Origin of the sequence: Rhizobium sp. FY34 (genome assembly GCF_005222845.1) — a bacterium.
Taxonomy (GTDB): domain Bacteria; phylum Pseudomonadota; class Alphaproteobacteria; order Rhizobiales; family Rhizobiaceae; genus Neorhizobium.
In genome coordinates, this window is record NZ_STFZ01000018.1 from 115,344 (window position 1) to 172,399 (window position 57,056).

At 60.1% G+C, this 57,056-nt stretch carries 55 protein-coding genes (2 of these 55 cut by a window edge); 37 read left to right on the forward strand and 18 right to left on the reverse strand.

The window, feature by feature from the left end; genetic code table 11:
- Positions 1-226, reverse strand: the 5' portion of a protein-coding gene (asnB, locus tag E8M77_RS14775; RefSeq protein WP_137131766.1) for an asparagine synthase (glutamine-hydrolyzing). It extends 1,721 nt beyond the left edge of the window; the window shows 226 of its 1,947 coding nt (coding positions 1-226); the start codon lies at positions 224-226; its stop codon lies off the left edge, out of view.
- Between the two features lie 510 nt (positions 227-736).
- Between asnB and E8M77_RS14780 the strand changes: the two genes are divergently transcribed.
- The 5 genes from E8M77_RS14780 (at position 737) to E8M77_RS14800 (ending at position 7,212) form a co-directional block, all read left to right on the forward strand.
- Entirely contained in the window at positions 737-2,521 is a 1,785-nt protein-coding gene (locus E8M77_RS14780; protein WP_137131767.1) for a sensor histidine kinase, read from the forward strand.
- 2 nt (positions 2,522-2,523) lie between these two features.
- Positions 2,524-3,885: a sigma-54 dependent transcriptional regulator gene (locus tag E8M77_RS14785; RefSeq protein WP_137131404.1), complete on the forward strand. Its 1,362-nt coding sequence runs from the start codon at positions 2,524-2,526 to the stop codon at positions 3,883-3,885.
- Between the two features lie 209 nt (positions 3,886-4,094).
- Positions 4,095-5,078: a tripartite tricarboxylate transporter substrate-binding protein gene (locus E8M77_RS14790; protein ID WP_137131405.1), complete on the forward strand. Its 984-nt coding sequence runs from the start codon at positions 4,095-4,097 to the stop codon at positions 5,076-5,078.
- 157 nt (positions 5,079-5,235) lie between these two features.
- On the forward strand, positions 5,236-5,697 hold the full coding sequence (locus E8M77_RS14795) for a tripartite tricarboxylate transporter TctB family protein (RefSeq protein WP_137131406.1): 462 nt from the start codon (positions 5,236-5,238) through the stop codon (positions 5,695-5,697).
- Positions 5,698-5,706: 9 nt separating this feature from the next.
- Entirely contained in the window at positions 5,707-7,212 is a 1,506-nt protein-coding gene (locus E8M77_RS14800; protein ID WP_137131407.1) for a tripartite tricarboxylate transporter permease, read from the forward strand.
- 21 nt (positions 7,213-7,233) lie between these two features.
- Here E8M77_RS14800 and E8M77_RS14805 read toward each other — a convergent pair whose 3' ends face one another.
- The 4 genes from E8M77_RS14805 to E8M77_RS14820 form a co-directional block, all read right to left on the reverse strand.
- Positions 7,234-8,292 (reverse strand): LacI family transcriptional regulator, encoded by a 1,059-nt coding sequence (locus tag E8M77_RS14805; protein ID WP_137131408.1) that lies wholly within the window; start codon positions 8,290-8,292, stop codon positions 7,234-7,236.
- Positions 8,293-8,502: 210 nt separating this feature from the next.
- Positions 8,503-9,063: a type 1 glutamine amidotransferase domain-containing protein gene (locus tag E8M77_RS14810; protein WP_137131409.1), complete on the reverse strand. Its 561-nt coding sequence runs from the start codon at positions 9,061-9,063 to the stop codon at positions 8,503-8,505.
- Positions 9,064-9,104: 41 nt separating this feature from the next.
- The gene (locus E8M77_RS14815) at positions 9,105-9,302 is read right to left on the reverse strand and encodes a hypothetical protein (protein WP_137131410.1); all 198 of its coding nucleotides are present in this window, start codon (positions 9,300-9,302) and stop codon (positions 9,105-9,107) included.
- Positions 9,303-9,539: 237 nt separating this feature from the next.
- Positions 9,540-9,812, reverse strand: coding sequence for a hypothetical protein (locus E8M77_RS14820; RefSeq protein WP_137131411.1), 273 nt, complete (start codon positions 9,810-9,812; stop codon positions 9,540-9,542).
- Between the two features lie 271 nt (positions 9,813-10,083).
- On the opposite strand from E8M77_RS14820, the gene glgX reads away from it, so the two are divergent.
- On the forward strand, positions 10,084-12,165 hold the full coding sequence (gene glgX / locus E8M77_RS14825) for a glycogen debranching protein GlgX (protein WP_137131412.1): 2,082 nt from the start codon (positions 10,084-10,086) through the stop codon (positions 12,163-12,165).
- A 156-nt stretch (positions 12,166-12,321) separates the two neighbouring features.
- Here glgX and E8M77_RS24245 read toward each other — a convergent pair whose 3' ends face one another.
- Positions 12,322-12,819, reverse strand: a complete 498-nt coding sequence (locus E8M77_RS24245; protein WP_246659274.1) for a DUF2934 domain-containing protein — start codon at positions 12,817-12,819, stop codon at positions 12,322-12,324.
- Here E8M77_RS24245 and E8M77_RS14835 point away from each other — a divergent pair.
- A complete protein-coding gene (locus E8M77_RS14835) occupies positions 12,806-13,021 on the forward strand; it encodes a hypothetical protein (RefSeq protein ID WP_137131413.1) in 216 nt (71 codons plus the stop codon). The two genes, E8M77_RS24245 and E8M77_RS14835, sit on opposite strands and share 14 nt — an antisense overlap.
- A gap of 125 nt (positions 13,022-13,146) precedes the next feature.
- On the opposite strand, the gene E8M77_RS23910 is transcribed toward E8M77_RS14835, so the two are convergent.
- Together E8M77_RS23910 and E8M77_RS14840 are read right to left on the reverse strand one after the other, a co-directional pair.
- A complete protein-coding gene (locus tag E8M77_RS23910; RefSeq protein ID WP_170975890.1) occupies positions 13,147-13,317 on the reverse strand; it encodes a hypothetical protein in 171 nt (56 codons plus the stop codon).
- Positions 13,318-13,534: 217 nt separating this feature from the next.
- Positions 13,535-13,927 carry a hypothetical protein gene (locus E8M77_RS14840; protein ID WP_137131414.1) on the reverse strand — a complete coding sequence of 131 codons (393 nt, stop codon included), beginning with the start codon at positions 13,925-13,927 and terminating at the stop codon, positions 13,535-13,537.
- A gap of 181 nt (positions 13,928-14,108) precedes the next feature.
- Between E8M77_RS14840 and E8M77_RS14845 the strand changes: the two genes are divergently transcribed.
- Positions 14,109-14,609, forward strand: coding sequence for a sigma-70 family RNA polymerase sigma factor (locus E8M77_RS14845; RefSeq protein ID WP_137131415.1), 501 nt, complete (start codon positions 14,109-14,111; stop codon positions 14,607-14,609).
- 337 nt (positions 14,610-14,946) lie between these two features.
- Here E8M77_RS14845 and E8M77_RS14850 read toward each other — a convergent pair whose 3' ends face one another.
- Together E8M77_RS14850 and E8M77_RS14855 are read right to left on the reverse strand one after the other, a co-directional pair.
- The gene (locus tag E8M77_RS14850; protein ID WP_137131416.1) at positions 14,947-15,222 is read right to left on the reverse strand and encodes a BON domain-containing protein; all 276 of its coding nucleotides are present in this window, start codon (positions 15,220-15,222) and stop codon (positions 14,947-14,949) included.
- A 54-nt stretch (positions 15,223-15,276) separates the two neighbouring features.
- A complete protein-coding gene (locus E8M77_RS14855) occupies positions 15,277-15,660 on the reverse strand; it encodes a response regulator (RefSeq protein WP_137131417.1) in 384 nt (127 codons plus the stop codon).
- A gap of 401 nt (positions 15,661-16,061) precedes the next feature.
- On the opposite strand from E8M77_RS14855, the gene E8M77_RS14860 reads away from it, so the two are divergent.
- The 7 genes from E8M77_RS14860 (at position 16,062) to E8M77_RS14890 (ending at position 25,059) form a co-directional block, all read left to right on the forward strand.
- Entirely contained in the window at positions 16,062-16,667 is a 606-nt protein-coding gene (locus E8M77_RS14860; RefSeq protein WP_137131418.1) for a TetR family transcriptional regulator, read from the forward strand.
- Between the two features lie 62 nt (positions 16,668-16,729).
- Positions 16,730-17,860: an efflux RND transporter periplasmic adaptor subunit gene (locus tag E8M77_RS14865; protein WP_137131419.1), complete on the forward strand. Its 1,131-nt coding sequence runs from the start codon at positions 16,730-16,732 to the stop codon at positions 17,858-17,860.
- 24 nt (positions 17,861-17,884) lie between these two features.
- Complete coding sequence (locus E8M77_RS14870; protein WP_137131420.1) at positions 17,885-21,037, forward strand: efflux RND transporter permease subunit; 3,153 nt, start codon at positions 17,885-17,887, stop codon at positions 21,035-21,037.
- Between the two features lie 210 nt (positions 21,038-21,247).
- Positions 21,248-22,234 (forward strand): thiosulfate ABC transporter substrate-binding protein CysP, encoded by a 987-nt coding sequence (gene cysP, locus E8M77_RS14875; protein WP_137131421.1) that lies wholly within the window; start codon positions 21,248-21,250, stop codon positions 22,232-22,234.
- 78 nt (positions 22,235-22,312) lie between these two features.
- The gene (cysT, locus tag E8M77_RS14880; protein ID WP_137131422.1) at positions 22,313-23,134 is read left to right on the forward strand and encodes a sulfate ABC transporter permease subunit CysT; all 822 of its coding nucleotides are present in this window, start codon (positions 22,313-22,315) and stop codon (positions 23,132-23,134) included.
- A 3-nt stretch (positions 23,135-23,137) separates the two neighbouring features.
- Positions 23,138-24,037, forward strand: coding sequence for a sulfate ABC transporter permease subunit CysW (gene cysW / locus E8M77_RS14885; RefSeq protein ID WP_137131423.1), 900 nt, complete (start codon positions 23,138-23,140; stop codon positions 24,035-24,037).
- The gene (locus tag E8M77_RS14890) at positions 24,034-25,059 is read left to right on the forward strand and encodes a sulfate/molybdate ABC transporter ATP-binding protein (protein WP_137131424.1); all 1,026 of its coding nucleotides are present in this window, start codon (positions 24,034-24,036) and stop codon (positions 25,057-25,059) included. Before cysW ends, E8M77_RS14890 begins: the two co-directional genes overlap by 4 nt.
- A 145-nt stretch (positions 25,060-25,204) precedes the next feature.
- On the opposite strand, the gene E8M77_RS14895 is transcribed toward E8M77_RS14890, so the two are convergent.
- Positions 25,205-26,641 carry an NAD-dependent succinate-semialdehyde dehydrogenase gene (locus E8M77_RS14895; RefSeq protein ID WP_137131425.1) on the reverse strand — a complete coding sequence of 479 codons (1,437 nt, stop codon included), beginning with the start codon at positions 26,639-26,641 and terminating at the stop codon, positions 25,205-25,207.
- Positions 26,642-26,845: 204 nt separating this feature from the next.
- On the reverse strand, positions 26,846-28,033 hold the full coding sequence (locus tag E8M77_RS14900; protein ID WP_137131426.1) for an acyl-CoA dehydrogenase: 1,188 nt from the start codon (positions 28,031-28,033) through the stop codon (positions 26,846-26,848).
- A gap of 99 nt (positions 28,034-28,132) precedes the next feature.
- On the opposite strand from E8M77_RS14900, the gene E8M77_RS14905 reads away from it, so the two are divergent.
- The 15 genes from E8M77_RS14905 to E8M77_RS14980 all read left to right on the forward strand — a co-directional run bounded on the left by E8M77_RS14905 (position 28,133) and on the right by E8M77_RS14980 (position 43,383).
- Positions 28,133-29,050, forward strand: a complete 918-nt coding sequence (locus tag E8M77_RS14905; RefSeq protein ID WP_137131427.1) for a LysR family transcriptional regulator — start codon at positions 28,133-28,135, stop codon at positions 29,048-29,050.
- Positions 29,051-29,064: 14 nt separating this feature from the next.
- The gene (locus tag E8M77_RS14910; protein WP_137131428.1) at positions 29,065-29,748 is read left to right on the forward strand and encodes a phosphoribosyltransferase; all 684 of its coding nucleotides are present in this window, start codon (positions 29,065-29,067) and stop codon (positions 29,746-29,748) included.
- A gap of 102 nt (positions 29,749-29,850) precedes the next feature.
- Positions 29,851-30,906, forward strand: a complete 1,056-nt coding sequence (locus E8M77_RS14915) for a dipeptidase (protein ID WP_137131429.1) — start codon at positions 29,851-29,853, stop codon at positions 30,904-30,906.
- 60 nt (positions 30,907-30,966) lie between these two features.
- On the forward strand, positions 30,967-32,604 hold the full coding sequence (locus tag E8M77_RS14920) for an ABC transporter substrate-binding protein (protein ID WP_137131430.1): 1,638 nt from the start codon (positions 30,967-30,969) through the stop codon (positions 32,602-32,604).
- Positions 32,605-32,691: 87 nt separating this feature from the next.
- Entirely contained in the window at positions 32,692-33,690 is a 999-nt protein-coding gene (locus E8M77_RS14925; protein ID WP_246659295.1) for an ABC transporter permease, read from the forward strand.
- The gene (locus tag E8M77_RS14930) at positions 33,687-34,619 is read left to right on the forward strand and encodes an ABC transporter permease (RefSeq protein WP_137131432.1); all 933 of its coding nucleotides are present in this window, start codon (positions 33,687-33,689) and stop codon (positions 34,617-34,619) included. Before E8M77_RS14925 ends, E8M77_RS14930 begins: the two co-directional genes overlap by 4 nt.
- The gene (locus E8M77_RS14935; protein ID WP_137131433.1) at positions 34,616-35,449 is read left to right on the forward strand and encodes an ABC transporter ATP-binding protein; all 834 of its coding nucleotides are present in this window, start codon (positions 34,616-34,618) and stop codon (positions 35,447-35,449) included. Before E8M77_RS14930 ends, E8M77_RS14935 begins: the two co-directional genes overlap by 4 nt.
- Complete coding sequence (locus E8M77_RS14940; protein WP_137131434.1) at positions 35,446-36,198, forward strand: ABC transporter ATP-binding protein; 753 nt, start codon at positions 35,446-35,448, stop codon at positions 36,196-36,198. The genes E8M77_RS14935 and E8M77_RS14940 overlap by 4 nt, the downstream gene beginning before the upstream one ends.
- Before the next feature lie 36 nt (positions 36,199-36,234).
- Positions 36,235-37,167 (forward strand): LysR family transcriptional regulator, encoded by a 933-nt coding sequence (locus E8M77_RS14945; RefSeq protein WP_137131435.1) that lies wholly within the window; start codon positions 36,235-36,237, stop codon positions 37,165-37,167.
- Positions 37,168-37,302: 135 nt separating this feature from the next.
- Entirely contained in the window at positions 37,303-38,835 is a 1,533-nt protein-coding gene (locus E8M77_RS14950) for an ABC transporter substrate-binding protein (protein ID WP_137131436.1), read from the forward strand.
- 394 nt (positions 38,836-39,229) lie between these two features.
- Positions 39,230-40,180, forward strand: coding sequence for an ABC transporter permease (locus E8M77_RS14960; protein ID WP_137131437.1), 951 nt, complete (start codon positions 39,230-39,232; stop codon positions 40,178-40,180).
- Positions 40,177-40,998, forward strand: a complete 822-nt coding sequence (locus E8M77_RS14965; protein ID WP_170975909.1) for an ABC transporter permease — start codon at positions 40,177-40,179, stop codon at positions 40,996-40,998. The genes E8M77_RS14960 and E8M77_RS14965 overlap by 4 nt, the downstream gene beginning before the upstream one ends.
- Positions 40,999-41,020: 22 nt before the next feature.
- Positions 41,021-42,415, forward strand: coding sequence for an amidase (locus tag E8M77_RS14970; protein ID WP_137131439.1), 1,395 nt, complete (start codon positions 41,021-41,023; stop codon positions 42,413-42,415).
- 193 nt (positions 42,416-42,608) lie between these two features.
- Positions 42,609-42,935, forward strand: coding sequence for a DUF883 family protein (locus tag E8M77_RS14975; RefSeq protein WP_137131440.1), 327 nt, complete (start codon positions 42,609-42,611; stop codon positions 42,933-42,935).
- Between the two features lies 1 nt (position 42,936).
- Positions 42,937-43,383, forward strand: a complete 447-nt coding sequence (locus E8M77_RS14980; protein ID WP_137131441.1) for a hypothetical protein — start codon at positions 42,937-42,939, stop codon at positions 43,381-43,383.
- Between the two features lie 360 nt (positions 43,384-43,743).
- On the opposite strand, the gene E8M77_RS14985 is transcribed toward E8M77_RS14980, so the two are convergent.
- Both E8M77_RS14985 and E8M77_RS14990 read right to left on the reverse strand, forming a co-directional pair.
- Positions 43,744-44,310: an RNA polymerase sigma factor gene (locus E8M77_RS14985; RefSeq protein WP_137131442.1), complete on the reverse strand. Its 567-nt coding sequence runs from the start codon at positions 44,308-44,310 to the stop codon at positions 43,744-43,746.
- Entirely contained in the window at positions 44,307-44,450 is a 144-nt protein-coding gene (locus E8M77_RS14990) for a NepR family anti-sigma factor (RefSeq protein ID WP_246659296.1), read from the reverse strand. The genes E8M77_RS14985 and E8M77_RS14990 overlap by 4 nt, the downstream gene beginning before the upstream one ends.
- 209 nt (positions 44,451-44,659) lie before the next feature.
- Here E8M77_RS14990 and E8M77_RS14995 point away from each other — a divergent pair, with 209 nt between their 5' ends.
- Together E8M77_RS14995 and E8M77_RS15000 are read left to right on the forward strand one after the other, a co-directional pair.
- Positions 44,660-45,454, forward strand: coding sequence for a response regulator (locus E8M77_RS14995; RefSeq protein WP_137131443.1), 795 nt, complete (start codon positions 44,660-44,662; stop codon positions 45,452-45,454).
- Positions 45,455-45,772: 318 nt separating this feature from the next.
- A complete protein-coding gene (locus E8M77_RS15000; protein ID WP_246659275.1) occupies positions 45,773-46,783 on the forward strand; it encodes a sensor histidine kinase in 1,011 nt (336 codons plus the stop codon).
- Positions 46,784-47,100: 317 nt separating this feature from the next.
- Here E8M77_RS15000 and E8M77_RS15005 read toward each other — a convergent pair whose 3' ends face one another.
- The 3 genes from E8M77_RS15005 to E8M77_RS15015 all read right to left on the reverse strand — a co-directional run bounded on the left by E8M77_RS15005 (position 47,101) and on the right by E8M77_RS15015 (position 50,805).
- On the reverse strand, positions 47,101-48,021 hold the full coding sequence (locus E8M77_RS15005) for an ABC transporter permease (protein WP_137131445.1): 921 nt from the start codon (positions 48,019-48,021) through the stop codon (positions 47,101-47,103).
- On the reverse strand, positions 48,014-49,024 hold the full coding sequence (locus E8M77_RS15010; RefSeq protein ID WP_137131446.1) for an ABC transporter permease: 1,011 nt from the start codon (positions 49,022-49,024) through the stop codon (positions 48,014-48,016). The genes E8M77_RS15005 and E8M77_RS15010 overlap by 8 nt, the downstream gene beginning before the upstream one ends.
- 77 nt (positions 49,025-49,101) lie before the next feature.
- Positions 49,102-50,805 carry a peptide ABC transporter substrate-binding protein gene (locus E8M77_RS15015; protein WP_137131447.1) on the reverse strand — a complete coding sequence of 568 codons (1,704 nt, stop codon included), beginning with the start codon at positions 50,803-50,805 and terminating at the stop codon, positions 49,102-49,104.
- Between the two features lie 325 nt (positions 50,806-51,130).
- Between E8M77_RS15015 and E8M77_RS15020 the strand changes: the two genes are divergently transcribed.
- The 4 genes from E8M77_RS15020 (at position 51,131) to E8M77_RS15035 (ending at position 55,865) form a co-directional block, all read left to right on the forward strand.
- The gene (locus E8M77_RS15020; protein WP_170975891.1) at positions 51,131-52,294 is read left to right on the forward strand and encodes a M20 aminoacylase family protein; all 1,164 of its coding nucleotides are present in this window, start codon (positions 51,131-51,133) and stop codon (positions 52,292-52,294) included.
- Positions 52,295-52,323: 29 nt separating this feature from the next.
- On the forward strand, positions 52,324-54,171 hold the full coding sequence (locus E8M77_RS15025) for an ABC transporter ATP-binding protein (protein ID WP_137131448.1): 1,848 nt from the start codon (positions 52,324-52,326) through the stop codon (positions 54,169-54,171).
- A 166-nt stretch (positions 54,172-54,337) separates the two neighbouring features.
- The gene (locus E8M77_RS15030) at positions 54,338-55,036 is read left to right on the forward strand and encodes an HAD family hydrolase (RefSeq protein WP_246659276.1); all 699 of its coding nucleotides are present in this window, start codon (positions 54,338-54,340) and stop codon (positions 55,034-55,036) included.
- Positions 55,037-55,118: 82 nt separating this feature from the next.
- Positions 55,119-55,865 carry a sulfate transporter family protein gene (locus E8M77_RS15035; RefSeq protein ID WP_137131771.1) on the forward strand — a complete coding sequence of 249 codons (747 nt, stop codon included), beginning with the start codon at positions 55,119-55,121 and terminating at the stop codon, positions 55,863-55,865.
- On the opposite strand, the gene nth is transcribed toward E8M77_RS15035, so the two are convergent.
- Entirely contained in the window at positions 55,818-56,606 is a 789-nt protein-coding gene (nth, locus tag E8M77_RS15040) for an endonuclease III (RefSeq protein WP_137131450.1), read from the reverse strand. The genes E8M77_RS15035 and nth overlap by 48 nt on opposite strands.
- 24 nt (positions 56,607-56,630) lie before the next feature.
- Between nth and E8M77_RS15045 the strand changes: the two genes are divergently transcribed.
- Positions 56,631-57,056 carry the 5' portion of a DUF2244 domain-containing protein gene (locus tag E8M77_RS15045; RefSeq protein WP_137131451.1) on the forward strand. Its footprint extends 69 nt past the window's final position, so 426 of the gene's 495 nt are visible here — the first part of the coding sequence; it begins with the start codon at positions 56,631-56,633; its stop codon lies beyond the right edge, outside the window.

Consider the following 57,056-nt stretch of genomic DNA (forward strand, 5'->3'; position numbering starts at 1 on the left):
CATTGAAGACGATGGTGAGCGCGCCATCGGCGGAGGCCATCGGCTGCTGGCCGTCGCCGAGACCGACGATGGATAGGCGCACATGCGCCAGCCCCACCGCATCGCTCTGCCAGATGCCACGCGCATCCGGCCCGCGATGGGCAATTGCATCCGCCATCGTGGCAAGCAGCGAGGGGAATTCGGACGGATCGATCTCCGCATCGCAAAAGCCGGCAAATCCGCACATCGGCATGGTCCGTCATGGAAAGGGTCAGGAGTACCCTGCTTAACTGCACATGGCTTTTCAGCGTCTAAATGCGTTGCAAAACAAGTCACTCAATCGAAAACGCGGTTAATACCAAGTGTCGATGATAGAAACCTATTGCGCCGGAGCGATTTTGGTTTCCGGCTAGGAGAAAACCGCAGTCGGACCTCTCGGTCCGGCGAGGATTTTCGACAACGTCCGGGAGGCAAAAGCGCCCGGTGCTTCGCATGGGCCGGATTTCGTTCACCGGCAGCGTCGCAATCCTCGACCGATGCCAACAGCATCGCTCTCCGGTATGCTCCTTGCCGGATGAACGTCTCCGCTCCCACGCAATGGGTTCCTATCATCGACGCTTGGTATAAGAATAGCTTGCGCTTGTGCCGGCCGTGGAGCTGCGCTCTTGTCATGCAGGGCAAGATGCGGTGAAGTCCGCCAGGGAGGTGCAAGGATTTGACGAAACGGTTTTTATCGGCCCTGATTGTCTGTCTCGTCATGGGCATCGTCTTTGCCGTGCATGGCGGTGAAATCATCCTGCGCCGTTATCTCGATGGAGCGGCAAACCAGGGCGGCACGACGCTGCGGCTTGCGGTGGCAGCGCTTGAGGGGCATTTGCGGCGCTACGAGCCGCTGCCGGCGCTTATTGCCGACCAACCGACCATCGAGGCGCTGATCCAGTCGCCCAATGATCCGATCCTGCGTCACGACACTAATCTTTATCTGAGCGGCATCAATGCTCTGCTCAAATCCTCCGATATCTACATGCTGACGATGGATGGCGAGACGATTGCCGCCAGCAATTATGATCTGCCGACCAGTTTCATCGGCCAGAATTTCAGCTACCGGCCCTATTTTCAGCAGGCGGCTGCCGGCGCGCAGGCGCGTTTCTATGCGCTCGGTACCACGTCTGCCAAGCGCGGCTACTATTTTTCCTCGCCGATCCAGATTGCCGGACGCACGCTTGGCGTCATCGTCTTCAAGGTGGATATCGATACGATCGAGGCCTCCTGGGTGGGGGGCGATGCGCGCATCTTCGTGTCGGATCCGGAAGGCATCATCTTCATGACCGGCACACCGGAATGGCTCTACAGCGCCGTTTTGCCGCTGACGCCGCAGCGGCTTGCCCGCACCGAGGCCTCGCGCCGCTATTCGGATGCGGCGCTGAAGGAATTGCCGCTGACGGAAAGCACGCAGGCCGGCCACCGGCTGATGACTGTCGGCGACAAGGACGGAAGCCGAGAATATCTGGTGTCCTCGCAGCTGATGCCAGAGGCGGGCTGGACGGTCAATGTTCTGACCGAGACGACGCTTGCGCGGGCGCAGGCCCAGACGGTGATGGTGGCGGGTCTGCTGATGCTTTGCCTTGCCGGTCTCGGGCTTGCCATTCTCCTGCAAAGGCGGGCGCGGCTTGCCGAGCGGTTGCACTTGCAGGCGAAGGCGCAGAGCGAGCTGGAGAGCCGTGTCGAGGAACGCACGGCAGATCTTGCCCGCGTCAACAGCCGCATCGAGGAAGAGATTGCCGAGCGGCGCCTGACCGAGCAGCAATTGCGCCAGACGCAGGCCGATCTCATCCAGGCCGGTAAGCTGGCCGGCCTTGGACAGATGTCGGCGGCCCTGTCGCATGAGTTCAACCAGCCGCTCGCCGCCGCCAAGACCTATACCGATAGCGCCGCCGTGCTGATCGAGCGTGGCCGGCTGGAGGAGGCAAACGACAATATCCGCCGCATTTCGGCGCTGATTGACCGCATGGCCTCCATCTCGCGGCATTTGCGCAATTTTGCCCGCAAGCCCAATGAAAAGCTGGGGCCGGTTATTCTCGAGGATGTCATCCGCGAAACTTTGGAAATCGTCGCGGCACGGCTGAAGGCGGCGGATGCCGAGCTTCTCCTCGATCTCGATCCGCAGGTGCCTGCGGTGAAGGCCGGCTTCGTGCGCCTGCAGCAGGTGCTGGTCAACATCATCACCAATGCCGCCGATGCGGTGGAGGGGCTGGAGGATCGCCGGATTGCGCTTTCCGTTCGCCCGGAGGGCGACATGGTGGTGATCGAGGTGCGCGATCGCGGGCCCGGTGTGCAGGCCGCTATCCGGGAAAGGATTTTCGATCCGTTTTTCACCACCAAAGGTGTGGGCAAGGGCTTGGGGCTTGGGCTTTCCATATCCTATAACATCGTCAAGGATTTTGGCGGCAGCCTCAGCGTCGATGACGACCCGGACGGCGGCGCCGTGTTCAGGATCGCATTGCCGGCGGCAGGCGCGATATTGGGCCAGGCAGCGGAGTAGGCATGCAGCGTGTAATGTTGGTCGATGACGAGGAGGAGCTTCGCCGCTCCACCGCGCAGGCGCTGGAATTGGCGGGGCTTTCCGTGCAGACGCTTTCCAGCGCAGATCATGTGCTGGAACTGATCGGCTATTCCTTTGATGGCGTCGTCGTCAGCGATATCCGCATGCCGGGCATTGACGGCATGACGCTGATGCACCGCATTCGTGAATTGGATGCGGAAATTCCGGTCATTCTCGTCACCGGCCATGGCGATGTGCAACTGGCGGTGAAGGCCATGCGCGAAGGCGCCTATGATTTCATCGAAAAGCCGTTCACCACGCCGCATCTGGCAGGCGTTATCCGCCGCGCCATGGACCGGCGCGGGCTGGTGCTGGAAAACCGGCGTCTTCGCGCCGTGGCCGGCAAGCGCGACGATCTGGAAGCAAGGCTTCCCGGTCGCACGCAGGTCATGGTCGATCTGCGCTACCAGATCCGCGCCATCGGTGCGACAGATGCCGATACGCTGGTGATCGGCGAGACGGGCGTTGGCAAGGAGGTCGTGGCGCGGGCGCTGCACGATGTCAGCCCCCGCGCCAACAAGCCCTTCATTGCCATCAATTGTGCCGCACTGCCGGAAAATCTCATCGAAAGCGAGTTGTTCGGCCATGAGGCGGGCGCCTTTCCCGGTGCGCTGCGGCCGCGCTACGGCAAGTTCGAGCATGGTCGCGGCGGCACCATCCTGCTGGACGAGATCGGCTCCATGCCCTTTGACCTGCAGGCAAAATTCCTGCGCGTACTGCAGGAGCGCGTCATCACCCGTCTCGGCTCCAACGAGACGGTGGGGCTCGATGTGCGCTTCATCGCCACCAGCAAGGTCGATCTGGAAGAAGAGGTGGCGGCGGGCCGCTTCCGCGCCGATCTGCTCTATCGGCTGAATGTTGCAACCCTTCGGGTGCCATCGCTTGCGCAGCGCCGCCCGGATATTCCGCTGCTGTTCCTGCAATTGGTGCGCGAGGCCTGCGCCCGCTATGGCCGCGACGATATCGACGTGCCGCAGGAGGTCGTTTCGTCCGTCGGGCAGAAGGACTGGCCGGGCAATGCGCGCGAATTGCGCAATGCCGCCGATCGGCTGGTGCTGGGGCTTGATATGCGGCCCGGCGATGGCGGCGCGCTGGTCAAGCCGGAAAGCGGGCGGCTGGCAGATCGGGTCGCCGCCTTCGAGCGCAATATCCTCGCCAGTGCCATTGCCGCGCATGGCGGGGCTCTCAAACCCGTCTATGAGCAGCTCGGAATCAGCCGCAAGACGCTTTACGAGAAGATGCAGAAATACGGTCTCGACCGGAAACTGCTGTCGCCGGAAAGCCTGTCGGAGCTGGAAGACTAGCGGTTCTGGTCTGTGATGGGTGGATATCCACCCGTGCAAAATCGCTCATGTAGCGGTTTCCACCCATATTGCGGCGCAAAAGCGACAGAAAACCTTGCGGTCATGCTCTGCTGCGATTGCGGAAATTGTCGCTGCAACGGCAGATGGGGCACCAAGCCGCACGGGAGGAGCCGTTGCGGCTGGCTTGATTTCATCTGAGGAGGATGTCGATGAAAATCTTCAAGGCTCTCGCCTGCGCAACCGCTGTTGCTGCCGTTACCCTGTCGTCCACCCTTGCTGGCGCTGCCGGTTATCCCGAGCGCTCGATCACCATGATCGTGCCCTTCTCCGCCGGTGGCCCGACCGATACGGTTGCCCGTCTCGTGGCTGAATCCATGTCCAAGGATCTCGGCCAGCAGATCATCATCGAAAATGTCGGCGGTGCCGGTGGCACGCTGGGCGCCGGCCGTGTCGCCAATGCGGATGGCGACGGTTACACGCTTCTGCTCCACCATATTGGTATGGCCACCAGCGCCACGCTTTACCGCAAGCTGGCCTACAATACGCTGGGTGCCTTTGAATATGTCGGCCTCGTGACTGACGTGCCAATGACCATCGTCACCCGCAAGGACATGGAAGCCAAGGACCTCAAAGGCCTCATCGAGTTTGCCAAGGCCAATAAGGACAAGGTCACCGTGGCCAATGCCGGCATCGGCGCGGCATCGCATCTGTGCGGCATGATGTTCATGAGCGCCATCCAGACGCCGCTCGTCACCGTTCCCTACAAGGGCACCGGGCCGGCAATGACGGATCTGCTCGGCGGCCAGGTCGATATCATGTGCGACCAGACCACCAATACCACGAAGCAGATTCAGGGCGGCACGATCAAAGCCTATGCGGTGACCTCGCCCAAGCGCCTCGACGTGATGAAGGATGTGCCGACGGCTGTCGAAGGCGGCCTTCCCGGCTTTGAAGTCGGCATCTGGCATGGAATCTATGCGCCGAAGGGCACGCCGACCGAAGTGACTGAACGCCTGTCCAAGGCGCTCAAGGTTGCTCTGAAGGATGCCAATGTCTCGGCGCGTTTTGCCGAGCTCGGCACCGTTCCGTCATCGGAGAGCGATGCAACGCCTGCGGCTCTCAAGGCCAAGCTGGAAGGCGAAATCGCCCGCTGGAAGCCTGTCATCGAAGGTGCCGGCCAATACGCAGACTGACTGTAGTGCCGTCTGCATTGCCCAATGCGGACGACCCCTGCGACTGTTCTGATCGCTGAATGCGGAGCAGTCGCAGGGGTATCACACAGGCTTTGCCGGCCGTGCGCAAACGATCGGCTATGGGCGGGCTTCGCTCTGATCTTGCTTCGGGGGACACATGAAATCCATTCGATTTGATAAAACCAATGCCCTGTGCGGCGCGCTCTTCGTGGCGTTCGGGCTGTTTTTCGCTCTGCAGGCGATGGGTCTGGAAACGGGAACCGCCTTTCGCATGGGGCCGGGCTATTTTCCGCTGGTGCTCGCCTGCGTGCTCATTTTGTTCGGTCTGATCATCGTCGTGCAATCGCTGCGGGTCGAACACGAAGGTATCGGTCCGATTGCCTGGCGCGGCCTTCTCTTCATCCTGCCGGCGCCGATTTTCTTCGGCTTTACGGTGCGCGGTCTCGGCTTCGTGCCGGCGCTGTTTTTCACAGCCTTCATCGCATCCTTTGCCTCGTCGCGCATGACGCCTGTGATGGCGGTCGTGCTGTCGGCGGGGCTGACGGTGTTTTCGGTGCTGGTGTTCAGCTATGGTCTGGGTCTGCCATTCCGCAGCTTTGGCCCCTGGCTCGGCTACTAGGAGCGCATGATGGAACTGTTCGACAACCTGTCGCTGGGTTTTTCCACGGCGACCACGCTTCCCAACCTGTTCTTCTGCCTGATCGGTGTTCTTCTCGGCACGCTGATCGGTGTTCTGCCGGGGATTGGTGCGACAGCCACGATTGCCATGCTGCTGCCGATCACCTTTCAGCTGGAGCCTGTGTCTTCGCTCATCATGCTTGCCGGCATTTATTACGGTGCCCAATATGGCGGCTCGACCACGGCCATTCTCATCAACATGCCGGGTGAAAGCTCGTCGGCGGTGACGGCCATCGACGGCTACCAGATGGCCCGCAAGGGAAGGGCAGGGGCAGCGCTTGCCATTGCAGCCCTCGGCTCCTTCTTTGCCGGCACGGTCTCCACCTTCCTGGTGGCAATCTTTGCTCCGCCGCTCACCTCGATTGCGCTGCAGTTTGGTGCTGCCGAATATTTCTCGCTGATGGTGGTTGGTCTTGTTTCGTCCATCGCGCTGGCCTCCGGCTCCATCGTCAAGGCGCTGGCCATGGTCGTGCTCGGCCTGCTGCTCGGGCTTGTCGGCACAGACATCTATTCCGGCACGCCGCGCTTCACGCTTGGCATCCGCGAATATGCCGATGGCCTGAATTTCGTGGCGGTGGCCGTGGGTGTTTTCGGCATTGCTGAAATCCTGCGCAACCTGGAAGGCGAGAAGAACCGCACGCTGCTGATCTCCAAGGTGACAGGTCTTTTGCCGACCAAGGACGATTTCAAACAGATGATTGGCCCGGTCTTGCGCGGCACGGCCATCGGCTCGGCGCTCGGCATCCTGCCGGGTGGTGGCGCGATCCTGGCCGCCTTTGCCTCCTATACGGTGGAAAAGCGCGTTTCCAAGCATCCGGAAGAATTCGGTCACGGCGCAATTGCCGGTGTGGCCGGGCCGGAATCGGCCAATAATGCCGGTGCCCAGACCTCGTTCATCCCGCTGTTGACGCTCGGCATTCCGGCCAATCCGGTAATGGCGCTGATGATCGGCGCGATGATCATCCAGGGTATCGTGCCGGGGCCGAATGTGGCGACCGAACAGCCGGCGCTGTTCTGGGGCATCATCGCTTCCATGTGGATCGGCAACCTGATGCTGGTGGTCCTCAACCTGCCGCTTATCGGGCTGTGGGTTAAGCTGCTGACAGTGCCCTATTATGTGCTGTTTCCGATCATCATGGCCTTCTGCTCGATCGGCGTCTACAGCGTCAACTCCAACGTCTTCGACCTCTATGCCGTCGCCTTTTTCGGCTTCATCGGCTATGTGCTGGTCAAGCTGCGCTGCGAGCCGGCGCCGCTGCTGCTCGGCTTCGTGCTCGGTCCGCTGCTGGAAGAAAATCTGCGGCGCGCGATGATCCTGTCGCGCGGCGATCCATCCACCTTCCTGACGCGCCCGATCAGCGCAACGCTTCTCGGCCTTGCACTGATCGTCCTCATCGTCGTGCTTTTGCCAAGTGTGCGCAAGAAACGCGAAGTGGTGTTCCAGGACGACGAATAAAAAGCCGCTCGCTGGCTTTGATCAGAAGCCCGTCACGGTCTGCAGATGTTGCAGCTCCGTGGCGGGCTTTTCCTGTGCTATGCGCTGAACCAGAAACTGCCCCATCAGCCGCCCGGCTTGCGACAGGTCCTCGTAAATGGTCGGGATGCGCGGACGCACCTGGTCGAACAGGCCGGAGGTCTGCTTGGCCACCAGATGAACATCCTTTCCCAAAGTCAGGCCCCGGTCATAGGCCGCCGCCATCACGGCCATGGCCACTACTTCGCCGCCGCAAACCACGCCGTCCACCCGGTCATCCCTCGCGAAACAATCATGGAAACAATCCCTTATGGCGTCGGATTTGCTGTCCAGCGTCACCATATGCGGGATCTCGAAGGAGAGGCCGGCCTCGTTGATCGCTGCCATGAAGCCCTCCCGCATGTGGAGGGCAAATGTGTAGTGGCTTGGCGGCAGAATGATCGCCAGTCTGCGGCTGCCGGCCTCGATCAACCGTCGCGCTGCGCGGTAAGCAAAGGCGCGGTTGTCGTAATCGACAAATGGATGCGCAATGCCAAGTTCCGTGCGACCGTGGCAGATGAAGGGGAAATCATTGTCCAGAAGTATCTTCACTCGCTCGTCTTGCGGCTCCGTGCGCGTGAAGATCACGCCATCGGCCATGCGGTTGCGCAGGATGTGACGCACCGGCTCCACCTGCGGGCGGTCGGAAAAATGTGGTGTGATGATCAGGTGATAGGGCGTGTCGCGCAGGGCCTCCGTCAACCCGTTGATCATCGAGGTGGCATAGCCAAGGATTTCCTCGTGCGGATCCAGCACCAGGCTGATCACATGGGTGCGCCCGGTGCGCAGCCGCTGGGCGGCACGGTCCGGCAGGTAACCGATCTCCACGGCCACCTGCGCCACCCGCTGGCGGGTTTCCAGCGCGATTTGCGGTGCGCCGGCAAGAGCACGCGAAACGGTAGTTATCGCAAGACCGGTCAGATCGGCAATGGTGCGCAGGGTCGGCTTTGCCAGATCCACCTCATCCAGGCCCTTGGCCTGCCGGGGCACGCGCTTTCGCCGCCCGCGTTCCTCAAGCGCCATTGATCAACTCCTCCACATGGGCTCCCACACCCGATACCGGAATTGACATAAATCATACTTTTGGCTTCAGACAAATCACCGGGCAGCGATTTGTCCCATGGTTTCAAGGAACTTCCATGCGCATGCCGTGTTGGTTTGTTCGATGCATGAAAACGCCGCCCCCGACAGTCGGGAGCGGCGGATAAGGTCTCGGCAGCAATTGCGTTGCCGTCAGGCGGCGCGCCGTTCGTGGCGGCCTTCCTGCACTGCCTCGACGATCTTGGCGACGAAAGCCGGCAGATCATCCGGTGCCCGCGAGGTGATGATGCCCTGGTCTGTCACAACGGCTGAATCCTCCCAGAGGGCACCGGCGTTCTTCATGTCGGTCTGTATCGAGTGATAGGAGGTTGCCTTGCGGCCACGCAGCGCATCAGCTTCCACCAGAAGCCAAGGGCCGTGGCAGATGGCAGCGACGGGCTTGCCGCTTTTCACGAATGCACGCACCAGGTTCACGGCATCTGCATCGGTTCGCAGCACATCCGGATTGATCTGCCCGCCCGGAATGACCAGGGCGTGGAAGTTGTCGGCGTTGACGTCCTTGAACGTCATGTCGACCGGCACGCTGTCGCCCCAATCTTTGTCATCCCAGCTCTTGATGTCGCCGGTCTTCATCGAGGCGATCTTCACATCGGCGCCCAGCTTGCGCAGTTCCTCCAGTGGCACGCGCAGCTCGGAACGCTCATAGCCATCGGTCGCGATGATCAGGATCTTGGCGGATTGAATATCGGTCATGGTCATAGTGTCCTTGTCTCTTGAGGATTATCGTGTCCGCCTCAGAGGCGGCCAGTCGACATGTCCCGGCCGTTGATGGAGGCGGGGACGCTCATTTCCTCGGAAAGTACCCTTGGCAGCGGCAGATCGACGCTGTCGGGCATCACCACATGCAACTCGTGTGACGTTGGAGGGCTTGGCAGCGGCGCGGCACTTTTCATGCCTATCAGGTTCTTCAGTCTGCTCAGGATGGTCTGCATGTCTCTCTCCCATGGCGACTTTGCGAGGTTTTGTTCCTCCACTCGAGGGTTAACCCGCTGCGTCGCACATGGTTCCGTCGGCAGATGTTGCTCCGCTGCGGACATGAAGACTGAGACTGACATTGGCTGACCGGTCGACCGGGATTGTGTTGTGATGATTGGGGAAGAGGTGCTTCGCCAGGCGGCGGGAGCAGCAAAATGCTCCCGCCATGGTCTATGCGACAGAATTTCCGCGTCTCAATATTTCCGCTGTCTGGCCTGGGCCCTTGCACGCGCCGCGTCCATGATCGAGCGGATCTCACTGGCGGCGCTGGTCTGGGTGATGAGACCGGGCCCCGGAACCACGCCTGGATCCTCTTCATGGTCCTTGAAGCTTGCATCTTCCGCAAGTCGGCTGGTGAAACTCTGGAGGCTTTCTTCGCCGCCCAGAAGTGCCGCGATGAAGTCAATCATCAATTCCCGATGGGCGTTCAGCCGACCTTCCATTTCTTCGGCGGACATGACCGTCATATCGTTTTCCTCGCTTCAATCGTGCGCAATGAGTTAGGGCGCACTGCCCACATTCAAACGTTGCAAAAGGGGAAAATGTTACTGAACACATCAAAAATATTTAATGCAAAATTTTTTATAAGCCGCAAAACCGGACACGACCATGGGTGGCAGGTGTTTCCCGCAGCTTTTTTCCATCATTTCGGTGCGGCCCGACGTGAAAAGGCATCGGCGGTGCGGAACGAATGGCGGCATTGCGCTTTGTTGGAACACAGTGACAACAAGGTGCTGCATGGATACACAATCACACAATTTTGCCGTGGAAGTGGGGTCCTGGCTGGAACTCGGCGCCAATTTTGACGGGCAGGGCACCAACTTCGCCATTTTCTCAGCCCATGCGGATCGGGTAGAAGTCTGCCTTTTCGATCCGGCGGGCAAGACGGAAATCGCGCGGATCGAGTTGCCGGAATATACCCACGAGGTCTGGCACGGCTATTTGCCGGGCGTGAAACCCGGCCAGCTTTATGCCTACCGCGTGCATGGCCCGTTCGATCCCGAAAACGGCCACCGCTTCAATGCCAACAAACTGCTGATCGACCCTTATGCGCGCGAACTGGTCGGCGCTTTCGACTGGAACGATGCGCATTTCGCCTATGATCTTCTGCATGAAGACAAGGACCTGACCTTCGACGAGCGCGACAGCGCGCCCTATACGCCAAAATGCCGGGTGATCGATCCCTTCGCCTTCGACTGGACCGGCGACAGCCGCCCGAACATTCCCTGGCCTGCCACTATTGTCTACGAGACCCACGTTAAGGGGTTCACCATGCTCAATCCGAGAATTCCGGAAAACCAGCGCGGCACATTCGAAGGCATGGGCCACAAGGCAACGGTCGATTACATCAAGAGCCTCGGCATCACCTCCGTCGAGTTGATGCCCGTGCACGAGTTTCCCGATGACCAGCACCTCCTGGACAAGGGGCTGCACAATTTCTGGGGCTACAACACGATCGGCTTCTTTGCGCCGGCATCGCGCTATTATGGCCCGGCCGGCCTGCAGGGCTTTCGCGACATGGTGCGCGCCTTCCATGACGCCAATATCGAGGTGATCCTCGATGTGGTCTACAACCATACGGCGGAAGGCAACGAGCTTGGGCCGACGCTGTCGCTGAAGGGCATCGACAACTTTTCTTATTACCGCACGCTTGCCGATAATCATCGCTACTATGTGAACGATACCGGCACCGGAAACACGGTCAACACCTCGCATCCGCGCGTCTTGCAGATGGTGATGGATTCGCTGCGCTATTGGGTTGACCACATGCATGTCGACGGGTTCCGCTTTGATCTGGGTACCATTCTCGGCCGCGAGCCGGCAGGCTTTGACGAGCGCGGCGGTTTTTTCGATGCCATCACCCAGTGCCCGACGCTCTCCAAGGTCAAGCTGATCGGCGAGCCCTGGGATATCGGTCCGGGCGGCTATCAGGTTGGCGGCTTTCCACCGGGCTGGGCCGAATGGAACGACAAGTACCGCGATACGACGCGCGAATATTGGAAGGGCGACCAGAACACGGCACCGGATTTTGCCGCACGCCTGCTCGGCTCCGGTGATATCTACGATCTTCGCGGTCGTCGCCCCTGGTCGAGCGTCAACTTCCTTGCCGCCCATGACGGTTTCACGCTGAACGACATGGTGTCCTACAACGAGAAGCACAACGAGGCGAATGGCGAGGACAATAACGACGGCCATAACGACAACCGCAGCTATAATTACGGTGCCGAAGGCCCGACGGGTGACGAAGGCATCAATGCGGTGCGCGAGCGGCAGAAGCGCAATTTTCTCGCCACCCTGTTTCTCTCGCATGGCACGCCGATGCTGCTGGCCGGTGACGAGTTCGGGCGCAGCCAGATGGGCAATAACAATGGCTATTGCCAGGACAGCGAAATCTCCTGGGTTCAGTGGGAAGGCTTGCCGGAAACCAATGAGGCGCTGCGCACCTTCACCCGTCATGTGATTGCCCTTCGCCACAAGCAGCCGATCTTCCGGCGGGAAAGCTGGCGCGATGGCATGGAAGTGAACTGGTTCAATGCGGGCGGCGGTTACCAGCAGCCGGATCATTGGCTGGAGGGTAGCACGCTTGGCCTGCATCTCGGTCGCCGGGACCTCGAAGGTCAGCCAGGTATCTGGTCGGATGCGCTTTTGCTGTTCAACCCGTTTGAAGGCACCGTGCCGTTCAAGATCCCACCGCTTAACAAGGGCCGCTGGATCCTCGAACTGACCACCGCCGATTCGACGCTGCGCGGTCAGGAAATCGACCAGGAGGAAGATTTCGAGCTGGAAGGCCGCAGCCTTGCAGTGTTCCGCCGAGGCTGAGCGTGTCTTTCACTTTGAACTGCAATGTTCGCCCTCGGGCGGTCGATTTGCGTTGCAGTCATATGCCACATCCAGAAAGCACAAAAAGGCCCTTGCCGCCGCGCAGACCTCCGCGACGGTCGTGATTGTCCTGATGGCTATGCCGGGTGGGCCCGTTTATGACGCGGGCTTGGGCGTGCGTTTCTTGACCGCAGAGGGCGGCGCAACTTTGGGTGCCGGCTTTGCCTTGGCCTTTGGCGCAGCAACCGCTTCGCTCACAGGCTGGCTGTCCGCGGCTGCTGCTGCCGCAGATTTGCGCCGGGCAGGGGTCTTTTTCGGCCCCTCGCTTTTTGCGTCTGCCATGCCGCTTTCATATTCCTGTCGGGCCTGTTCCCAATGCGCGGCATCCTTGCCGTGCGGTTGGCCGTCCTGTTCCCACAGCTCGTAGGCTCGACTTCTGATCCAATCTTCCGAATCCGCCATCATCCTCTCCATTCGCCAACCGCCCAAACGCGAGGGCAACCGCATGGTTCCCGACGCAGACGGATTTTGTGCGTTGCGGGGCACACTAGCAATCCCGACTGATCTAAATTTTTTTGCACATTGCGCGGAACCTTTGTCTTCCTGCCGCGTTCTGCGCGCGGGTGAGGAGGACCCGATCATGGAAAAATGCATCGATATCATTCCGCATTCCAGCGGCTGGATCTATGTGCTCGACGGTCAGCCGTCGGCATCTTATCCCTGCTATGACCTGGCTTTGAAAGCTGCCCGCGCGCAGGCCGCCCGCGATGTGCAGACCCTGCGCCGGCCGGTTTTCCGGCGCATGGAAGTCAGCGGCGAGATGACGAACTTAGTTCCGCCAGCCTGCCATCCGTAACATTGAACGGAACCGGAATGCCGATACGGAAAAGCCCACGACGGCACAGGTCGTGGGTTTTTTCATCATCTGGACATGCTACAGGGATTGGGCCGTTTGGCAGCAGGGCTTTGCTGCTCCTTGCCTTATTCGCCGGACTGCTTGTCGAGTTTGTCGCCCAGAGCCGTCTGCAACTGCTGTGCAAGGGCGAGCAGCCCGTCTGGAACCGGCTCCTTCTCGATGTCCGTCAGGAGATCGGCAACCTTTTCGCTGACTCTCGTTCCCAATAGGGCCTTACTGTCGGTCTCTTTATCCATGTTCTTCATCCATGTTCTTCGTCATTCTGACCTCCGGAGACCCTGCCTTTGCATCGCTATCCGAGGCCGCAGGCTGAAGGACCGTATCATCCTGTATTCTAAACTACTGACAACCGTAGAAGGGTCCCGCTTGTCAATGAGAAGAACACGCAAAGACACGCCTGAGCGCGTGTTCTGCAATCAGGCGTGTCATATTGGTCAGGCGGGTTACGTGTGGTTAGCCGCGTCCGTCGCCCCGGCCGGGAATGGAGGTGATGGTTGCAGACACCGGGTCGCTGGCCGGGAAGCTGTCTTCGAGCCCCTCGTTCAGCTGGTCCTCGATATCCTGACGGTGCGTTTTCGTATCCATTGCGGCCGATGCTGCGGTTGCCGCAGCGGCTGGACTAACGTTCAAGTGCTCCGCTACGATCATTTCATTTGGCAATTCATCATTGTTCACCAGACGGCTCAGATAGTCCTTGGCCCTGGCCACGGCATTGGTGCGGTTGACGTCCGAAACATCGGAGCGCAGGCTGACGGAGATGACGTCACCGTCATCAGCGATGAATTCAACGGTATAGCCTGCGTTGGTGCCGCCCGCGGATATGACCTGCGCGCCAATGATGCTCATGGTCTTTCACTTTCTCAACTGCTTCTGCGTTGGCTGGAGAACGGGCAAGACGCTGAATTGGTTCCCCTGCTGCCCAGCGTGTTGCGCCAACCGCCGATCGCATCTGTAAGCGGAACCAAATACAGACAGCTGACGTTTGCCACCGTGAATAAGCCCACAGACATTGGAGAGGTTATCAACGGTGTCCGAAACACAGTGGAGCTGCGATCCTGCACGTGCAGATATCGTCAAGCTCATACCCGCCCTGCGCGCCTTCGCTCGAACCTTTTGCCGCAATGCGTCAGACGCCGATGACCTTGTGCAGGAAACGCTCATGAAGGCGCTGGGCAATCTCGACAAGTTCGAGCCGGGCACCAAGCTGAAATCCTGGCTGTTCACCATCATGCGCAATACCTTCTATACCCGCGCCAAGGTGCTGGGTCGTGAAGCGCCGGGTCTGGAAGAATGCGTGTCGGGCGACAGTCCGATGGATGCCACGCAGGAGATCCAAATGAGAGCCAAGGAGGTGCAGCATGCGCTTTACCGACTGCCACCCCATTACCGCGAAGTGCTGACACTGGTTGCCATTCTGGGTGAAAGCTATGAGGCGGCGGCAGAAATCTGCGATTGTGCGGTCGGTACCGTGAAGAGCCGGCTAAACCGCGCCCGCCATCAGATCCTGCAGGAACTGGGCGAGGAATGAACAGGTCAATCCCGGTCTGACGATGTGGTGCAGCCTTGCGGCTGGTAGAGGGGCCGGAATTTTCCCGAGGGCTGAAAGTTAACCGGGCGGCAGCGCTCAAATGGCTTGTCGCCTCTCGTATTCTTGGGATTTTCAATATGACCGTTACGATCACAGCGATCCTCTTTGCGCTGATGGGGATCGCGCTTGCCGGCGGCGGCACCCAGCTTTTGATGCTGGGCGGCAGCGCTTACTATCTCATCACCGGTATTGCCTTTCTGGTGACTGCCATCCTTCTCTATCTGCGCCGCCCGCTGGGTTCGCCAGACCGTGCATCACGATCTCTAGGACATGGACATCACAGGGCGCTCTCTGCCCTTATCCTGTTGACGACGGAGACGACGCCCGGCACCGACAGGACGACCTCCTCGGCGCGGATCACTTCCTGCGGTCTTAAGACGGTGCCGCCAAGTGTGATCTGTTTTCCCTTGGCTGTCGCTGTAACATCCGATGCGTCCAGTCCGCCGGCAATGGCCAGCGCTGCCGAGGCATCGGACTCAAGTGTCGCCTCTGGCGGGATTACATGCGCCACGGTCGGCTCGATCTCGTGGAAAGTCTGCGGTTTGAACACCATGTCTCATCCTCCTGGCCTGTGCTTAAACCACAACGCCGCAAGGATACCGTTTGTTCAACGCGCGGTGACGGTGAGGGCGATAATGTCGCGGAGCTGGGCCTCTGTGAATGGTTTGGGCAGACGCGGAAGATCGGCGCCCTCGCCGGAGGGCAGTTCCGTATAGCCGGTGGCCAGAACGACGGGCAGGCCGGGATTTGAAAGCCTTAGGCGTGCCGCCAATTCGGCACCGGTCATCTTCGGCATGGAATGATCGGTAATGACCAAGTCCACCGTCTTGCCGCCCTGCGCGATGTCCAGAGCCTGCTGCCCATTATAGGCCTCGATGACCGTATGGCCGAGCTCCTCAAGCATCAGCGTCGTGTTCATCAACACAAGGGCATCGTCATCGACTGCAAGGACAGTCAGCGAGCGTTTGGATGGCGATCTGTCGAGGTTCATCAGGTCTTCTTCGGCTTGCGGTTGTTCGGCTGCAGGCTTGTGGTCGGCAGGTTCAGGAAAACACAGGTCGAATTGCTGACGATCGCGGTCCTAGCATGGAAAAATGAGATTTACGCATATTCTTATACTTCCGGTGGTAAAAATTCGGAAATCGCGCATGGGTTTGTTAGGATGTGCACGGCTATTTTAGCTTGACTGAGAGTGGTGTCTTCAAAATGGCCAAACCTGGGATCTGTGTGGGCAGTTCTGCGCAGCGCTCTTTGCGGCTCGGGACCGATCGATAGTCATGGTGTGGAACGCGGTATAGGCGATCACTTTTTGCCTGTCCCGGTTGACTAAGCCGGCTGAAATGATATGACTGACGAAATTTAAAATTCGTCAGTCTTCAATTGGAAGCCTTCATGATTGACATTTCTGCCGCAGCCGTGGAGGCCACCCGCTACGAAAACGTGGAGCGTATCCTCGATTCTGCGGAGCGCCTTTTCCGGCATTACGGATATTCCAAGACCAATGTGGCCGATATTGCGCGCGACCTGTCGATGTCGTCTGCCAATATCTACCGCTTCTTCGCGTCCAAGTCGGAAATTCACCAGGCACTCGCGAAACGGATGCTGAAGGCGCAATACGAGGCCCTGGCCGCCAATGCCAAGGGGCCGGGCACTGCCAGTGAACGCCTCAAACGGCATATCGTTCTGCAACACCGCATTACCGTCGAGACCATGCTTGACGAGGAAAAGGTCCATGAAATTGTGCTGGTCGCGATGGATCAGCAATGGCAGGTCATCCAGGAGCATCTGGTCGAGATCCACAATCTTGTGCGTGGCGTTATCGAAGACGGCATTGCCGGCGGTGAATTCCGCCAGCAGGACAGTAAGCTGGCCGCCGAGTGCTTCATGCAATGCGGTGCCTCGGCCTGCCATCCGCAACTCGTATCCAAAAATATGATGCAGGACGAAACAGCGGGGCCGGAAGATCTGGCCGCCTTCATTCTGCGCGCGCTTATCTGAACACGGTTGAAGGATGCGTGCCTTGGGGGCGTGCAACCTTCCATTTCCATAGGGGGTTGGACATGTTCAACAGTCAGAGACACATCTGGACGCCTCTCGTCATCGCGGTTTCGCTTGGCGCGCTTGTCGGCTGCGCCGAGGAAAGACAGGCGGAAGCGCCGGTGGTGCGGCCTGTGAAGGTCGTCGAGGTGGCCGCACCCGATGAAGGCCGCGTGCTGCAATATTCCGGCTCGGTCAAAGCCCGCAACGAGATTGCGCTTGGCTTTCGGGTGAATGGCAAGATTACTGAGCGGCTGGTGGATGTCGGGCAGCGGGTGAAGCAAGGCGACCTTCTGGCCCGGCTTGATCCCGTCGATTACGAACTTTCCGAGCGCCAGTCCGAAGCCGAGCTTGCGTCTGCGCAAAAGCAGGTGGAGATCACCCTTCTGGCGCTCAAGCGTGCGCAGATCCTTCAGGAAAAGAGCGCCGCCTCGCAATCCTCGCTCGAACAGAGCCAGCTTGCCCATGAGCAGGCCGTTTCATCGCGCGATGCGGCCGTATCGGCGCTGGAACAGGCTCGCAACCAGGTTGCCTATGCGGAGCTGAAATCCGATGTCGATGGTATCGTCACGGCTGCGAATGCCGAGGCCGGTCAGGTGGTTGCTACCGGGTCTGCCGTTGTCACCGTGGCCGCCGATGGCGCCAAGGAAATCGAGATTGCCGTTCCGGAAAGCGATATCGCCGAATTCCGGCCAGGCAAGACTGTGGCCGCAAGCTTCTGGTCCAATAGCGGCCTGACGATGGATGGCACGGTGCGCGAAGTGGCCGGCAGTGCCGACCGTCAGTCGCGAACCTTTGCGGTGCGCGTCAGTCTGCCGGACGACCCGCGTGTACTGCTCGGCATGACGGCAACGGTGATCGCCAAGACCGATGATGCAAATCCCGCTTTTGTGCTGCCGCTTGGCGCCGTTGCCAAGCAGGACGGCAAGGCAATCGTCTGGCTGGTCGATCGCGATACGCAGACGGTGCATCTGCGAGAGATCACCGTTTCCGGCTTTGCCGAAGATGGCGTGCGCATCAGCCATGGGCTCGATATGGGCGATCTGGTTGTGGCCGCCGGCACGCAGTTCATGCGCGAGGATATGAAGGTCCGTCTCTATCAGGGTGGCGTGCAAAGTGCGGAGGAGGCGACACCGCCTCCGGCCCAGTCGTAACGCTTTCAAAGACAGGACCTTCCCATGCAGTCCCCCCGTGATCCCGCATCCGGCAAGCAGCCGTTCAACCTGTCGCGCTGGGCCATTGCCCATCCGAGCATTGGCCGCTTTCTGTTTGGCCTGATCATCATCATCGGTGGCCTCGGCATCATGAACATGGGCCAGAAGGAAGATCCCGATTTCACCTTCCGCGTCATGGTCGTGCAGGCCGTGTGGCCGGGCGCCTCGATCCAGGACATGCAGGATCAGGTGGTCAACAAGATCGAGCGCAAGCTGCAGGAAACCCCGCATCTCGACTGGGTGAAATCCTATACGCGCGCCGGTTCCTCCATCACGACGTTGCAGATCAAGGGCGATACCAGCTCGGCCCAGGTGGCGGACGCCTTCTATCAGGTGCGCAAGAAGATCGGCGATATCGAGCAGGATCTGCCGAGCGGCCTTCTTGGCCCCTATTTCAACGATGAATTCGGCGATACCTATATCACGCTGCACGCCATTACCGGCGATGGCTACAGCTATCCGGAACTGAAGGACTTCGCCATCCAGGCGCGTGACATGCTTCTGGCCACGCAAGGCGTCGAGAAGGTCTCGATCCTTGGTGCGCAGGACGAGAAGATCTATATTGACGTGTCGTCGAAGACGCTTGCCGAGCGCAATCTCACCTTCACCGATATCCAGAATGCGCTGGCCGGCCAGAACACTGTCGATCCTGCCGGAACCGTCCAGACGGCAACCCGTTCGGTGCGCATCTCCGTCGAGGGCGGCGTGCGCACGCCGGAAGATATTCGCGAATTGCGTATTCGCAGCGGCGCCCAGGTGTTTCGCCTCGGCGACATCGCCACTGTCAGCAGCGGCCTGGTGGAACCGTATGATCGCAAGTTCCGCTTCAACGGCAAGGATGCTGTGGAAGTCGGCGTGGTGATGCAGAACGGCTTCAAGGTGACGGATGTCGGCACCTGGGTCGAGGCCACCTACAAGCGGTTCGAAGATGCGCTGCCGGTCGGCGTTGCCGTCGAGCAGATCTCCAACCAGCCGGAAGTGGTGCATGAGGCAGTCGGCGAATTCTCCCAAGCTTTGCTCGAAGCGCTGGTCATCGTGCTGGTCGTGTCGCTGCTGTCCATCGGCTGGCGCTCCGGCATCGTGATTGCGATCACCATTCCGCTGGTGCTCGCGGCAACGCTTGCCATCATGTACGAGATCGGCATTGAACTGCAGCGCATCTCGCTCGGCGCTCTCATCATTGCACTCGGCCTTCTGGTGGATGACGCGATGATCGTCGTGGAAATGATGGAGCGCAAGCTGGAGGAGGGGCTGGAGAAGCTCGATGCCGCCACTTTCGCCTATTCCTCCACCGCCTTTCCGATGCTGACCGGCACGCTGATCACCACGGCCGGCTTCATCCCGGTCGGATTTGCCGAATCCACGGCCGGTGAATATGTCCGCTCGCTGTTTTACGTGGTCGGCATCGCCCTCGTGACCTCCTGGTTCGTCGCGGTCTATTTCACGCCCTGGCTCGGCTACATGATCCTGAAGCAGCGCGCACATGCCGGCACGCATCGCGATGTCTATGATACGCGCTTCTATCGCGGCCTGCGCGCCATGGTCTCCTGGTCGGTGCGTCATCGGCTGATCGTGCTGATGCTGACGGTTGCCACCTTCTTCGGCAGCCTCTGGTCGTTCCAGTTCATTCCGCAAAGCTTCTTTCCGCAATCCTCACGCCCGGAAATCCTGGTCGACATGTGGCTGCCGGAAGGCACTGCGATTGAGGAGGTCGAGCGCCAGGCCAAGGCGCTTGAGGCCAAGATCATGGATGATCCGGACAAGACGTTCATCGCCACCTTCATCGGCGAAGGCGCGCCGCGCTTCTTCCTGCCGCTCGACCAGCAATTGCGCAATCCGAACTTCGCCCAGCTTCTCGTGATGTCCAAGGGCGTGGAGGAACGTGAACGGATGATCGTCAAGCTGCGCAAGATTCTCGCGCAAGACTTCCCCACCGTGCGCAGCAAGGTCGACCGTCTGTTCCTCGGGCCGCCGGTCGGCTGGGCCTTACAGATGCGCGTGACCGGTCCTGACCGTGCGCAGGTTCGCCTCATCGCGGACCAGGTGAAGGAGCGTTTTCACCAGAACCCGCTGCTCGGCACGATCCATGATGATTGGCTGGAGCCGGTGACGAGCATGAAACTGGTCATCGACCAGGACCGCGCCCGCGCACTTGGCGTCTCGTCGCAGCGCGTGCGCCAGATGCTCTATGCGGCGATGAGTGGGGCCGAACTCGACCAGTTCCGCGATGGCGAGGAGACGGTGTCTATCGTTGCCCGCGAGCCTGAAGCCACGCGCAGCCTGCTGACGGCGGTGGAATCGGTCTATATCCCGACGGATAACGGCACTTTCGTGCCGGTCTCGCAGATCGCCCGTGTCGTGCCGGTCCAGGAAAACGGCATCGAATGGCGCCGCGACCGCCTGCCGACCATTTCGGTCAAGGCGACAGTGCCGGATGGCGTGGAGCCGAACGACCTGGCCTTGAAGATGTACAAGGGCATGGACGATCTCGTGTCCGCCCTGCCGTCAGGCTACAAGGTCGAGATCCAGGGCGGCGCGGAAGATGCGGCGGAAAGCCAGATTTCTATTGCCGCCAAGGCACCGGTCATGCTGTTCGTCATCGTCGTGCTGCTGATGATCCAGTTGCAGCATTTCGGCAAATCGATGCTGGTGTTGGCGACAGGTCCGCTCGGTATTATCGGAGCAGCCGCAGCGCTTCTCATCACCGGGGCACCCTTCGGCTTTGTCGCCATTCTCGGCGTCATTGCGCTGCTCGGCATCATCATCCGCAACTCGATCATTCTCGTCGATCAGATCGACCAGGATATCGCCTCGGGCATGCCGCGTCAGGAAGCGATCATTGGCTCTGCCGTGCGGCGTTTCCGGCCGATCATGCTCACCGCACTGGTGGCGGTTCTGGCGCTCATTCCCATCTCGCGCGGTCTTTTCTGGGGACCGCTCGCCTATGCCATGATGGGTGGCATCATGGTGGGCACCGTGCTGACCATTCTGGTCCTGCCGGCCGGCTATGCCCTGTTCTTCGGCCGTGAGCCGAAGGTGAAGAACACCTCCGCGGGTGAAAACGATGATCAGCCGCGGGATCCAAAGTCGCTCAGTCTTTCCACCGCCGCTGAGTGAGCGACTGGCGGGAAGCGATTACCCCGTCGCTTCCCGCCGCCTTTCTTGTCCTTCCGGATCGCTTTTGGCCGTGTTTGGAATGGCTGTTGCCGAAGCCGCCGACAAAGAGTGGAAATTTCCTCTGCCGTGAGCGCGTCGGGTCTGCGGTTCCTCGCGCCCTGGCATGACAAAGGATAGTTTCCGGTCAATCGTAGTGGACCGGAGTATTCCATGAACCGCCTTCTCATTCTTGGCACGGCATTCGCCGCCCTTCTTGCCGCACCGGCGCTGGCCCAGCAGCCAACCAAGCTCCTCAACGCCTCCTATGACGTTGCGCGCGAATTGTTCGCCGCGGAAAACGAAGCGTTCCTCAAGATCCATCCGGGCGTCACCATCGACCAGTCGCATGCCGGCACCTCCAAGCAGGCCCGCGCCATTGTTGAAGGTCTGGAAGCCGATGTCGTGACCTTCAACCAGGTGACGGATATCGACTTCCTGGTGAAGCAGGGATTTGTTTCAGCCGACTGGCAGAAGGATTTCCCCAACAGCGCTTCGCCCTTCTATTCCTTCCCGTCCTTCCTGGTGCGCGCCGGCAATCCGAAGAACATCAAGGACTGGAATGATCTGGCCCGCGACGATGTGAAGGTGATCTTCCCCAACCCGAAGACCTCCGGCAATGCCCGCTATACCTATCTGGCCGCCACGGCCTATGCCAAGGAAGCCTTTGGCGGCGACGAGGAGAAGGTGGAAGCCTTCGTGAAGAAGATTTTCGACAATGTGCCTGTGTTTGACACCGGAGGCCGCGCTGCCACGACCACTTTTGTCGAACGCGAAACTGGCGACGTGCTTATCACCTTCGAGGCTGAAACGCGCGGCATTGCCAAGCAGTACGGTGCCGACAAGGTCGAGGGCGTCATCCCGTCCGTCTCGCTTCTGGCCGAGTTCCCGGTCGCCATCGTCGACAAGGTCGCCGACAAGCGCGGCAGCCGCGAACTGGCCAAGGCCTATCTCGATTTCCTCTATTCAGAAGACGGCCAGCGCGTGGCGGCAAAATTCGGCCACCGTGTCCACAACGAAAAGGTGGCCGGCGAATTCAAGGCAGAATTCCCCGAAATCCGCCTGGTTAATGTCGATGACGTGTTTGGCGGCTGGGACAAGATCCAGAAGGAGTATTTTGCTTCTGGTGCCACCCTCGACAAGCTGTACGGCAGCCGCTAACCGACACTTGGATCTCAACGATGAAACCCGGCGGAGCCTCTCCGCCGGGTTTTGCCATGAACAACGGGAACTATATCGGTGAAACGCAACGTCCTGCCCGGTTTGCGGCTGTCGCTCGGGATCACCCTTTTCTATGTCGGCCTGATTGTCGTTCTGCCGCTTGCGGCGCTGGCGGTGAAGGCGGCCAGTCTCGGGCCATCGGAATATTGGTCGATTGTTTCATCGCCGCGCGCGGTAGCAAGCTATCGCGTGACGGTGCTGGCCGCCTTTGCGGCTACCGTCTTCAATCTCTTCTTCGGCGTGGCGCTGGCCTGGGTGCTGACGCGCTACCGGTTTCCCGGTCGCCGGCTGATCGATGCCATGGTGGACCTGCCGTTTGCGCTGCCGACAGCGGTTGCCGGCATATCATTGACGGCTTTGTTTTCCGCCAATGGCTGGTTCGGTTCCGTGCTGGCCGATCTCGGTATCAAGGTGGCCTATACGCCGCTCGGCATCATGATCGCCATGTGCTTCACCAGCCTGCCGTTTATCGTTCGCACGGTGCAGCCGGTGCTGGAGGATCTCGATCCAGCCTTTGAAGAGGCGGCGCAATCGCTGGGTGGTTCCGACTGGACGATCTTTCGCAAGGTTATCCTGCCGCTTCTGACGCCCGCACTTCTGGCCGGCACCTCGCTGTCCTTTGCCCGTTCGCTGGGGGAGTTCGGCGCCATCATCTTCATTGCCGGAAACCAGCCGATGTCGACGGAGATTACCGCTCTCCTCGTCTTCATCCGGCTTGAAGAATATGATTACCAGGCAGCTGCCGCGATTGCCTCGGTTCTTTTGATCACGGCCTTCGCAATGCTGGCCGTCACCAATTGGCTTCAGGCGCGCGCCTTGCGCTATACGGTGAAGGGATAGACCATGAGCCAGACGACATCCCGCAAAAAACCGCCGCGTGTCGGTGACAACCCGCTGTTTCGCCGCAGCCTGATCGGCATCGTTCTGGTGCTCGGCGCGCTGCTGATCCTTGCGCCACTGATCATCATCGGCGTCGAGGCATTCAGCAAGGGCTGGCAGGTCTATATTGGCACGCTGAACCATCCCGATACGCGCCATGCGATCATGCTCACCGTCACCACGGCGCTGATTGCCGTGCCACTCAACACCATTTTCGGCGTGGCTGCCGCCTGGGCGATCACCAAGTTCGATTTCCGCGGCAAGCGGCTGCTGCTGGTGATCATCGAAATTCCGTTTTCCGTCTCGCCCATCGTGGCCGGCGTCGCCTATCTCTTCGTCTATGGCCTGCAGGGACTGTTTGGCCCGCTGCTTGATGCCTATGACGTCAAGATCCTGTTTGCCTTGCCGGGCATCGTGATTGCCTCGATGTTCGTTACGGCCCCGTTTGTGGCGCGCGAATTGATCCCGCTGATGCAGGCGCAGGGACGTGATCTGGAAGAGGCGTCCACCTCGCTTGGCGCGTCTGGCTGGCGCACCTTCTTTTCCGTCACGCTGCCCAATGTGAAATGGGCGCTGCTCTATGGCGTCGTGCTGTGCAATGCCCGCGTGATGGGCGAGTTCGGCGCGGTCTCCATCGTATCGGGCAATATTCGCGGCCAGACCAATACGCTGCCGCTGCATATCGAACTTCTCTACCACGATTATCAGGCGACCGGCGCTTTTGCCTCCGCCTCCATCCTGGCGGTCATTGCCGTCTTCACCATCATCGCCAAGGTGGCGCTGGAACGGCAGGGCGCCGGGCGCCGCATGAAGACTGCCGAGACCGTTACCGCAGCTGCCGCGCCGCAGGGAATACGCCCATGAAGATCCGCCTCGATAGTGTCATCAAGACCTTTGAAACCTTCCGCGCCGTGCATGGCGTTTCGCTGGAGATCGACAGCGGAGAGCTGGTGGCGCTGCTCGGCCCCTCCGGTTCCGGCAAGACGACCATCCTGCGTATGGTGGCCGGGCTCGAATATGCCGATGAGGGCCATATCTATTTCGGCGATCAGGATGCCACCGATATTCCCGTGCGCGATCGTGGCGTCGGCTTCGTCTTCCAGCATTATGCACTCTTCCCGCACATGACGGTGGCCGAGAATATTGGCTTTGGCATGAAGGTGTCGAAGGTGAAGCGCGACAAGGCCGAGATCGCCAGGCGCGTTGCCGATCTTCTGCGTCTCGTGCGCCTGGAAGGGCTGGGCGACCGTTTTCCCGGCCAGATTTCCGGCGGCCAGCGCCAGCGCGTGGCGCTGGCCCGCGCGCTTGCCGTCGATCCCAAGGTTCTGCTGCTGGACGAGCCTTTCGGCGCGCTGGATGCCAATGTGCGCCATGACCTGCGCCGCTGGCTGCGCGAGATCCACCAGGAACTCGGTATTACGACGATCTTCGTCACCCATGATCAGGAAGAGGCGCTGGATCTGGCCGATCGCGTCGTGATCCTGAAAGAGGGTAAGATCGTTCAGCAGGGAACTCCGCAGGAGGTCTGCCGCGATCCGAAGGACGCCTTCGTCTTGAAATTCCTCGGGGATGCCAATCGCCTGACCGGCGAGGCGAGGGGTGGTCGCGCCTATATCGGCGCTGCCGATGTTGCCGCCGCGCCGGGCGTGGTCGATGGCCCGGCGGAAATCTTTGCCCGTCCGCGCGATCTTGATTGGTCGAAGACGGGGCCCGGAATTGCAGCAACGGTAGATCGCGTGCTCGATCGTCCCGGCGAGCGGCGGATCATCGCCACGGCTTCAACCGGCGAGGCGCTGGAATTTGACGTGGAACCGGAATGCGATGTGAGCGCCGGCGAGACGGGTTTTGTAACGCTGCGCCGCGCGAAAGTGTTTTCGCTGAGTTAAGTCGTCGGGAAGTCCCCCTCTGGCTGCCGCCATCTCCCCCCTTGTGGGGGAGATGGCGGCAGCCAGAGGGGGACTCTTTCCCCAAAGCCGTAACAAAAAGGCGCCGGTTTCCCGACGCCTTTTTTATTTCAAACCAGCAAACCGCTCAGTTCATCTGGCTGACGAAGCGGGTTTCCAGATAAGCTTCAACGGCTTCCGAGCCGCCTTCCGTGCCGTAGCCGGAATCCTTGATGCCGCCGAATGGCACTTCCGGAATGGCCAGACCATTGTGGTTGATGGTCAGCATGCCGGCTTCCAGCTTCTGGCTCAGCGCATGGGCGGTCTTGACCGAACCGGTAAAGGCATAGGAGGCAAGGCCAAACGGCAGGCGGTTGGATTCAGCCAGCGCATCTTCCAGCGTCGAGAAGCGGTTGACGATGGCGATCGGGCCGAAGGGCTCCTCGTTCATCATCTTGGCCGAGGTCGGCACATCGACGAGAACCGTCGGTTCGAAGAAGTGGCCCTTGTTGCCGATGCGCTTGCCGCCGGTCTTCAGGATCGCGCCCTTGGAAACTGCGTCCTGGATCATGTCTTCCATGGCCGGGATGCGGCGCTCATTGGCAAGCGGACCCATCGTTACGCCATCTTCCAGACCATTGCCGATCTTCAGGCTCTCGGCATATTTCACGATGCCGTCGATGAACTGGTCGGCCACGCCATCCTGGATGAGGAAGCGGGTCGGAGCGACGCAGACCTGGCCGGCATTGCGGAATTTCGCCGTGGCGGACACTTCGATGGCCTTGTCGAGATCGGCATCGTTGAAGACGACGACCGGTGCATGGCCGCCGAGTTCCATCGTGGCGCGCTTCATGTGCTTGCCGGCAAGCGACGAGAGATATTTGCCAACCGGGGTGGAGCCGGTGAACGAGATCTTGCGGATGACCGGATGCGGAATGAGATATTCCGAGATTTCAGCCGGTACGCCATAGACCAGGTTGACGACGCCGGCCGGAATGCCGGCATCGGCAAAGGCGCGGATCAGTTCAGCCGGCGAGGCGGGCGTTTCTTCCGGCGCCTTGACGATGATGGAGCAGCCGGTGGCAACCGCTGCGGAAAGCTTGCGCACGACCTGGTTGATCGGGAAATTCCACGGGGTGAAGGCTGCGACCGGGCCGACCGGGAACTTGATCGCCATGTTGGACACGCCACCGAAGCGGGCCGGAATGATTTGGCCATAGGTGCGGCGCGATTCTTCGGCAAACCAGTCGATCGTGTCGGCGGCATTGTTGATTTCGGCCTTCGACTGGGCAATCGGCTTGCCCTGTTCGCGCGTCATCAGCCAGGCGATGTAGTCCATGCGCTGGCGCACGAGATCGGCTGCCTTGCGCATGATCTTGGAGCGTTCAAAAGCCGGCGTATCGCGCCAGATCTTGAAACCCTTGTCGGCTGCTTCCAGCGCAAGGTCGAGATCTGCCTTTTCGGCATGGGCGATCTGGCCGATGATTTCCTGGGTGGCAGGATCTTCCACCGGAATGGTCTTGCCGCCAAGCGCATCGCGCCATTCGCCGGCAATGAAAAGTTTTACGTCAGGATAGCTATGCATGGGGACCTCAATTTAAGTCTGCAGTCGCGGATGGGCGTGGTGGCTCCGCGAAAAAACGCGGCCTGTCTGGGAAGGTTCCTGCATCACCTAGGACAAAAGCCACTGACATTCAACGCCTGCCGGAATAAGTATGACTAATAAAAAAGGACCGCCGGGAAAGCGGCGGTCCATCGCAACTTTGCAATGCAGCAATCTCGTCCCAGATCAGAAGAATGCCTGGATGCCGGTCTGCGCGCGACCAAGGATCAGCGCGTGCACGTCATGCGTGCCCTCGTAGGTATTGACCGTTTCGAGGTTCTGCGCGTGGCGCATGACATGATATTCGATCTGGATGCCGTTGCCGCCATGCATGTCGCGGGCCTGGCGGGCGATATCGAGCGCCTTGCCGCAATTGTTGCGCTTCATGATCGAAATCATTTCCGGCGCCATGCGGTGCTCGTCCATCAGACGGCCGACGCGCAACGAACCCTGAAGGCCAAGCGCAATCTCGGTCTGCATATCGGCCAGCTTCTTCTGGTAAAGCTGCGTGCCGGCCAACGGTTTGCCGAATTGCTTGCGGTCAAGACCATATTGGCGGGCGCGCAACCAGCAATCTTCGGCGGCACCCATCACGCCCCAGGAAATGCCGTAGCGGGCGCGGTTGAGGCAGCCGAACGGACCTTTCAGGCCTGATACATTCGGCAGGATCGCATCTTCGCCAACTTCCACGCCATCCATGACGATTTCGCCGGTGATCGAGGCGCGCAGCGACAGCTTGCCGCCGATCTTCGGGGCAGAGAGGCCCTTCATGCCCTTTTCCAGCACGAAGCCACGGATTTCGTTGTTATGCGCTTCCGATTTGGCCCAGACGACGAAGACATCGGCGATCGGCGAATTGGAAATCCACATCTTGGCGCCGCGCAACCGGTAGCCGCCCTCGATCTTTTCGGCGCGCGTCTTCATGCCGCCGGGATCGGAACCGGCATCCGGTTCTGTGAGGCCGAAACAGCCGATCAGCTCGCCCGAAACGAGGCCGGGCAGATATTTCTTCTTCTGTTCGTCCGAGCCATAGGCATAGATCGGGTAGATGACGAGCGAGGACTGCACGCTCATCATCGAGCGATAACCGCTATCGATGCGCTCCACTTCGCGGGCCACCAGACCGTAAGCGACGTAAGAAGCGTTGGCCGCGCCATATTCTTCCGGCAGGGTTACGCCGAGAAGGCCGGTCTGGCCCATCAGGCGGAAGAGTTCCGGCTCGGTGCTTTCGTTGAGATAGGCTTCCTGGATGCGCGGCAGAAGCTCGGCCTTGCCGAAGGCTGCGGCTGCATCGCGGATCATCCGCTCGTCTTCGGTCAACTGGTCATCGAGAAGGAAGGGATCTTCCCAGGAAAAGGCGGCACGGTCGCTCACGTTGAAACCTCCATCAAAAGCATGGGCGAACTATCGGCGAATGTGGACGCATCGTCCAGCGCCGTTTACTCACGCCGATATGAGCTATAGGAATGTGGCATGAGCAATCTCAGCCGCCGGCTTCTTCCCTCCACCAGCGCCCTTGCCGCGTTTGAATCCGTGGCAAGACTTGGCAGTTTTTCCAATGCCGCAGACGAGCTTTCGTTGACACAAGGGGCGATCAGTCGCCAGATTTCCGGGCTGGAAGAACAACTTGGCATCACGCTGTTTGATCGCAGCAGCCGCGGCGTGGCACTGACCGAACCCGGACGCTCCTATGCCAAGGCAATCGGTGCCGCCCTGTCGCAGATCCGCGCCGCCTCGCTGCAGGCCATGACCAAACGGCATGGCGATACGCTGAACCTTGCCATGCTGCCCACCTTTGGCACGCGCTGGCTTTTGCCGCGCATTCCGCGCTTTGTGGCGGCGCATCCGGAAATCACGCTGAATTTTGCCACCCGGATCGGCATCTTCGATTTCGAGCGCGATGGACTGGACGTCGCCATCCATATCGGTCAGCCCAATTGGCCGGGCGCCGATTGCACCTTCCTGATGGACGAGATGGTGGCGCCGGTCTGCAGCCCGGCTTTTCTCAAGGACAATCCGCTCAACGCGCCTGCGGACCTGCTGCGCCTGCCGCTTCTGCACATGGCATCGCGGCCGGGCGGTTGGGCGCATTTCTTCGAAAGTCTTGGCGTGGAAGGCGTGCCGGCGCAGGGCATGCGGTTTGAACAGTTTTCCAGCGTCGGTCAGGCCTGCAGTGCAGGGCTTGGCGTGGCGCTGATGCCACTGTTTCTCATTGAAGCGGAACTGAAGAATGGCGATCTGGTGCAGGCGCTGCCGCAACAGGTGCGCAGCCCCAGTTCCTATTATGTGGTGGCACCGATTACCCGTATGGAGTTTCGCCCCATCGCGCTGTTTCGCGCCTGGCTGATCGAAGAGGTCGGCCGCTGGCGAGACGAACCCTATTACGCCTGATGCCGGAGTTTTTCATGCAGCCCCACGAATTCTGGCAGGAGATCCACCCGGCCGACAGCTTTTCGCCGGATGGTCCGTTCTCCGGCTTTTATCCGGCGACACTGGATGATGGGCGACAGCTCTACCTGCCTATTCGTCCGCTGGCTGACGGGCGCCATGCGCTCGCCTCGCTGATCGTCAACCAGGCGAGCTTTTCCGTCGTGGAAGTGCTGGCGCAGGATCTGGCGCGCCGGCTTGCCGCGTCTGGTGTCGATGTCGTCGTCGGCCTGCCGACGCTTGGCCTGACGCTCGCCTCTGCCGTGGCCCGGCATCTGGGGCATTCCCGCTATGTGCCGCTCGGCACCTCGCGCAAGTTCTGGTACGAGGATGTGCTTTCGGTGCCCTTGTCATCGATCACCACGCCGGAACAGACAAAGCGCCTCTATGTCGATCCGCGCATGCTGCCGCTATTGCAAGGGCAGCGGGTGGCGCTGGTGGATGACGTGATTTCCAGCGGCTCATCGATTGTCGCCGGCCTGTCGCTGATGGCGCAGATCGGTGTCGAACCGGTGGCGATCGGGGCGGCCATGCTGCAATCGACGCGCTGGCATCAGGCGCTGGATGCTGATGATCCGCGTTGGGTGGAGCGGGTGCAGGGAGTTTTCCACACTCCCATGCTCGTCAAAACACCCGATGGCGCATGGGCTTTGCCGGTCTGACTTGGCGCTGGTCAAATATCGGGCGATTTCAGCCTTGCTAAAACTTTCGGCAAGGCTCTAGGATCAGACATCTGCAATTCTTCTGATAATCCGGTAATCGCAATGGAATTGGTGTTCGACGGCCACAACGATGTTCTCCTGCGGCTGTGGCGCAATATGCGCAACGGGGCCGATCCGGTGGCGGAATTCATGCGCGGCACGCGCGAAGGCCATATTGATGGTCCAAGGGCAAGGGCCGGTGGCCTGGCCGGCGGGCTCTGCGCCATCTACATCCCGTCCGGCGACCTGATCCTCAAGGAACCGGATGCGGAGGGCCATTATTACACGCCGCTGGCCGCCCCGCTGGAGCGTCTTCCCTCGCTCGACATTGCCATGGAAAAGCTGGGACTGGCGCTGAGGCTCGACCGCGCTGGCGCCTGGCGGATCTGCCGCACCGTGCCGGAAATCCGCTCTGCCATGCAGGAAGGCGTGTTTGCCAGCGTCATCCACATGGAAGGTTGCGAGGCCATTGGGCCGGATCTTGCAGCGCTTGACGTGTTTTACGCCGCCGGCCTTCGCTCGCTCGGCCCGGTCTGGAGCCGCCACAATATTTTCGGCCATGGCGTGCCCTTTGCCTATCCTCTGTCGCCGGACAATGGGCCGGGTCTGACGGAGGCCGGATTTGCGCTGGTCAAGGCCTGCGACCGTCTCGGCATAGCCATCGACCTTGCGCATATTACCGAGCAGGGCTTCTGGGATGTGGCGAAAACCTCGCAGAAGCCGCTGATCGCCAGCCATTCCAATGTGCATGCGCTGACCGCCGTTGCCCGCAACCTCACCGACCGGCAGATGGATGCGATCCGCGAACGCCGTGGCATTGTCGGGCTGAATTATGCCGTCACCATGCTGCGGCCCGATGCGCGTGACGATGCCCATACCTCTCTCGACCTGATGGTGCGCCATATCGATTACATGGTCGAGCGCATGGGCATTGACTGCGTCGGCCTCGGTTCGGACTTTGATGGCGCAACCGTGCCGGCTGACATCCGCGACGCTTCGGGCAATCAGAAACTGGTTGCGGCGCTCAAAAACGCGGGCTACGCTCACGAAGATGTCATCAAGCTCTGCCGCGAGAACTGGCTGCGGGTCCTCGCAGAAACCTGGCACGACCCCGTCTGACCGATCCGTCTCTCCGCTTTTCCACCTGCTCATCCAAGATCAAAAAAACAGGGAACTCATATGATGAACGCGTTCAATCGCAATCTTCGGATTTTGACCACAAGTGCCGCTGTGTCGCTGGTTATGCTGTCGGCGCCGCAGGTTTATGCCGCAACGCCTGCCGATACGCTGGTCGAAGGCTTTGCCATTGATGACATCATCACGCTTGATCCGGGCGAGGCGTTCGAGGTGTCGGCCGCTGAAGTCACCGCCAATACCTATAGCAAGCTCGTGATGCTCGATCAGAAGGATACGTCCAAGGTTATCGGCGAGCTGGCCGATAGCTGGACGATCTCCGACGATGGCCTGACCTATACGTTCAAGATGAAGCCGGGCCTCAAATTCGCCTCCGGCAACCCGATCACTGCCGCAGATGTTGCCTATTCCTTCGAGCGCGCCGTCAAGCTCGACAAGTCGCCGGCCTTCCTGCTCACGCAATTCGGCCTGTCGGGCGACAACATCACCGACAAGGCGAAAGCCGTCGATGACCTCACCTTTGCGCTCACCGTCGACAAGCCCTATGCGCCGAGCTTCGTCCTCAACGTATTGACAGCAACCGTTGCCTCCGTCGTCGATAAGCAGTTCGTGGTGTCCAAGGCCAAGCCGATGACGCCGACGGCCGAATACAAGTATGACAATGATTTCGGCAATGAATTCCTGAAGACCGGTTATGCAGGCTCCGGCGCCTACAAGATCATCACCTGGCGCGCCAATGAGGCCGTGGTTCTGGAAGCCAACCCGAACTTTTTTGGCGAAAAAGCCAAGCTGAAGCGCGTCATCTATCGCCATATGAAGGAAAGCTCGGGTCAGCGCCTGGCGCTTGAGAACGGCGATATCGATATCGCCCGCAATCTTGAGCCGAACGACCTTGCCGCCATCTCGGCCAAGAAGGACCTGGCGGCGATTTCCGCGCCGAAGGGTACGCTTTATTATTTCAGCCTCAACCAGAAGAACCCCAACCTTGCCAAGCCGGAAGTGCGCGAGGCATTCAAATATCTGGTTGATTACGATGCCATCGGCGAAACCTTGATCAAGGGCATTGGCAAGATCCACCAGTCCTTCCTGCCGGAAGGCCAGCTGGGTGCGTCGAGCGAAAACCCCTACAAGCTGGATGTGGCTAAGGCCAAGGAACTGCTCGCCAAGGCCGGTCTGAAAGATGGCTTCACGGTTACCATGGACGTGCGCAACACGCAGCCGGTGACCGGCATTGCCGAAGCCGTGCAGCAGACGCTGGCCCAGGCCGGCATCAAGCTCGAAATCATCCCCGGTGATGGCAAGCAGACGCTGACCAAGTTCCGTGCCCGCACGCATGATATCTATATCGGCCAGTGGGGTTCGGACTATTTCGATCCGAACTCCAATGCTGAAACCTTCACCAGCAACTATGACAATTCGGACCAGGGTAAGACCAAGACACTCGCCTGGCGCAATGCCTGGGACGTGCCGGAACTGACGAAGAAGTCGCAGTCGGCGCTTCTGGAAAAGGATTCCGCCAAGCGCGCGGCGATCTATCAGGGTCTGCAGAAGGAAGTTCTGGAAACGAGCCCCTTCGTCGTCATCTTCCAGCAGGTGGAAGTTGCCGGCTATTCGGCGAAGCTGAAGGATTTCAAGCTGGGTCCGAGCTTCGATACCAACTTCGTCTACACGATCTCGAAGTGACCGGCGGAAAGGTCTGATCCCTTGACGCTTCCTGAAACAACTGGTGCGGTGCGGCTAAGGCGCCGCACCGCAAGCCCGGCCTGGGGCCTGCCGCGTTTTGCCGGCACGGTCGTGACGACATTTCTCGGTCTTCTGGCCGTGACCTTTTTCATCGGGCGGGTGATCCCCATCGATCCGGTGCTTGCCATCGTTGGCGATCGGGCGCCCGCCCATCTGGTGGAGCGGGTGCGCGAGGAGCTTGGCCTCAATCTGCCGCTCTGGCACCAGTTTCTGCTTTACCTGAAGCAGGTTCTGTCCGGGGATTTTGGTGTCTCGGTGCTCTCGTCCAATCCGGTGATGGAGGATATCCGCCGCGTCTTTCCGGCAACGCTGGAACTGGCAACGCTCGGCACGCTGATCGGCGCGGTCTTCGGCATTCCGCTCGGTGTTCTGGCGGCCGTGCGCCGTGGCAGTCTTGTGGATCAGGTGGTGCGCGTCATCGGCCTTATCGGTTATTCCGTGCCGGTGTTCTGGCTTGCCTTGTTGTCGCTGCTGTTCTTTTACGCCAAGCTGAACTGGGTCGCCTATCCCGGTCGCATCGATGTCGTCTACGAATACACGTTTACGCCGATCACCGGCCTCTTCATGCTGGATGCGATCATCCAGCGGCAATGGGATGTGCTGTGGGATCTGTTCCGCCACATCATCCTGCCCGCTTCGCTGCTCGGTTACTTTTCGCTCGCCTATATCAGCCGCATGACGCGTTCCTTCATGCTGAATGAACTGGCGCAGGAATATATTGTCGCTGCCCGCGCCAAGGGCCTGTCGGAAACCCGCATCATCTGGTTCCACGCGCTGCGCAATGCCGCCGTGCCGCTGCTGACCGTCATCGCGCTCTCCTATGCCGGATTGCTGGAAGGTTCGGTGCTGACGGAGACGATCTTTGCCTGGCCGGGCATTGGCCTCTACATCACCAACTCACTGCAGAACGCCGACATCAACGCCGTTCTGGGCGGCACGATCGTCATCGGTGCGGTTTTCATTACCATCAATCTTCTGTCCGATCTTCTCTACCGGACGCTTGATCCGAGGACGCGCAGACGATGAGCATGCCGGACACCAGTTTGAAACCCTATAGCCGCGACTGGCTTCTGTCGGACCGGCCCACCTCGCGCCGCCAAGCAAAACTTGGCCGTGCCTATGTCATCTGGCGCCGCTTTTCGGAAAACCGGCTGGCACTTGTCGGCCTGATGATCATCCTCGCGCTGATCGTGCTTGCCGGTCTGGCCGATGTTATTTCACCTTATAATCCGGTGGTTGGTGATCTGCGCAATGCCCGCCTGCTGCCGCCCGGCACCGATGGCTATCTGCTCGGCACGGATGACCAGGGCCGCGATATTCTCTCGCGCCTCATCCACGGGTCGCGTCTCACGTTGATTGTCGTGGTATTGGTCGCCATCATTGCTGCCCCCGTCGGTCTCATCGTCGGCACGGTCGCCGGCTATGCCGGCGGCTGGGTGGATGCGATCCTGATGCGCATTACCGATATTTTCCTGGCCTTCCCGAAGCTCGTTCTGGCTCTGGCGCTGGTGGCAGCCCTTGGTCCCGGCATCGAAAACGCCATTCTTGCCATCGCCGTCACCTCCTGGCCGCCCTATGCGCGCATTGCGCGGGCCGAAACACTGACCTTCCGCAATTCGGAATTCATTTCGGCGGTCAAGCTGATGGGCGCTTCGCCCTTTCGCATCGTGCTGCGCCATGTCATGCCGCTTTGCACCTCCTCGCTTATCGTGCGTGTCACGCTCGATATGGCCGGCATCATCCTGACGGCCGCCGGTCTCGGCTTCCTGGGGCTTGGCGCCCAGCCGCCGCTTCCCGAATGGGGCGCGATGATTGCCTCTGGCCGTCGCTTCATTCTCGATCAGTGGTGGGTTGCCGCCATGCCGGGCTTTGCCATCCTCATCGTCAGCCTCGGCTTCAACCTTTTGGGCGATGGCTTGCGCGATGCGCTCGATCCGAAGGAGGCCGGCCAATGAGCCCGCTTCTGACCGTCGATGATCTGCGCGTGTCCTTTCCCACCCGCACCGGCACGGTGGAGGCCGTGCGCGGTGTGTCCTTTACGCTCGGCAAGGAGCGTCTCGGCATTGTCGGCGAATCCGGCTCCGGCAAGTCGCAGACCGGCCGCGCCATCATGGGCCTGACGCCCTCCCAGGCTCGCATCAGCGCCAAGACGCTTGCCTTCGATGGCATTGATCTTCTGTCGGCATCGGCCCGCCAGCGTCGTTCTTTGCGCGGCAAGCGCGTCGCCATGATCCTGCAGGACCCGAAATATTCGCTCAATCCGGTGATGACCATCGGCCGGCAGATCATCGAGACACTGCGCACGCACGAGCGGGTGTTGGCGAGCGAGGGTAGGGCGCGCGCGCTTGCCATGCTGGAGGCGGTGCAGATCCGCGATCCGGAGCGTGTCTTCGACCTTTATCCGCATGAAGTCTCTGGCGGCATGGGCCAGCGGGTGATGATTGCGATGATGCTGATCTGCGGCCCCGAACTGCTGATTGCCGACGAGCCGACATCTGCGCTGGACGTTACGGTACAGCTCGACGTGCTCGCCATCCTCGACAAGCTCGTCGCCGAGCGCGGCATGGGCCTGATCTTCATCAGCCATGATCTGCGGCTGGTGTCCTCCTTCTGCGACCGTGTCATCGTCATGTATGCAGGACGCGTGGTTGAAGAACTGCCGTCCGCCAATCTGGCCGATGCCAAGCATCCCTATACGCAAGGTCTTTTGAATTGCCTGCCGACGATTGGAACGCACCGCCATCCGCTGCCCGTGTTGGAACGCAAGCCGGAGTGGGCGCTATGACCCGCGAGGTTCTGTCCGTCCGCGACATGGTCGTCACCTTCGATGAATTCGTGGCGCTGGATGGCGTCAGCCTCAGCGTGACCGAGGGCCAATCCTTCGGCATTGTCGGCGAATCCGGTTCGGGGAAGTCGACGCTTCTGCGCGCCGTTGCCGGCCTCAACAGCTTTGAAAGCGGCACGCTTACCGTCTCGGGAAGGCGCTATTCCGGCCACCTTCGCGACAAGGACTTCTATCGCACGGTGCAGATGGTATTCCAGGATCCCTATGGTTCGCTGCATCCGCGCCAGACGGTGGACCGGCTGCTGCTGGAACCGCTTGCCATCCACGGCTTTACCGATGTCGACAGCCGCATTGCGCGTGCGCTGGACGAGGTGGGTCTGGGTACCGGCTTTCGGTTCCGCTATTCACACCAGCTCTCGGGCGGCCAGCGCCAGCGCGTGGCGATTGCCCGCGCGCTGATCCTTGAGCCGAAGATCCTGCTTCTGGATGAGCCGACATCGGCGCTCGATGCCTCGATCCAGGCGGAAATTCTCAATCTTTTGGAACAGGCGCGCAAGGATCGCGGTCTCACCTTCGTCATGGTCAGCCATGATCTGGGTGTCATCAGCCATATGTGCGAGCGGCTGGCCGTGATGCGCAAGGGCAAGGTGGTGGAAATCGTTTCCGTCGAGGCACTGGAAAACCGCACCTTTTCAGAGGATTATACGCGCCAGCTGCTTGTTGCCAGCGAAGGCTTCCGCCGGGACTGACGCCAGCGGCGAATGTTTCACCATGAAGGACCCTTCATGCAACTTCGTGCCCTCATGTATTTCGATGAACTCGTGCGCACCAATTCGATGCGTGGCGCGGCCGAAAACCTCAATGTCGCGGCAACCGCCGTCAGCCGCCAGATCGAAAACCTCGAGCATTATTTCGGCACGCCGCTGGTGGAGCGCTCCAATCGCGGCATCAAGCTGACGGCAGCCGGCGAGCTTCTGGCAGCGCGTGCCGGGCGCACCTTTCGCGAGCTGGAACATGTGCACCAGCTGATCGATGATCTGCAGGGCCTGCAGCGCGGCAAGGTGGTGATCTATGCCAATGGTGCAACGGTTGCCAATCTTCTGGCGCCGGTGCTTGCCCAGTTTTCCCTGCGCTATCCGAGGCTGCGCTTTGAGGTGGCTATCACCAGTGCACGCCAGGCCATCGAAGCGCTGGCGGCAGCGGAGGCCGATCTCGTCGTCACGCTGTTTGCCCAGAAGATCTCCGGCATGAAGGTGCGGCTGCGCTCGGAAATCACCTATGATCTGATCACTTCGGCAAAACATCCGATCGCCGTGCAGGCGGAAGTCTCGCTGAAGGAGATTGCCGCCCTGCCGCTTGCCATGCCCGACAAGAGCTTTGGCGCCCGCCAGGCTTTCGAGGAACAGTTTGCCAAGATCGGCGTGGAACTTGATCCGGTTTTCGTTACCGGATCGCTGGAAATGCTCAAAGAACTGGTGCTGCGCGAGGCGGCCGTCACGCTGCTGCCGGCGCTTACCGTGCAGCGCGAGCTGGAAATGGGCCTGCTTGCCGCCATCCCGATTTCCGCCGGCAAGGGCGTGCGCACTGCCATCGATCTGTGTGTCGCGCCGGATCGTCAGCTTTCCTTTGCCGCAGGCAAGCTGGTGGATTTCATCGAGGCTTTCATGCGCGGTGCAAGCAGCCCAGCATCGGCGCGGCGAGCCAAAAAATCCGTGTAACGATTTCGGCTACACAGAGAACACAAAAATGGTCATTGTGTGTGCGCTTGCGAAGTGACACTCTCTTCGCATAACCACGTTCCCATGGGCTGGAAAACGCCTGTGGCAGAACGACAATTAGGGGAAGTTTGACGCATGGGAAGTCTGTTTCTTTCCGCCACCACTGCGCTGACGCGCCGCGCCGTTTTTGGCCTGGCCATGGCAGCCGGCCTGGTGCTGGCCACTGATCTTCCGGCCGAGGCCGCCGCCAAGACGGCACTGACGCTCGGCATGGCCGTGGAGCCAGCCGGCCTTGATCCGACGATTGCCGCACCGGTCGCTATCGGCCAGGTGACCTGGCAGAATATCTTTGAAGGTCTCACTACCATTGACCGCAATGGCAAGGTGCAGCCGCAGCTGGCCGAAAGCTGGGTGATCTCGCCCGACGGCCTGACCTATACATTCAAGCTCCGCCAGGGCGTGAGCTTCCATAATGGCGAAGCCTTCGATTCCTCGGTTGCCAAATTCTCGATCGACCGCGCCCGCGGTGCCGATTCCGTCAATCCGCAGAAGCGCTATTTCGCCTCGATCGATACGGTGGAAACGCCGGATGCGACAACGCTGGTGCTGAAGCTGAAGCAGCCCGCCGGCAGCCTTCTCTATTGGCTCGGCTGGCCGTCTTCGTCGATTGTCGCTCCGAAATCGGCTGCCGACAACAAGACGACGCCCATCGGCACTGGTCCGTTCAAATTCGTCAGCTGGGCCAAGGGTTCTGCCGTGGAGCTGGCCCGCAATGCCGAGTACTGGAACAAGGCGGGTGCCGCCAAGCTGGAAAAGGCCACCTTCCGCTTTATCGCTGATGCGCAGGCCCAGGCCGCAGCCTTGAAGGCTGGCGATGTGGATGCCTTCCCGGAATTCGGTGCGCCGGAACTGATCGAGAGCTTCAAGGGCGATGCGCGGCTTGAAACCGTCATCGGCAATACGGAGCTGAAGGTCGTGGCCGGCATGAACAATGCCAAGAAGCCCTTCGATGACAAGCGCGTGCGTCAGGCGCTGATGATGGCGGTGGATCGTGCCTCGGTCGTCGAAGGTGCCTGGTCGGGCTTCGGCACGCCGATCGGCAGCCATTATACGCCCAATGACCGCGGCTATATCGATCTGACCAGCGTTCACCCTTACGATCCGGCAAAGGCCAAAGCGCTTCTGGCCGAGGCCGGCTATCCGAACGGTTTCTCCTTCACCATGAAGGCGCCGCAGATGGCCTATGCCCAGCGCACCTCGCAGATGCTGCAGGCCATGCTGGCGGAAATCGGCGTGACGATGACCATCGAGACGACCGAGTTTCCGGCCAAATGGGTGGCGGATGTGTTCAAGGGCGGCAATTTCGACATGACTATCGTGGCGCATGCCGAGCCGATGGATATCGATATCTATGCGCGTGACCCCTATTACTTTGCCTACAAGAACCCGGCCTTCAACGAGATCCTGAAGAAGGTCGAGGCGACATCCGACGCGGCCGCGCAGGAAAAGCTCTATGGCGAAGCGCAGAAGATCCTGGCTGAAGACGTGCCGTCGCTCTTCCTCTTCGTCATGCCGAAGCTTGGCGTGTGGGACAAGAAGGTCGAAGGCCTCTGGGCCAATGAGCCGATCCCCTCGAATGTTCTGGCCGAGGTCTACTGGTCGGAGTGATATAATCGGGCTGATCTGCTCACCTTGGTGGATCGGCCCGGCACCCCCTTTTGCCTTGCAAGGCATACCGGGGTTGAGCATCCTGCACCCCCCTCTGTCCTGCCGGACATCTCCCCCTCAAGGGGGGAGATCGGCAAAAGGCCATTCCACCTTCTCCCATGAACGGCATTGCGGAAGAGGTGTGGAATTGTAGGACGATGAGCGTGCCACAACCAATCTCCCCCCTTGAGGGGGAGATGCCCAGCAGGGCAGAGGGGGGTACCGCTCTGCCGTGACCATACGGGGAAAGCATCTGGTCTCGGCCCATTGGTGATCAGTCGCCGCCCACATTCACATTGCATGCTGGTTTCCAGCGCATCATCCTTCGCTCAACCGAGCTTGAAGGGACAGGTCCATGATCACGCTCATTGCCCGCCGGCTTGCCGGTCTCATCATCACGCTGCTTCTCGTCTCGGCCCTCATCTTTGCGGTGATGGATTTCCTGCCGGGTGATCCGGCCTCCGTCATCCTCGGCACGTCGGCAAGTGCCGATACGCTGGCAGCGCTCCGGCAGGACATGGGGCTCGATCAGCCGCTCGTCCTGCGCTACGCGGCCTGGCTCGGCGGGGTGCTGCAGGGTGATCTCGGCCAGTCCTATACCTATGGCGTGCCGGTGGCAGGGCTGATTGCCGAGCGTCTGGCGGTCACCATTCCGCTCGCCTTCATCGCCGTGCTTCTCTCGATCGTCATTGCCATTCCGCTCGGCGTGCAGGCAGCACGTCACCAGAATGGGCTGATGGATGTGGTGGCGGGCCTATTCTCGCATGTCAGCATCGCGGTTCCGGCCTTCTGGGTCGGCTTGCTGCTGATCATCCTGTTCTCCACCGTTCTGGGCTGGATGCCGGCGGGTGGCTTTCCCGGCTGGGGTTCTGGCTTCTGGGCCGCATTTCAGGCGCTGCTTCTGCCGGCCGTGGCGCTTGCTCTGCCGCAGGCGGGTGTGCTGACCCGCGTGACGCGCTCTGCCGTCCTGGAGGTGATGAACGAGGATTTCGTGCGCACCGCCCGTTCCAAGGGCCTCAGTGAAAACACAGCGCTCTGGCGCCATGCGGTGCCCAATGCGTTGATCCCGGTCGTGACCATGCTTGGCCTGCAATTCACCTTCCTGATTGCCGGGGCCGTGCTTGTGGAAAATGTCTTCAACCTGCCGGGCGTCGGTCGGCTTGCCTTCCAGGCGCTGGCGCAGCGCGATGTCGTTGTCATGCAGGATGTCGTGCTGTTCTTTGCCGCGCTGGTGATCGTCATGAATTTCCTCGTGGATCTTGCCTATCTCATTATCGATCCGCGGCTGCGGGCGGGAGTGCGCTGATGTCGTCTGTTCTTCGCCGCCCGACCTTCCTTATCGGTCTCGTCATCACCCTGTTTCTGGTCAGCGTCGCAATCGTCTCGCTCTTCTGGACGCCGCTGTCTCCGTCCAAGATGCAGATCGTCCACAAGCTGAAGGCGCCGCTCGAATATGGTCTTCTCGGCACCGACCAGTTCGGTCGTGATGTCGCCTCCATGCTGATGGTCGGCGCCTGGAATTCACTGTCGACCTCGCTCCTGGCCGTTGCCATCGGTGCGACACTCGGCACGGCCGTCGGGGTCTATGTCGCTGCCATGCGCGGCTTTACCGAAACCGTGGTGATGCGCGCCTGCGACATCATCTTTGCGGTGCCGCCCATTCTGTCTGCCATGCTGCTCGGCGCCTTCATCGGTTCCGGCCGCTTCACCGCCATCATCGCCATTGCCGTGTTCATGGTGCCGGTCTTTGCCCGGTTGACGCTTGGAGCGGCAAACCAGATCTGGACGCGCGATTATGTGACGGCGGCCATTGGCATGGGCCGCAACCGGGCCAAGATCACCTTCACCCATATCCTGCCGAATATCTCCAACCAGATCATCGTGCAGGTGACGATCCAGCTGGGCCTTGCGATCCTGACCGAAGCGGGCCTCAGTTTCCTCGGCCTCGGCATGCCGCCACCGGCCCCCACCTGGGGTCGCATGCTCTCGGATGCGCAGACCTTCCTTGGCCCGGCGCCCTGGCTGGCGCTGCTTCCGGGCCTTGCCATCGCCATCGCGGTCATGGGCCTGAATATGCTGGGAGATGGTCTGCGTGACCTTCTCGACCCCCGTGACCAGACTTGAAATAGCAAACGAAGACATCGCCATGAATGAACTGCTGACGCTGACCATCCGCCAGGTCCGGGACCTGTTTGCCGAAAAGACGCTATCGCCGCTGGAATACTGGCAGGCGGTGGAGGAGCGCATTGCAGCTTTCGAGCCGCATGTGCAGGCGCTCTATCTCTATGACCCTGAAAACGCGCGGGCGCAGGCCAAGGCGTCTGGCGATCGCTGGGCGCGGGGCGAAACGCTTGGGCCCCTCGATGGCATTCCGCTGACGCTGAAGGAATTGATCGCCACCAAGGGCGATCCGGTGCCGCTTGGCACAAAGGCGGTGGAACTTGTCCCGGCCGCCGAGGATGCGCCGATTGCCGCACGCTGCCGCGAAGATGGCGCGGTGATCTTTGCCAAGACCACATGCCCCGATTACGGAATGCTCTCGTCCGGCCTGTCGAGCTTCCACAAGCTCAGCCGCAACCCCTGGGATCTGAGCCAGAACCCCGGCGGCTCCAGCGCCGGTGCATCGGCGGCAGCGGCGGCCGGTTTTGGCCCTTTGCATATCGGCACGGATATCGGCGGCTCGGTCCGGCTGCCCGCCGGTTGGACCGGTATTTTCGGCTTCAAGCCCAGCCAGGGCCGCATCCCGGTTGATCCCTATTATGTCGGCCGTTGCGCCGGACCTATGACCCGCACTGTAGAGGACGCTGCCTTTTCCATGGCGACATTGTCGCGACCCGATTGGCGCGATGGCACATCGCTTCCGCCGAATGCCTTTGACTGGCTGGATCTCGATCTCGACCTGCGCGGCCTGAAAATCGGTCTGATGCTGGATGCCGGAACGGGCCTTGCCGCTGAAGAAGAGGTGCAGGACGCTGTGGTGGCTGCGGCAAAATTGTTCGAGCAGGCGGGTGCCGAGATCGTGCCCGTCGGGCCTGTCATTACCCGCGCCATGCTGGATGGTCTGGATAATTTCTGGCGCTCGCGCTTCTGGGGCGATATCGAGACCATGCCACAGGCGCGGCGCGACCTGATCCTTCCCTATATCTACGACTGGGCCAAGGGTGGCGCCGATATTTCCGGTGTCGATGCCGTGCGCGGCTTTAACCAGACGATCGAGATGCGCAAGACCTGCGGCAAGCTGTTCACCACGGTCGATGCGGTGATTTCACCGACCAATCCGGTTGTCTCCTATCCGGCGGAATGGGCATCGCCCACCAATGATCCGGCAGCGCCCTTCGAACATATCGCCTTTACCGTGCCGTGGAACATGTCGGAACAGCCGGCATCCTCTATTAATTGCGGCTTCTCGCGCTCTGGCATGCCGATCGGCCTGCAGATCGTCGGCCCCCGTTATGCCGATCAGTTCGTCCTGAAGCTTTCGAAAGCATTCGAGACCTGGACGGGCGGCGTTGCCCGCTGGCCGGAACCTCCGGCCGCCTGACCCCATTGGCCGCTGTCGTCCGACCAGCAAGCCCTTGCGCGACTGATTTCGCGCAAGGGCTTTTTTGCTGTCGAGAACCTATGGAACACTTTGGTGCTGAAGACGTTGAAAGGGTGAACCGGCATGGGGACCGCCTCATGTATCGCGATTGGCCTCCCAGCGCCTTCGCCCCGCCTTTCCAAGGAGACTGCCAATGTCCATGAATTCGCCCAGTGATTTTCCACGTAGTGGCTCTCAGGCCGATATCGAATTGCAGTTGCAGCAGCTGCGTGAAGACATTTCGGCGCTCGCCAAGGCCGTGACGGCTGCCGGCTCCAACAAGGCCGATGACCTGAAGTCGAAGGCGCGCCGCGCATCAAACGATGCCATGGATGCATCCGCTCATATGATGGACGCTGCGCGCGCCCAGGCCGTTTCGATCGAGAAGGATCTCGAGCGGCAGATCCGCACAAAGCCCTTGCAGTCTATCGCCATTGCCGCCGGCATCGGCTTCCTCTTCGCTCTCCTGTCGCGTCGCTGACATGGGGGGACTTGCGCCGCTTCTGGCGTCTCTCCTGGCAGTCGATATGCGCGCCACGCTTCGGCGGACGCGCAGAACGGCTCTGTTTAGCGCCATTGCGGGCCTTTTCCTGCTGACAGCCTATGGTGCGGGCGTTGCGGCAATTACCGTCTGGCTATCCACGCAGATGAGCATGGTGGCGGCGCTTGGACTGGTTGCCATTTTCGCCCTCACAATTGCGCTGATCCTCATCGCGGTCTTGATGATGAAGAACAGGGCGGATGAGCGCCGGCGCCGCGAAGCCTCGGCTGGCAATCGCACGCTGATGATCACGGCAGCCTTTTCCGCCCTGCCGTTTCTGATGAAATCGCGGCCGCTGATGGCGGCAGCCCTGACTGGTGGCGCGGCGCTTCTGGCACTGCGTCTGCTGGGCGGGTCGTCTGATGATCCCGTGCCGCCGGCTGAATGACCGGTTGCCGATCTCGTTTGACGCGATGAGATGTGGCAAATGCCTGTGCCGTCCTGAATGCCGGATCACCTATCCTGGCTGTTCCTATCGGCTGACGGACCAGGCGCCATAACCATGATTGGAGCCGTCCCCCGGCGCCTGTTTTCAGCTGCCGATAGGATTGCAGCCTTCATCCATGTGCTGAATCAGCGGCGCCGGTAAAATGCCGGCGCCGGCCTGGTATTCTCATCCGTTGACAATGGCCATCGCCATGGACAGACGGATTTTCCCGGCATTCCTGTTTTATCTCGGCCACGTGATGATCGTGAGCTTGTCGCTATGGTGCGGCATGCGGCGTGTAAACGCCGGCAGAAAGGCAGATCAGCTGCCGAAGGCCCGTGAGGTAATGGCTGCATCGCCTGGGTCGGGACCGAAATCGCCTTCGCCGGAAACTCCCAGTAATTCCTGCAGGCGCGCGCGGGCGCGTGACACGCGGCTCTTGATCGTGCCGACGGCGCAGCCGCAGATGGTGGCTGCTTCTTCATAGGCAAAGCCCGCAGCACCGACCAGAATGATGGCTTCGCGCTGGTCATCCGGCAGCGTATCGAGCGCCTTGCGGAAATCCTGAAGGTCAAGCCGTCCATATTGTTCCGGGTGCACGGAAAAACGCTCGGAATACAATCCGTCGCTGTCTTGAACTTCGCGACCACGCTTGCGCATCTGGCTGTAAAACTCGTTGCGCAGGATTGTAAACAGCCAGGCTCGCATATTCGTGCCAGCGGTAAAGCTCTTCTGATTGGCCCATGCCTTCATGATCGTGTCCTGCACCAGATCGTCGGCTTTGTCGTGGCGGCCGGTGAGCGAGACTGCGAAGGCTCGCAGGTTCGGCAGGGATGCCAAAAGGTCGCGCTTGAAAGCGCGATCGACGTCCTCGTCGTTCATGCTCATTTTCCGTTCACCGAATTGGCCTTCTTCTCGGCCTCCTCCAGACGTTCCAGCAGGTCCATAAATCGATCCGGAATGCCTTCTTCCTGCACAGCATCGTAGAATTCGCGCAACTTGCGCGAAATCGACGAATTCGGCTGCATTGCGCCTGGCCGAAAGTTATTCGATTGTGCTGTTGTCATTTTTTCTTTTTTTCTGGTTTCGTCTTCACTCATCACGCAGGCAGCCTGTTGCGGTATTGTTCCGGGAAAATGCGCGGGTTCAAAAAAAGTTCCCTGACAACGGAACTTTTTTTCGCTTGTATCGTTTGATACCACGTTCATTGCCCTAAGGGCATCAGGGGAGATTTTGAATGTCACTTACCACACGCGTTGCGTCCCACCTGCCTTACCTGCGCCGCTATGCCCGCGCCGTCACAGGCTCTCAGACGTCGGGAGACGCATATGTTGCTGCGGTCTTGGAAGCGTTGATTGCCGATGTTTCCATCTTTCCGGAAACGTCCAAAGACCGCGTCTCACTGTATAAACTTTTCGTCGCGATTTTTGGTTCCGCTGCCATTGAAATTCGGCCGATCGACTCGCCGTTTGCATGGGAACAGCGGGCTGTTGCAAATCTGGCCAATCTTCCCTCACTGGCGCGTCATGCCTTCCTGCTGATTTCGGTCGAAGGCTTCACGCTGGAAGAAACCGCTGAAATTCTGGGTGAGAGCGTGGAAAATGCGACCCGCTTGCTGGACGAGGCCTCGCGCGAGATTTCCCGTCAGGTCGCGACTGAAATCATGATCATCGAAGACGAGCCTCTGATTGCGCTTGATATCGAACAGATGGTGCAGGATCTGGGCCACCGCGTGACCGGTATTGCTCGCACGCACAAGGAAGCGGTTGCTCTTTTTCAAAGCTCCAGCCCGAAAATGGTTCTGGCCGATATCCAGCTGGCCGATGGCAGCTCGGGCATTGATGCAGTGAACGAGATCCTGCGCACATCCAGCGTGCCGGTCATCTTCATCACGGCTTTTCCGGAGCGCCTGCTGACGGGCGAACGCCCCGAGCCGGCATTCCTCGTCACCAAGCCGTTTAACCCGGATATGGTCAAGGCATTGATCAGCCAGGCACTGTTCTTCAATGAGGCGGTGAAGGCGGCGGCCTGAGAGGCGATTGCGGGCAGGAGCGAGGGGCGGAACCTTATCGCAGATCGCACGTTTGACCGCTGCGGATGACGGTGCATGATCCATGCTTCCAATCCGCGCCGGTTCACCGGATACGTCTTAAACCGGTTGGGCCGCATGGGTGGAAACGGTAGTGCTGCGTGCTGAAGTGCTTACAGTTTGTGTCCATACGACCTGATCAATTCACCGGCCGTCGGGTTGTTCCGGCGGAACTTAAGTCCTATAACATGTGCATGTCCGTTGGGCCGAATGTCTGACAGCTCGGCAATCCTTGGGCATCAGCAAGGCGGAGTGGAATTCTTGTCGCATCAGCTGACATGGCAACAGGCTGGTGAGAGCGACGACAAGTTGCGTGAATTCTTCATGCCGGCTCTCGTTGATCTCGGCGCAAGTGTCATCATACAGGACCTGGCGCGCAATTATTTGTTTGTCACCAATCTTCCTGCGATCTGGTCTGCGGGCCTTTACGATACACCTTGCGACCAGACTCTGTTCGGATCGGAGATCGCTGAAAAACTGCGGGTTCTCAAAGACGGCCTGACCGCCCACGGCCAGAAGAACCACCTGGAAATATGCGTCAATTCCGAGGAAATCTACGAGTTCCGGGTTCAGGCCTGTATCCTGAGCAATGGTGCGCTGCATTTGGTCACCACCATTGTCGATCGCTCAGAGGAGCGCCACCGCGAGCGCCTATTGCGGGCCCTGCTGCGCGAGGTCAGCCATCGGTCGAAGAACCTGCTGGCCATCATCCAGAGCATCGCCTTGCAGACGGCGCGCTATTCCGTAACGCTTGATATGTTTCTCAACAAATTCCGCGGGCGGCTCTATTCCCTGGCGCAGTCGCAGGACCTCATCACCGATTCCAGCTGGCGCGGCGCCTATTTCTACGATCTCGTGCAGCAGCAGACGGAGAAATATCTGCCGGAAAATGTGCATCTGGTGCGCGTCAGCGGCGATAATGTTCTCCTGACGCCAAATGCATCCCTACATCTGGGGCTTGCCATGCACGAGTTGATCGTGAATGCGGTCAGCCATGGCGCGCTCGTCAAGAATGGTCGTGCGATTGCCGTCAGTTGCAACCGCGTGCAGGCCAATGACCAGGATTGTCTTGAGATTCGTTGGGAAGAGGGGCTGATCACGGACGGTCTGCGTCTGGATACCCGCGAGGAAGAGACGCTGAAGGCGCATTTCGGCAGCACGGTTCTGGAGCGGGTGGTGCCGGCTTCGGTCAATGGCAAGGCGCGCTACCAGATTTCCCGCGATCGCATCAGCTATAGCCTAATCTTCCCCATCGAACACGCTCCCGAATAGCGGTGCCGCTCTGCCGACCGGTGTGACAAACCCTATCGTTCTGCCTCGATCACATACACAAAACGATCTCGACTTCCGGAGAAATCGAGATCGTTGGTCTCTTCGAGGGGGGTGAAGAGATATCTGGAAGCTTTGAAGGGCGGGGACGGGGCGCTTCCAGATGTAGTCAGAACGGGCAGCCCTGCCGATGGTTCCGCCTGTTGCGTGAAAAATCAAAAAAATGTCGCGGCATCCATCGCGGCAATCGAATAGCGCTTTGCGCAAACAGAAACGCCCCAAATCTCTTTGGGGCGTTTCGAGAGGCAATGGCGTGAGGATCAGTGTGTCACGGTGCGCGGATCGAGCGCATCGCGCACGGCGTCGCCGACATAGTTGACGCTGAGCACGGTCAGCGAGATCGCAAGACCTGGCCAGATGACGCGCGACGGCGTGATCTGTAGGAAGTTGGCGCCATCAAACAGCAAGCGACCCCAGGTCGGGAAGTCCGACGGAAAGCCAAGGCCGAGGAAGGACAGTGCCGATTCCGTGATGATCGCCGAGGCGATGCCGAGCGTGGCCGATACCATGATCGAGGACAGAACGTTGGGCAGAATATGGCGTAGCACGATACGGTATTCCCGCATGCCGCTGCTTTTCGCTGCCACGATGAATTCCTGGCTTTTCACGGCCAGCACATCGCCGCGCACGATACGGGCTGTGTGCATCCAGCTGGTTACCCCGATGACGAAGACGATCAGGATGAAAATCCCGGTTTCCGGCCCGAAGGCTGCGCGCAACGTATCGCGAAACAGCATGATGATGACGAGTAGCAGCGGCAAAAGCGGCAGCGCGAGGAAAAGGTCCGTGACGCGCATCAGCGGCCCGTCCAGCCGGCGGAAATAGCCGGACATGACGCCGACCAGTGTTCCGAGCAGGAGCGCAAGCAGCATGGCCGTCATGCCGACCGCAAGCGAGATCTGCCCGCCGGCCATGACCTGCGCCAGCATGTCGTGACCGAGATTGTCGGTGCCGAACGGATGATTCCAGGATGGCCCCTGGTTCTTGGCGCGGATGTCGATCTTGTTCGGATCGATCGTGTGGATGAAAGGTCCGACATAGACGACAAACAGGATGGCGATGAAGACGATCAGCCCTGCAACGCCGCCCTTATGGGCGCGAAATTTGCGCCAGAACAGCTTCGTCGGGGTTTCCACCTCGACCTTTGCGATGGTCGCGGTCGTCATGGTTGCATCAGTCATAGCGGATCCTCGGATCAAGGATGCCGTAAAGGACATCGGCAATCAGGTTGAAGAGCACGATCAGAACGGCGAAGATGAAGGTCAGCGTTTGGACAAGCGGAATATCGGCGCCCTGCACGGCGGTGATCAGCAATTGCCCGAGCCCGTTCACGCGAAAAATCTGTTCGGTGATAATGGCGCCGGAAAAGATCGTCGGAACGCCTAGCGCAATCACGGTGACCACGGGGATCAGGCTGTTGCGCAGCACATGCACGAGAAGAACCGTCTTTTCCCTGACGCCCTTGGCGCGGGCCGTGCGCACATAGTCCATGCTCAGATTGTCGAGCATGGAGGCGCGCACGAAACGGGTGATCTGCGAGGCATTGTAAAGCGACAGAACCAGCACGGGCAGGAACATCTGGCGCATCTGCTCGACAAAATTCGCCCAGCTGTCGACGACGAGATTGGTGTCGTAGATCGATGGGAACCATTGCAGCCAGGATGAGAAGATGACGATCAGCAGCACGCCGGTGAAGAAGGTGGGTACCGAATAGCCAACCATGGTAATGAAGGTGCCGACCTGGTCGAACACCGAATACTGGCGATAGGCCGAAATGACGCCGACCGGAATGGCGATCAGGATGCCGAAGACATAGGCCATGCCGACAACCCAGAGCGTCTGGGGCAGGCGCTGGACGATGAGATCCACGACCGGGCTTCTGGTGGCCCAGGACAGCACCCGCATCCGCTCGCCAGTGCCGACTGTCAGGCCGGTGATCTGTTCGAAGATATTCAGCGGTTCATTGACGAAAAACTGTTGCAGCCATTTGAGATAGCGGATCAGGAAAGGCTGATCGAGGCCCATGGCGGCGCGGATCTGCTCGCGCACTTCCGGCGGAATGGTGAGCGGAAGTTCGCCCAGCGGATCATTCGGCGCAAGGTCGAGCAGGGCAAAGATGACGAAACTTATCACAAGCAGCGTCGGTACGGCGAACATCAGTCGCCGGATCGTATAGGTAAACATGCGGTGGTCTCCAGACGGTCGCGGAGAAGCAGATGCCGGCCCCACCTGCTGAACAGGCAGGGCCGGCGTGCCTTCAATTACTTCTTACGAGACCAGTCTGCGACATTCCACAGTTCGGAATCCCAGGCATTCATGTCCACGCCGATAAGGGTCGCGGAAATGGCTGAGGGCTGGCCGCGATGGATGAGCGGAATATGCGCTCCCTCGGCGGTCAGCATGTCGTTTGCCTTGATGGCCAGTTCGGCGCGCTTCTTCAGATCGCCTGTCTTGGCCAGTTCATTGACGATCTTGTCATAGGCGGGGTTGCAGTAGCGCGGAATGTTCTGGCCCTGCCAGCCATTGGCAGGCGAGGGGATCTTGTCGCACAGCCATTCTGCCAGGTATTTTTCCGGGTCCGTGCCGTCGAAGTTGTTGGTGTACATTTCAACGTCGGCATAGAACTTCTGGAACGTGTCCGGGCTTGCCGGGTCGCCACCGAAGAAGACGGAGGCCGAGACGTTGCGCAGTTCGGATGCGACGCCGATTTGGCTCCACATATCTTTGACCAGCGCCTGGGTGCCCTGACGAACCGAGTTGGTCGAGGTCTGATAGAGGAAGGAAAGCTTCACGCCATCCTTGGCACGAATGCCATCGCTGCCCTTTTTCCAGCCGGCATCATCGAGAAGCTTGTTGGCGCCTTTGATATCCTGCTTCAGGCACCAGTCATTGGTCGAAGAGATGTAGATATCCGGAGCCGGAACGATGTTGCAGGTCGGCTTGCCGGCTTCGCCGTAACCGACTTCGTCGATAACGTCGCGGTCAATCGCCATCGACAGTGCCTTGCGCACGGCCGGATCGGAGAGCGCCGGATGCTTGCCGCCTTCGACGGTTGAGCGCTTGTCGCCCAGCTTCGGGTCAGGATTGGTCCAGTTGATCTGGATACGTTCAACCTGCGTGCCGAATGCCGTCTCGATCTTGCCCTTGCCGGCCTTCAGCATGGTTGCCAGAACTTCCGGCTCTACCTGCATGTTCCAAGCATAGTCGAATTCGCCGGTTTCCAGAACCGCGCGGGCAGCCGAGGCGGCATCGCCGCCGCCCTTCAGCGTGACGGAGGCAAAGGCGGGCTTTGCAGCATCACGGAAATTGGGGTTGGCGGTGAAGGTGATCACGTCGTTCGGCTTGAATTCCTTGACGACGAAGGGGCCGGTGCCGATTGGGCCGAAATTGGCTGCGGTGCAGCCCGGAGCCTTGGCGCCGACGCAATCCTTGAACTGAGCCTTCTGCAGGATCGGCGACTGGGCGCCGACAAATGCGCTGTAGGGATAGTATTTCGGCTCGCTGAAGGTGACCTTTACGGTCTGGGCGTCAACGGCCTCTACCTTGGTGATGCCTTCATACTGGGCCTTCTGTGCGCAGCCGCCATCCGGTGCCGTGCAATATTCCCAGGTAAAGACCACATCTTCTGCGGTGAAAGCGGAACCGTCGGACCATTTAACGCCGGGCTTCAGCTTCCAGGTGATGCTCTTCATGTCGGCTGTTACGCCGCCATTTGCCACGGTCGGGATCTCGGTGACCAGCCATGCAACGAGCGCGCCCGTTGCGTCATAGCGGGCCAGGGGCTCGATGACCATTGACGAGGAATAGACTTCCTTCGTGCCGCCGGAGAGATAGGGGTTGAGCGTGGAGACGGCCTGCCAGAACAGGATTTTCAGGTCCCCGTCTGTGCCGCGTTCGGCATGTGCCATATTGGCGAATGCCAGTGCCGCAACGGTACCTGCCAATAGCAGTTTGGTTCTCTTCATTGTTTTCCCCTTGAAGACGTTTTTTACATTTTGGCCGTTTACACGGTTTGCCGTTTAGCCGGCCGTGGTCATTCGACCACATTCCCACCTGACTGTTTTCCTCCCAGCACGGTGGCGAATCTCTTGCTTGTCTCCCGACAAAATCCGCTCCCGTTGGCGCTTTCCTGCGCCTTGCGGAAGTGGTGTGAACAAATTTTAATCGATCTAAGCACAGGCCTATTTTGTATTCAAGTCTGAAAATTGAAGCTTGCAAAATCGCCTGAGGACGGCGCAATATCCCGGCCAACCAATGGGAAACAGCTTAACAGAATACGAGGTTGCATCAATGCCAGTTCTCAATCGCGCCGCCGAAATGCAGGAGGAAGTGGCCGGCTGGAGACGTCATCTCCATGAAAATCCAGAGCTTTTGTATGATGTTTTCCACACCTCCGCTTTTGTCGCCGAAAAGCTGCAGTCCTTCGGCTGCGACATTGTGGAAACCGGCATCGGTCGGACCGGCGTTGTGGGCATCATCAAGGGAACGCTGGGCGATGGCCCGGCCATCGGCATGCGCGCCGACATGGACGCCCTGCCGATCCTTGAAGATACAGGCAAGCCGTGGTCGTCTAAGACCCCCGGCAAGGCGCATTCCTGCGGCCATGACGGACATACAGCCATGCTGCTCGGTGCCGCGCAATATCTGTGTGAAACACGCCGTTTCAGCGGTTCCGTCGCGGTCATCTTCCAGCCGGCCGAAGAGGGGGGCGGCGGTGGCCTTGCCATGGTGCAGGATGGCATGATGGAAAAGTTCGGCATCAAGGAAGTCTACGGCATGCACAATGCGCCTGGCCTCGCACTCGGCGATTTCTCGCTGCGCAAAGGTGGCCTGATGGCGGCAGCGGACACTTTCGAGATCCTGGTCAAAGGCAAGGGCAGCCATGCCGCCCAGCCCCATGTCTCGGTCGATCCGGTCCTGACCTCGGCGCATATCATCATCGCCCTGCAGTCGATTGCCTCGCGCGGTGTCGATCCGTTGAAATCCGTCGTGGTCTCCGTCACCACTACTCATGGCGGCGATGCCTATAACGTCATTCCCATGGAAGTGAAGCTGACCGGGACTGTGCGCACGCTTGATCCGGACGTGCGCGAGTTTGCCGCAAAGCGTCTCGTGGAAGTGGCTGAAGGCACAGCCCTTGCCCATGGCGCGATTGCCGAAGTCAATTACCAGCGCGGCTATCCGGTTACCGTCAACCATCCAGATCAGACGGATTTTGCAGCATCCGTTGCGGCCAAGGTCTCCGGTGACAAGCGCGTGGAAACCAATGCGCCGCCCAAGATGGGAGCTGAGGATTTCTCCTATATGCTGGAAGCGCGCCCCGGCGCCTTCATCTTTCTCGGTATTGGCGAGGCGGCCAACCTGCATCACCCGGCCTATGATTTTAACGACGAAGCCATCCCCTACGGCATCAGCTACTGGGTAACGCTTGCCGAAACAGCGCTTGCGGCCTGATCTTTAAAGCCCATTCCCAGGAGATTTCCGTGCTTCTTTCAGCCATGCTTTCGGAACAGACGGGTGGAGCAGTGACCCCCGTGCTTTCCGTTGAAAACCTGTCCACCTCCTTCCGCGTCAACGGCGAGTGGAAAACGGTCGTACGCGACATGAGCTTTTCCATTGCGCCGCGCGAAACGGTTGCCATTGTCGGCGAGTCCGGCTCCGGCAAGAGCGTGACATCGCTGTCCATCATGCGGCTTTTGCCGCAACGCTCCAGCCGTATCGAAGGCACAGTGATGCTGGGCGGTCGCAATCTTCTGGCTCTGCCGGAAGAGGAGATGCGCAAGGTTCGCGGCAATGACATTTCGATGATCTTCCAGGAGCCGATGACGAGCCTCAACCCGATCTTTCCGATCGGCAAGCAGATCGCCGAGGCACTGACGGTCCATCAGAACATTTCCTTTGCCGATGCCAAGACCGAGGTTCTGCGCCTTCTCGACAAGGTGCGCATCCCCAATGCCAAGGGCCGCTTCGACGAGTATCCGCACCAGTTCTCCGGCGGCATGCGCCAGCGCGTGATGATTGCCATGGCGCTGGCCTCCAAGCCGAAGCTTCTGATTGCCGACGAACCGACGACCGCGCTCGACGTGACGATTCAGGGGCAGATCCTCGACCTGATCAAGGAATTGCAGGAAGAGGAGGGCATGGCCGTGCTCTTCATCACCCATGACATGGGCGTGGTGGCGGAAATCGCCGATCGCACCATCGTCATGTTCCGCGGCGATACGGTGGAAACCGGCGAGACGGCCGATATCTTCCACCGTGGCGAGCATCCCTATACGCGCGCGCTGCTGGCCGCCGTGCCGCGTCTCGGCTCGATGAAGGACCGCAAGCTGCCGCTGCGCTTTCCCATCATCGACATAAAGTCCGGTGAGGCACAGAATCTCGAAGAGGTGACCGATACGGTTGCCAAGGGCAAGACGCCGATCCTCGAGGTCAAGGATCTGACGACCCGATTTGCCATTCGCTCCGGTATTTTCGGCCGCCAGACGGGCGCCGTGCATGCGGTGGAAAAGGTCTCGTTCAACCTGTTTGAAGGTGAAACCCTGTCGCTTGTCGGCGAATCCGGCTGTGGCAAATCCACCACCGGTCGCTCCGTGACGCGGCTCATTGAGCCGACCAGCGGCCAGGTGACGCTGGATGGCTATAATGTCATGAGCCTCGACCGGATGACGTTGCGCACCATGCGTCGCTCGATCCAGATGGTGTTCCAGGACCCGTTCGCCAGTCTCAATCCGCGCATGAGCGTCGGTTCGGCGGTCATGGAACCCTTCATCGAGCACAATCTCGGCTCCAAGAAAGATGCCCGCGACAAGGCCGCTGATCTGTTGAAGAAGGTCGGCTTGTCACCGGATATGATGCACCGTTATCCGCACGAGTTTTCCGGTGGCCAGCGCCAGCGCATCGCCATTGCCCGCTCGCTGATGCTCGATCCGAAGGTGATCGTGGCGGATGAAGCGGTATCCGCCCTCGACGTGTCGATCAAGGCGCAGGTCTGCAACCTGCTGATGGACCTGCAGCAGAGCCTGAACCTGGCCTATCTGTTCATCAGCCATGACATGGCAGTGGTCGAGCGGGTCAGCCATCGCGTCGCGGTGATGTATCTGGGCGAGATCGTCGAGATCGGCCCGCGCTCTGCCGTCTTCGACAATCCGCAGCATCCCTACACGAAAAAGCTGATGGCGGCTGTGCCGGTGCCGGACCCTTCGCGTCGCCGTATCAAGCGCAATCTGGCGGTCGATGAGATCAAGAGCCCCGTGCGGTCGGCCGGCTATGTGCCGCCGGTGCGCCAGTATCGCGAAGTGTCGGAAGGCCATCTGGTTCAGATGGACTAAAACTCTCCAATACCTGCCTGACAGGAGCCGCGATGCCATTCCGCATCGCGGCTTTTTTGTTCCTTGCGCGCCGCCTCAGCGTTCAACCCTGTGGACAGAGGCGATGACTGTGCAGTCGCCGCCCTATCTCATGGCCATGCCGCTCGGTTAGACTGGTGCCATGGACATGCCATTTGAACCGCTGGTGATATTCGATTGCGACGGCGTGCTGGTCGATAGCGAGCCGCTGTCGATCCGCGCTCTGATCGAGACGGTGGAAGCCTATGGCGGCAGGCTGGATGAGGCGGCGGCCTATCGTCAGTTTCTCGGTCGCAGCCTGACGCACATGGTCGCCGAGCTGCTCGCCAATTTCGGCATTGAGGCCGATGCGGGTTTTCTGGAGCGCATGCGCATTGATCTCTATGCCCGTTTCGAGCGTGAATTGCAGCCTATCGCTGGCGTGGACCTGGCGGTGCGGACCATGCCCTGGCGCTGCTGCGTTGCCTCATCCAGCCAGCTTGAGCGCATCCGTCTGTCGCTGCGGCTGACGGGTCTTGTCGATCTATTCGAGCCGAATATCTACAGCGCCAGCATGGTCGAGAATGGCAAGCCGGCGCCCGATCTTTTCCTGCATGCGGCGCGCGCCATGGGTGTTGAGCCCGCCCATTGCATCGTGGTGGAAGATAGCCCCGCCGGCATTCTGGCCGCTAAGCGGGCCGGCATGGCGGTGTTTGCCTTTACCGGCGGCGGCCATACGGACCGCGACGAGTATAGGCGGGAGATTGCCGAACTGGCACCCGACGTGACCTTCAGCGCCATGGCCGATCTCATTGCCCATGTGGCGCGCTATGCCGAAGGCGGCAACGGCCTAAAGGCGAAGTCGTGATCCGGCATGCCGTGATGTGCTTGTGCAGCGCGGCATTGCCACCTACATCCTGCAGCAGAATATTTGGAGCTCCGTATTCCCGATGATCCTTGCTGCTGCCCGCCAATCGCTTGCCAATCTCTTTGCGCCGGAAACACGCTCCGTGTTCTGGAAAGTGCTGGGCCTGACCATTCTCGTTTTGATCGGCCTGTGGTTCACGCTGCGTGGCGTCTTCATCGCCTATGTCTGGCCCTATTTTGCCGAACTGTTGCCAAGCGTTCCGGATTGGGCCGGCTGGCTCACGTTCGTTTTTGCCATCATTGCCGGCATAGGCCTTGCCCTTCTTCTGGCGCTGTTGATTGCGCCGGTCACGGCGCTGATTGCCGGCCTGTTTCTCGATGATGTGGCCGAAGTGATCGAGAAGCGGGATTACCCGGCCGATGCGCCGGGTCATTCCATGCCGATGGGCCGCGCTATCGTCGAATCGCTGCAGTTTCTCGGCGTGGTGCTCATCGGCAACCTGATTGCGCTGATGCTGCTTCTGGTGCCGGGCGTCAACCTGATCGCCTTCTTCCTCGTCAACGGCTATCTGCTGGGCCGGGAATTCTTCGAATTTGCCGCTATGCGCTTTCGCCCGCCGCAGGAAGCCAACGCGTTTCGCCGCAAGCACAAGGGCACCGTGTTTCTGGCCGGCCTGCTGATTGCCTGCTTCCTTGCCATTCCCTTCCTCAACCTGCTCACGCCGCTGTTTGCCGCCGGCCTGATGGTGCATCTGCACAAGGCGATCAGCGCGCGCGATCTGTCATTCGCCCGTGTCAACGGCTTCCGCGCTGGCGAATTGCGGGGGTAGTTCCACGAGAGGCGCCGGCACGTCACTGGTCTTGGCCGGACAGCGACAGAGATCGGCGATCACGCAAATCTCGCATTCGGGCCTGCGTGCCTTGCAGGTATAGCGCCCATGCAGGATCAGCCAGTGATGGGCGTGGAAAAGATAGGCTTTCGGGATCACCCTGACGAGATTGTCCTCGACACTGTCCGGCGTTGTGCCGGGCGCCATCTTGATGCGGTTGGCGATGCGAAAGACATGCGTATCAACCGCCATGGTCGGGATGCCGAAGGCCATGGACATGACTACATTGGCGGTTTTTCGCCCGACACCGGGAAGCCGCATCAGTTCCTCGCGCGTCTTTGGTACTTCGGATCCGAATTCGTCGATCAGCATCCGGCTAAGCGCAATGACATTCTTGGCCTTGTTGCGGAAAAGCCCGATCGTTTTGATATGGGCGATGACGCCTTCTTCGCCGAGCGCCAGCATCTTTTCCGGCGTATCGGCAATCTGAAACAGCGCCCGCGTTGCCCGGTTGACGCCGACATCGGTTGCCTGTGCTGACAAGGCCACCGCAACGACCAGCGTAAACGGGTTCACATGCTCCAGCTCACCCTTGGGCTCCGGTCGCTGCACGGCAAAGCGGCGAAAGATCTCTTCCAGCTCTGCCTTTGAATAGGCCGTGCGGGCATGCCTGCGGCTTCTCGCCGCGCCATTTGACTTTTGTGAAGTTTGCATGTGGGATTGGGCCTTTGGAGTTGCCATATCGCTTCTATGACAAGCCACAGGATGGAAGGCAACGTGGAGAAAGACGACGAGCCGACGGTTTTTGCCGCCGAACTGACACCGCATCGCTCGCTGGGGCGGCAGGGGTTTCGCATCCTGCTTGCGCTGACCGGCATCTTCTGCCTGCTGCACGGCATTTTCTTTTTCGTCACGGGCGCCTGGCCGGTGATGTTCTTCTTCGGTCTCGATTTCCTGCTGCTCTGGGGTGCCTTCTGGCTGAACTATCGTTCCGGTCGGGCGCGCGAGGAGGTGACAGTGTCGCGCACCAGTGTGTCCATCCGCAAGATTTCGCCGGCGGGCCAGATGGTGGAGCATCGCTTCAATCCCTTCTGGGCACGCTTTCGGGTGCGCCGTCACCAGGAGTTCGGCATTACCTCGATGCATGTGACGGGCGAGGGGCGGTTGACCGATGTCGGCTCCTTCCTCAAT

Coding starts and splice junctions, on each gene's coding strand:
- E8M77_RS14780 (WP_137131767.1), top strand. CDS start 737: ATGGGCATCGTCTTTGCCGTGCATGGCGGTGAAATCATCCTGCGCCGT.
- E8M77_RS14785 (WP_137131404.1), top strand. CDS start 2,524: ATGCAGCGTGTAATGTTGGTCGATGACGAGGAGGAGCTTCGCCGCTCC.
- E8M77_RS14790 (WP_137131405.1), top strand. CDS start 4,095: ATGAAAATCTTCAAGGCTCTCGCCTGCGCAACCGCTGTTGCTGCCGTT.
- E8M77_RS14795 (WP_137131406.1), top strand. CDS start 5,236: ATGAAATCCATTCGATTTGATAAAACCAATGCCCTGTGCGGCGCGCTC.
- E8M77_RS14800 (WP_137131407.1), top strand. CDS start 5,707: ATGGAACTGTTCGACAACCTGTCGCTGGGTTTTTCCACGGCGACCACG.
- E8M77_RS14805 (WP_137131408.1), bottom strand. CDS start 8,292: ATGGCGCTTGAGGAACGCGGGCGGCGAAAGCGCGTGCCCCGGCAGGCC.
- E8M77_RS14810 (WP_137131409.1), bottom strand. CDS start 9,063: ATGACCGATATTCAATCCGCCAAGATCCTGATCATCGCGACCGATGGC.
- E8M77_RS14815 (WP_137131410.1), bottom strand. CDS start 9,302: ATGCAGACCATCCTGAGCAGACTGAAGAACCTGATAGGCATGAAAAGT.
- E8M77_RS14820 (WP_137131411.1), bottom strand. CDS start 9,812: ATGACGGTCATGTCCGCCGAAGAAATGGAAGGTCGGCTGAACGCCCAT.
- glgX (WP_137131412.1), top strand. CDS start 10,084: ATGGATACACAATCACACAATTTTGCCGTGGAAGTGGGGTCCTGGCTG.
- E8M77_RS14835 (WP_137131413.1), top strand. CDS start 12,806: ATGGAAAAATGCATCGATATCATTCCGCATTCCAGCGGCTGGATCTAT.
- E8M77_RS24245 (WP_246659274.1), bottom strand. CDS start 12,819: ATGCATTTTTCCATGATCGGGTCCTCCTCACCCGCGCGCAGAACGCGG.
- E8M77_RS23910 (WP_170975890.1), bottom strand. CDS start 13,317: ATGGATAAAGAGACCGACAGTAAGGCCCTATTGGGAACGAGAGTCAGC.
- E8M77_RS14840 (WP_137131414.1), bottom strand. CDS start 13,927: ATGAGCATCATTGGCGCGCAGGTCATATCCGCGGGCGGCACCAACGCA.
- E8M77_RS14850 (WP_137131416.1), bottom strand. CDS start 15,222: ATGGTGTTCAAACCGCAGACTTTCCACGAGATCGAGCCGACCGTGGCG.
- E8M77_RS14855 (WP_137131417.1), bottom strand. CDS start 15,660: ATGAACCTCGACAGATCGCCATCCAAACGCTCGCTGACTGTCCTTGCA.
- E8M77_RS14860 (WP_137131418.1), top strand. CDS start 16,062: ATGATTGACATTTCTGCCGCAGCCGTGGAGGCCACCCGCTACGAAAAC.
- E8M77_RS14865 (WP_137131419.1), top strand. CDS start 16,730: ATGTTCAACAGTCAGAGACACATCTGGACGCCTCTCGTCATCGCGGTT.
- E8M77_RS14870 (WP_137131420.1), top strand. CDS start 17,885: ATGCAGTCCCCCCGTGATCCCGCATCCGGCAAGCAGCCGTTCAACCTG.
- cysP (WP_137131421.1), top strand. CDS start 21,248: ATGAACCGCCTTCTCATTCTTGGCACGGCATTCGCCGCCCTTCTTGCC.
- cysW (WP_137131423.1), top strand. CDS start 23,138: ATGAGCCAGACGACATCCCGCAAAAAACCGCCGCGTGTCGGTGACAAC.
- E8M77_RS14890 (WP_137131424.1), top strand. CDS start 24,034: ATGAAGATCCGCCTCGATAGTGTCATCAAGACCTTTGAAACCTTCCGC.
- E8M77_RS14895 (WP_137131425.1), bottom strand. CDS start 26,641: ATGCATAGCTATCCTGACGTAAAACTTTTCATTGCCGGCGAATGGCGC.
- E8M77_RS14905 (WP_137131427.1), top strand. CDS start 28,133: ATGAGCAATCTCAGCCGCCGGCTTCTTCCCTCCACCAGCGCCCTTGCC.
- E8M77_RS14910 (WP_137131428.1), top strand. CDS start 29,065: ATGCAGCCCCACGAATTCTGGCAGGAGATCCACCCGGCCGACAGCTTT.
- E8M77_RS14915 (WP_137131429.1), top strand. CDS start 29,851: ATGGAATTGGTGTTCGACGGCCACAACGATGTTCTCCTGCGGCTGTGG.
- E8M77_RS14920 (WP_137131430.1), top strand. CDS start 30,967: ATGATGAACGCGTTCAATCGCAATCTTCGGATTTTGACCACAAGTGCC.
- E8M77_RS14930 (WP_137131432.1), top strand. CDS start 33,687: ATGAGCATGCCGGACACCAGTTTGAAACCCTATAGCCGCGACTGGCTT.
- E8M77_RS14935 (WP_137131433.1), top strand. CDS start 34,616: ATGAGCCCGCTTCTGACCGTCGATGATCTGCGCGTGTCCTTTCCCACC.
- E8M77_RS14940 (WP_137131434.1), top strand. CDS start 35,446: ATGACCCGCGAGGTTCTGTCCGTCCGCGACATGGTCGTCACCTTCGAT.
- E8M77_RS14945 (WP_137131435.1), top strand. CDS start 36,235: ATGCAACTTCGTGCCCTCATGTATTTCGATGAACTCGTGCGCACCAAT.
- E8M77_RS14950 (WP_137131436.1), top strand. CDS start 37,303: ATGGGAAGTCTGTTTCTTTCCGCCACCACTGCGCTGACGCGCCGCGCC.
- E8M77_RS14960 (WP_137131437.1), top strand. CDS start 39,230: ATGATCACGCTCATTGCCCGCCGGCTTGCCGGTCTCATCATCACGCTG.
- E8M77_RS14970 (WP_137131439.1), top strand. CDS start 41,021: ATGAATGAACTGCTGACGCTGACCATCCGCCAGGTCCGGGACCTGTTT.
- E8M77_RS14975 (WP_137131440.1), top strand. CDS start 42,609: ATGTCCATGAATTCGCCCAGTGATTTTCCACGTAGTGGCTCTCAGGCC.
- E8M77_RS14980 (WP_137131441.1), top strand. CDS start 42,937: ATGGGGGGACTTGCGCCGCTTCTGGCGTCTCTCCTGGCAGTCGATATG.
- E8M77_RS14985 (WP_137131442.1), bottom strand. CDS start 44,310: ATGAGCATGAACGACGAGGACGTCGATCGCGCTTTCAAGCGCGACCTT.
- E8M77_RS14990 (WP_246659296.1), bottom strand. CDS start 44,450: ATGCAGCCGAATTCGTCGATTTCGCGCAAGTTGCGCGAATTCTACGAT.
- E8M77_RS14995 (WP_137131443.1), top strand. CDS start 44,660: ATGTCACTTACCACACGCGTTGCGTCCCACCTGCCTTACCTGCGCCGC.
- E8M77_RS15005 (WP_137131445.1), bottom strand. CDS start 48,021: ATGACTGATGCAACCATGACGACCGCGACCATCGCAAAGGTCGAGGTG.
- E8M77_RS15010 (WP_137131446.1), bottom strand. CDS start 49,024: ATGTTTACCTATACGATCCGGCGACTGATGTTCGCCGTACCGACGCTG.
- E8M77_RS15015 (WP_137131447.1), bottom strand. CDS start 50,805: ATGAAGAGAACCAAACTGCTATTGGCAGGTACCGTTGCGGCACTGGCA.
- E8M77_RS15020 (WP_170975891.1), top strand. CDS start 51,131: ATGCCAGTTCTCAATCGCGCCGCCGAAATGCAGGAGGAAGTGGCCGGC.
- E8M77_RS15030 (WP_246659276.1), top strand. CDS start 54,338: ATGCCATTTGAACCGCTGGTGATATTCGATTGCGACGGCGTGCTGGTC.
- E8M77_RS15035 (WP_137131771.1), top strand. CDS start 55,119: ATGATCCTTGCTGCTGCCCGCCAATCGCTTGCCAATCTCTTTGCGCCG.
- nth (WP_137131450.1), bottom strand. CDS start 56,606: ATGGCAACTCCAAAGGCCCAATCCCACATGCAAACTTCACAAAAGTCA.